At 60.1% G+C, this 57,671-nt stretch carries 49 protein-coding genes (1 of these 49 only partly in view); 37 read left to right on the top strand and 12 right to left on the bottom strand.

Annotation, left to right across the window (positions count from 1 at the left end):
• Window positions 1-1,555 carry the 3' portion of a bifunctional 23S rRNA (guanine(2069)-N(7))-methyltransferase RlmK/23S rRNA (guanine(2445)-N(2))-methyltransferase RlmL gene (gene rlmKL / locus ACH6CX_RS02255; protein ID WP_396674871.1) on the top strand. Its footprint begins 623 nt before the window's first position, so 1,555 of the gene's 2,178 nt are visible here — the last part of the coding sequence; the start codon falls outside the window, past its left edge; the stop codon is at window positions 1,553-1,555.
• Between the two features lie 27 nt (window positions 1,556-1,582).
• Here the strand turns inward: rlmKL and ACH6CX_RS02250 are convergent, their stop codons facing one another.
• The 3 genes from ACH6CX_RS02250 to ACH6CX_RS02240 are packed head-to-tail and all read right to left on the bottom strand — an operon-like array spanning window position 1,583 to window position 5,396.
• The gene (locus ACH6CX_RS02250; RefSeq protein ID WP_232942789.1) at window positions 1,583-1,972 is read right to left on the bottom strand and encodes a hypothetical protein; all 390 of its coding nucleotides are present in this window, start codon (window positions 1,970-1,972) and stop codon (window positions 1,583-1,585) included.
• A 32-nt stretch (window positions 1,973-2,004) separates the two neighbouring features.
• Window positions 2,005-4,476 (bottom strand): bifunctional serine/threonine-protein kinase/formylglycine-generating enzyme family protein, encoded by a 2,472-nt coding sequence (locus ACH6CX_RS02245; protein ID WP_237061637.1) that lies wholly within the window; start codon window positions 4,474-4,476, stop codon window positions 2,005-2,007.
• Between the two features lie 14 nt (window positions 4,477-4,490).
• Window positions 4,491-5,396 (bottom strand): PP2C family serine/threonine-protein phosphatase, encoded by a 906-nt coding sequence (locus ACH6CX_RS02240; protein WP_232942787.1) that lies wholly within the window; start codon window positions 5,394-5,396, stop codon window positions 4,491-4,493.
• A 446-nt stretch (window positions 5,397-5,842) separates the two neighbouring features.
• Here ACH6CX_RS02240 and ACH6CX_RS02235 point away from each other — a divergent pair, with 446 nt between their 5' ends.
• A complete protein-coding gene (locus tag ACH6CX_RS02235; protein WP_232942786.1) occupies window positions 5,843-6,727 on the top strand; it encodes an FHA domain-containing protein in 885 nt (294 codons plus the stop codon).
• Window positions 6,728-6,730: 3 nt separating this feature from the next.
• The gene (locus tag ACH6CX_RS02230) at window positions 6,731-7,000 is read left to right on the top strand and encodes a glutaredoxin family protein (RefSeq protein ID WP_232942785.1); all 270 of its coding nucleotides are present in this window, start codon (window positions 6,731-6,733) and stop codon (window positions 6,998-7,000) included.
• A 114-nt stretch (window positions 7,001-7,114) separates the two neighbouring features.
• Here the strand turns inward: ACH6CX_RS02230 and ACH6CX_RS02225 are convergent, their stop codons facing one another.
• The gene (locus ACH6CX_RS02225; RefSeq protein WP_237061635.1) at window positions 7,115-9,076 is read right to left on the bottom strand and encodes a transglycosylase SLT domain-containing protein; all 1,962 of its coding nucleotides are present in this window, start codon (window positions 9,074-9,076) and stop codon (window positions 7,115-7,117) included.
• A 158-nt stretch (window positions 9,077-9,234) separates the two neighbouring features.
• Here ACH6CX_RS02225 and ACH6CX_RS02220 point away from each other — a divergent pair, with 158 nt between their 5' ends.
• Window positions 9,235-11,106 carry an ATP-binding cassette domain-containing protein gene (locus ACH6CX_RS02220; protein WP_232942783.1) on the top strand — a complete coding sequence of 624 codons (1,872 nt, stop codon included), beginning with the start codon at window positions 9,235-9,237 and terminating at the stop codon, window positions 11,104-11,106.
• Window positions 11,107-11,205: 99 nt separating this feature from the next.
• Here ACH6CX_RS02220 and ACH6CX_RS02215 read toward each other — a convergent pair whose 3' ends face one another.
• The gene (locus ACH6CX_RS02215; protein ID WP_232942782.1) at window positions 11,206-11,646 is read right to left on the bottom strand and encodes a universal stress protein; all 441 of its coding nucleotides are present in this window, start codon (window positions 11,644-11,646) and stop codon (window positions 11,206-11,208) included.
• Window positions 11,647-11,800: 154 nt separating this feature from the next.
• Between ACH6CX_RS02215 and ACH6CX_RS02210 the strand changes: the two genes are divergently transcribed.
• From ACH6CX_RS02210 to ACH6CX_RS02195, 4 genes are all read left to right on the top strand, one after another.
• Entirely contained in the window at window positions 11,801-12,322 is a 522-nt protein-coding gene (locus ACH6CX_RS02210; protein WP_232942781.1) for a hypothetical protein, read from the top strand.
• Window positions 12,323-12,532: 210 nt separating this feature from the next.
• A complete protein-coding gene (gene topA, locus ACH6CX_RS02205; RefSeq protein WP_232942780.1) occupies window positions 12,533-15,232 on the top strand; it encodes a type I DNA topoisomerase in 2,700 nt (899 codons plus the stop codon).
• Between the two features lie 5 nt (window positions 15,233-15,237).
• Entirely contained in the window at window positions 15,238-15,735 is a 498-nt protein-coding gene (locus ACH6CX_RS02200; protein WP_232942779.1) for a DUF6586 family protein, read from the top strand.
• 162 nt (window positions 15,736-15,897) lie between these two features.
• Window positions 15,898-16,152 (top strand): hypothetical protein, encoded by a 255-nt coding sequence (locus ACH6CX_RS02195; protein ID WP_232942778.1) that lies wholly within the window; start codon window positions 15,898-15,900, stop codon window positions 16,150-16,152.
• Between the two features lie 341 nt (window positions 16,153-16,493).
• Here ACH6CX_RS02195 and lexA read toward each other — a convergent pair whose 3' ends face one another.
• Window positions 16,494-17,099 (bottom strand): transcriptional repressor LexA, encoded by a 606-nt coding sequence (gene lexA, locus ACH6CX_RS02190; protein ID WP_232942777.1) that lies wholly within the window; start codon window positions 17,097-17,099, stop codon window positions 16,494-16,496.
• A 175-nt stretch (window positions 17,100-17,274) separates the two neighbouring features.
• Between lexA and ACH6CX_RS02185 the strand changes: the two genes are divergently transcribed.
• A complete protein-coding gene (locus tag ACH6CX_RS02185) occupies window positions 17,275-17,916 on the top strand; it encodes a TIGR00730 family Rossman fold protein (protein WP_232942776.1) in 642 nt (213 codons plus the stop codon).
• A gap of 9 nt (window positions 17,917-17,925) precedes the next feature.
• Here ACH6CX_RS02185 and ACH6CX_RS02180 read toward each other — a convergent pair whose 3' ends face one another.
• Window positions 17,926-18,246, bottom strand: a complete 321-nt coding sequence (locus tag ACH6CX_RS02180; protein ID WP_232942775.1) for a DUF6763 family protein — start codon at window positions 18,244-18,246, stop codon at window positions 17,926-17,928.
• 134 nt (window positions 18,247-18,380) lie between these two features.
• On the opposite strand from ACH6CX_RS02180, the gene ACH6CX_RS02175 reads away from it, so the two are divergent.
• The 4 genes from ACH6CX_RS02175 (at window position 18,381) to ACH6CX_RS02160 (ending at window position 21,887) form a co-directional block, all read left to right on the top strand.
• Window positions 18,381-19,019 carry a TetR/AcrR family transcriptional regulator gene (locus tag ACH6CX_RS02175; RefSeq protein ID WP_232942774.1) on the top strand — a complete coding sequence of 213 codons (639 nt, stop codon included), beginning with the start codon at window positions 18,381-18,383 and terminating at the stop codon, window positions 19,017-19,019.
• A 62-nt stretch (window positions 19,020-19,081) separates the two neighbouring features.
• A complete protein-coding gene (nagZ, locus tag ACH6CX_RS02170) occupies window positions 19,082-20,107 on the top strand; it encodes a beta-N-acetylhexosaminidase (RefSeq protein WP_232942773.1) in 1,026 nt (341 codons plus the stop codon).
• A gap of 151 nt (window positions 20,108-20,258) precedes the next feature.
• Complete coding sequence (locus tag ACH6CX_RS02165) at window positions 20,259-21,356, top strand: mechanosensitive ion channel family protein (RefSeq protein WP_233006754.1); 1,098 nt, start codon at window positions 20,259-20,261, stop codon at window positions 21,354-21,356.
• A 315-nt stretch (window positions 21,357-21,671) separates the two neighbouring features.
• Window positions 21,672-21,887 (top strand): cold-shock protein, encoded by a 216-nt coding sequence (locus tag ACH6CX_RS02160; protein ID WP_091512424.1) that lies wholly within the window; start codon window positions 21,672-21,674, stop codon window positions 21,885-21,887.
• A gap of 281 nt (window positions 21,888-22,168) precedes the next feature.
• On the opposite strand, the gene ACH6CX_RS02155 is transcribed toward ACH6CX_RS02160, so the two are convergent.
• The 3 genes from ACH6CX_RS02155 to mfd all read right to left on the bottom strand — a co-directional run bounded on the left by ACH6CX_RS02155 (window position 22,169) and on the right by mfd (window position 27,711).
• Window positions 22,169-23,404: a DUF819 domain-containing protein gene (locus ACH6CX_RS02155; RefSeq protein ID WP_232942772.1), complete on the bottom strand. Its 1,236-nt coding sequence runs from the start codon at window positions 23,402-23,404 to the stop codon at window positions 22,169-22,171.
• Between the two features lie 59 nt (window positions 23,405-23,463).
• Entirely contained in the window at window positions 23,464-24,192 is a 729-nt protein-coding gene (locus ACH6CX_RS02150; RefSeq protein WP_396674552.1) for a peptidoglycan binding protein CsiV, read from the bottom strand.
• Between the two features lie 63 nt (window positions 24,193-24,255).
• Window positions 24,256-27,711: a transcription-repair coupling factor gene (gene mfd / locus ACH6CX_RS02145; RefSeq protein ID WP_232942770.1), complete on the bottom strand. Its 3,456-nt coding sequence runs from the start codon at window positions 27,709-27,711 to the stop codon at window positions 24,256-24,258.
• Between the two features lie 309 nt (window positions 27,712-28,020).
• Here mfd and ACH6CX_RS02140 point away from each other — a divergent pair, with 309 nt between their 5' ends.
• The 11 genes from ACH6CX_RS02140 to ACH6CX_RS02090 all read left to right on the top strand — a co-directional run bounded on the left by ACH6CX_RS02140 (window position 28,021) and on the right by ACH6CX_RS02090 (window position 38,998).
• A complete protein-coding gene (locus ACH6CX_RS02140) occupies window positions 28,021-29,481 on the top strand; it encodes a glyceraldehyde-3-phosphate dehydrogenase (protein WP_370636830.1) in 1,461 nt (486 codons plus the stop codon).
• Between the two features lie 370 nt (window positions 29,482-29,851).
• Window positions 29,852-31,192: a Na(+)-translocating NADH-quinone reductase subunit A gene (locus ACH6CX_RS02135; protein ID WP_232942768.1), complete on the top strand. Its 1,341-nt coding sequence runs from the start codon at window positions 29,852-29,854 to the stop codon at window positions 31,190-31,192.
• Window positions 31,193-31,194: 2 nt separating this feature from the next.
• Window positions 31,195-32,406 (top strand): NADH:ubiquinone reductase (Na(+)-transporting) subunit B, encoded by a 1,212-nt coding sequence (locus ACH6CX_RS02130; protein WP_232942766.1) that lies wholly within the window; start codon window positions 31,195-31,197, stop codon window positions 32,404-32,406.
• Window positions 32,399-33,181 (top strand): Na(+)-translocating NADH-quinone reductase subunit C, encoded by a 783-nt coding sequence (locus ACH6CX_RS02125; RefSeq protein ID WP_232942764.1) that lies wholly within the window; start codon window positions 32,399-32,401, stop codon window positions 33,179-33,181. The genes ACH6CX_RS02130 and ACH6CX_RS02125 overlap by 8 nt, the downstream gene beginning before the upstream one ends.
• 2 nt (window positions 33,182-33,183) lie before the next feature.
• Window positions 33,184-33,840: an NADH:ubiquinone reductase (Na(+)-transporting) subunit D gene (locus ACH6CX_RS02120; RefSeq protein WP_232942762.1), complete on the top strand. Its 657-nt coding sequence runs from the start codon at window positions 33,184-33,186 to the stop codon at window positions 33,838-33,840.
• Between the two features lie 3 nt (window positions 33,841-33,843).
• Window positions 33,844-34,452 carry an NADH:ubiquinone reductase (Na(+)-transporting) subunit E gene (nqrE, locus tag ACH6CX_RS02115; protein ID WP_232942760.1) on the top strand — a complete coding sequence of 203 codons (609 nt, stop codon included), beginning with the start codon at window positions 33,844-33,846 and terminating at the stop codon, window positions 34,450-34,452.
• A gap of 18 nt (window positions 34,453-34,470) precedes the next feature.
• The gene (nqrF, locus tag ACH6CX_RS02110) at window positions 34,471-35,694 is read left to right on the top strand and encodes an NADH:ubiquinone reductase (Na(+)-transporting) subunit F (RefSeq protein ID WP_232942758.1); all 1,224 of its coding nucleotides are present in this window, start codon (window positions 34,471-34,473) and stop codon (window positions 35,692-35,694) included.
• 83 nt (window positions 35,695-35,777) lie between these two features.
• Complete coding sequence (locus tag ACH6CX_RS02105; RefSeq protein WP_232942756.1) at window positions 35,778-36,782, top strand: FAD:protein FMN transferase; 1,005 nt, start codon at window positions 35,778-35,780, stop codon at window positions 36,780-36,782.
• Window positions 36,779-37,018, top strand: a complete 240-nt coding sequence (nqrM, locus tag ACH6CX_RS02100; protein WP_232942754.1) for a (Na+)-NQR maturation NqrM — start codon at window positions 36,779-36,781, stop codon at window positions 37,016-37,018. Before ACH6CX_RS02105 ends, nqrM begins: the two co-directional genes overlap by 4 nt.
• Window positions 37,019-37,139: 121 nt before the next feature.
• Window positions 37,140-38,537, top strand: coding sequence for a Si-specific NAD(P)(+) transhydrogenase (gene sthA / locus ACH6CX_RS02095; RefSeq protein ID WP_232942752.1), 1,398 nt, complete (start codon window positions 37,140-37,142; stop codon window positions 38,535-38,537).
• Complete coding sequence (locus ACH6CX_RS02090; RefSeq protein ID WP_232942750.1) at window positions 38,534-38,998, top strand: thioesterase family protein; 465 nt, start codon at window positions 38,534-38,536, stop codon at window positions 38,996-38,998. Before sthA ends, ACH6CX_RS02090 begins: the two co-directional genes overlap by 4 nt.
• A gap of 59 nt (window positions 38,999-39,057) precedes the next feature.
• On the opposite strand, the gene ACH6CX_RS02085 is transcribed toward ACH6CX_RS02090, so the two are convergent.
• Window positions 39,058-39,369 carry a hypothetical protein gene (locus ACH6CX_RS02085; RefSeq protein WP_232942748.1) on the bottom strand — a complete coding sequence of 104 codons (312 nt, stop codon included), beginning with the start codon at window positions 39,367-39,369 and terminating at the stop codon, window positions 39,058-39,060.
• A 198-nt stretch (window positions 39,370-39,567) separates the two neighbouring features.
• On the opposite strand from ACH6CX_RS02085, the gene ACH6CX_RS02080 reads away from it, so the two are divergent.
• From ACH6CX_RS02080 to ACH6CX_RS02060, 5 genes are all read left to right on the top strand, one after another.
• Window positions 39,568-41,199, top strand: a complete 1,632-nt coding sequence (locus tag ACH6CX_RS02080) for an alpha/beta-hydrolase family protein (protein ID WP_237061624.1) — start codon at window positions 39,568-39,570, stop codon at window positions 41,197-41,199.
• A 202-nt stretch (window positions 41,200-41,401) separates the two neighbouring features.
• The gene (locus ACH6CX_RS02075; RefSeq protein WP_334078962.1) at window positions 41,402-42,646 is read left to right on the top strand and encodes a lipoprotein-releasing ABC transporter permease subunit; all 1,245 of its coding nucleotides are present in this window, start codon (window positions 41,402-41,404) and stop codon (window positions 42,644-42,646) included.
• A gap of 90 nt (window positions 42,647-42,736) precedes the next feature.
• On the top strand, window positions 42,737-43,495 hold the full coding sequence (gene lolD / locus ACH6CX_RS02070; protein WP_237061620.1) for a lipoprotein-releasing ABC transporter ATP-binding protein LolD: 759 nt from the start codon (window positions 42,737-42,739) through the stop codon (window positions 43,493-43,495).
• The gene (locus ACH6CX_RS02065; protein WP_237061617.1) at window positions 43,488-44,750 is read left to right on the top strand and encodes a lipoprotein-releasing ABC transporter permease subunit; all 1,263 of its coding nucleotides are present in this window, start codon (window positions 43,488-43,490) and stop codon (window positions 44,748-44,750) included. Before lolD ends, ACH6CX_RS02065 begins: the two co-directional genes overlap by 8 nt.
• A 27-nt stretch (window positions 44,751-44,777) precedes the next feature.
• Window positions 44,778-45,089 carry a hypothetical protein gene (locus ACH6CX_RS02060; RefSeq protein ID WP_334078960.1) on the top strand — a complete coding sequence of 104 codons (312 nt, stop codon included), beginning with the start codon at window positions 44,778-44,780 and terminating at the stop codon, window positions 45,087-45,089.
• On the opposite strand, the gene ACH6CX_RS02055 is transcribed toward ACH6CX_RS02060, so the two are convergent.
• Window positions 45,075-45,599 (bottom strand): DUF2062 domain-containing protein, encoded by a 525-nt coding sequence (locus ACH6CX_RS02055; RefSeq protein ID WP_232942736.1) that lies wholly within the window; start codon window positions 45,597-45,599, stop codon window positions 45,075-45,077. The two genes, ACH6CX_RS02060 and ACH6CX_RS02055, sit on opposite strands and share 15 nt — an antisense overlap.
• 321 nt (window positions 45,600-45,920) lie before the next feature.
• Between ACH6CX_RS02055 and ACH6CX_RS02050 the strand changes: the two genes are divergently transcribed.
• The 8 genes from ACH6CX_RS02050 (at window position 45,921) to ACH6CX_RS02015 (ending at window position 57,558) form a co-directional block, all read left to right on the top strand.
• Window positions 45,921-46,595, top strand: coding sequence for a GntR family transcriptional regulator (locus ACH6CX_RS02050; protein ID WP_396674545.1), 675 nt, complete (start codon window positions 45,921-45,923; stop codon window positions 46,593-46,595).
• 3 nt (window positions 46,596-46,598) lie between these two features.
• Window positions 46,599-47,477, top strand: coding sequence for a methylisocitrate lyase (prpB, locus tag ACH6CX_RS02045; RefSeq protein WP_232942732.1), 879 nt, complete (start codon window positions 46,599-46,601; stop codon window positions 47,475-47,477).
• Window positions 47,478-47,561: 84 nt separating this feature from the next.
• Window positions 47,562-48,689 carry a 2-methylcitrate synthase gene (gene prpC, locus ACH6CX_RS02040; protein WP_396674543.1) on the top strand — a complete coding sequence of 376 codons (1,128 nt, stop codon included), beginning with the start codon at window positions 47,562-47,564 and terminating at the stop codon, window positions 48,687-48,689.
• A 314-nt stretch (window positions 48,690-49,003) separates the two neighbouring features.
• Entirely contained in the window at window positions 49,004-51,601 is a 2,598-nt protein-coding gene (gene acnD / locus ACH6CX_RS02035) for a Fe/S-dependent 2-methylisocitrate dehydratase AcnD (protein WP_396674541.1), read from the top strand.
• A gap of 151 nt (window positions 51,602-51,752) precedes the next feature.
• Window positions 51,753-52,931 carry a 2-methylaconitate cis-trans isomerase PrpF gene (gene prpF, locus ACH6CX_RS02030; RefSeq protein WP_396674539.1) on the top strand — a complete coding sequence of 393 codons (1,179 nt, stop codon included), beginning with the start codon at window positions 51,753-51,755 and terminating at the stop codon, window positions 52,929-52,931.
• 424 nt (window positions 52,932-53,355) lie between these two features.
• A complete protein-coding gene (locus ACH6CX_RS02025; RefSeq protein ID WP_396674537.1) occupies window positions 53,356-53,871 on the top strand; it encodes a hypothetical protein in 516 nt (171 codons plus the stop codon).
• A 376-nt stretch (window positions 53,872-54,247) separates the two neighbouring features.
• A complete protein-coding gene (locus tag ACH6CX_RS02020) occupies window positions 54,248-55,945 on the top strand; it encodes an ATP-dependent nuclease (protein WP_396674535.1) in 1,698 nt (565 codons plus the stop codon).
• A gap of 2 nt (window positions 55,946-55,947) precedes the next feature.
• A complete protein-coding gene (locus ACH6CX_RS02015; protein WP_396674533.1) occupies window positions 55,948-57,558 on the top strand; it encodes a UvrD-helicase domain-containing protein in 1,611 nt (536 codons plus the stop codon).
• The last annotated feature ends 113 nt before the right edge of the window (window positions 57,559-57,671 follow it).

The raw sequence follows: 57,671 nt of genomic DNA, 5'->3' as shown, positions 1-57,671 counted from the left end.
GATTGAAGGTGCCATGATGGCCGCGGATATTGCACCGGGACTGTTGCGGGGGAGCTTTGGTTTCGAGCGCTGGCTCAACCACCAGAGTGATGTCTGGAATCGCCTCCGGGAGGAGGCCCTGGAGCGCCGCCGGAACGGCATGCAGCGGCAACTTCCCGAGATCCGCGGCTATGACGCCGACGCCAAGGTGCTGTTCGCGGCTGAGGCCAATATTGCGCGGGCCGGCCTGGAGCGCCAGGTCCGGGTCAGTTGCCGGCCGGTCGCCGCCTTCAAGGTGCCCAGCCATCGCGAGATCAAGCCGGGCCTGGTGTTAACCAATCCTCCCTACGGAGAGCGCCTGGGAGAGCAGGAGGCCCTGCGGGAGACCTATGCCGAGCTGGGACGCCAGCTCAAGGCAGAGTTCCCGGGCTGGCTGGTGGGTATCTTTACCGGGAACCCAGAGCTTGGCCATGCTACCGGCTTGCGTTCCCACAAGCAGTACAAACTCTACAACGGCAGTATCCCCAGCCAGTTATTACTGTTCGAGATCCGTGCCGCTGCGGAGGCTGGCGGGCAGGCTGGTACTGGCGGCCCGCGCCTGTCGGCAGAGGCAGAGATGGTGGCCAACCGGCTACGCAAGAACCTCCGGACAACCGGTAAATGGGCCCGCAAGGGCGGTCTCAGCTGCTACCGCCTTTACGACGCGGACTTGCCCGAGTACGCCGCGGCAATTGACCTCTATCGCTCACTGGAGGGAGAAGACTTCGCCCACGTGCAGGAGTACCGCGCCCCGGCACAGATACCCGAGGAAAAGGCCCGGGCCCGCCTGCGGGAACTGGTGCGCGCGGTAGAAGCGGTGCTCGACATCCCGCAACGCAATATCAGTATCAAGGAGCGACGCCGTCACAGCCACAAGGGCCGTGGCAGCCAGTACCAGCGTCGCGATGACTCCGGCAGGTCTTTCTGGGTTGAGGAGTACGGTGCCGAGTTCGAGGTTAATCTCTGGGATTACCTCGATACCGGGATATTCCTGGATCACCGCCCGGTCCGGCAACACCTGAGAACGCTGGCTTCAGGCAAGAAACTGCTGAACCTGTTCTGCTATACCGGTACCGCCACAGTGCAGGCGGCCCTGGGCGGGTGCGCGCAGAGTACTAGCGTCGATATGTCCAAAACCTACCAGGCCTGGGCGGCACGTAACTTCCGTCGCAATGGCCTGGATCCGTACCGCCACCAGTTGGTAGAGGCGGATTGCCTGCAATGGTTGCAGTCCGCACAGCAAAATCGCCGCGGGGAGTACGACCTGATTTTCCTGGATCCGCCGAGTTTCTCGAATTCTGCCAGGATGCGTGGCGTGCTCGATATCCAGCGTGACCATGAATCCCTGATTCGCCAGTGCATGGCCCTGCTGGCACCGTCCGGGACGCTGCTGTTCTCCAACAACCTGCGCAGTTTCAAGATGGGGGAGGGTGTCTCGGGAGAGTTTGCGGTGAGGGAACTGTCCAGCCAACTGCTGGACCGGGATTTCCAGCGCAACCCGAAGATCCATAATGTCTGGGAAATACGCCGGGGTTGATCGCTTTACGGGGGGAGCGCCGGCCGTTTAAGGGCGGCTCTGGCGTTCGGGCACTGAATAGGCCATGCCTCGACATTCCAGGTACACCCGGCAAGTGCCCAGCGCAGCCTTGCCGCAGCTTTCTACCACAATGCCGTTGCCGCCCATGTCGTGCACCCGTTGCTTCATCTTGCGAACGAGGTCCGAGCGCTCCGGTTCCGGTGCGTCGATGCGGTCCTGGCATGCAGAAGAATCCACAAAGCCGAGTGAAACCGCATCGTAGCGGCCGATCTCCACGGGCGAGTATTCCCGCACTCCGGCGCTGGCGATACGGCTCTTGGCATAGGGGCCCACATTCGTCCGGAAGTCGACGCCGTTGCAGCCGGCCATAAGGCCGGCAACCAGAAGGTAAGTCGTAAATTGCGGGATCTTTCTCACGGCCTGTTTCCTGTCCAGTAATTCACCCGGGTTCAGTCGAGTTCCATGACTACACGAAACCCAATCTCTTTCGACATGGAAATCTCGTTTTGCCCGGCCCGGTGCACGGAGCTCACGTTGTATAGCGGATCGCGCATGGAGCCGCCGCGCACGGTGCGCAGGTTGCAGTTTTTCACCTTTGCCGGCTGGCCGTCACTGCGGGCATTCTGGTAGTCGGCCACGAAGCAGTCCCGGGTCCACTCGGCGACATTGCCCGCAGTATCAAAAAGCCCGAAGCCGTTGGCCGCATAGTGGCCTACAGGAGCGCTGCCGGCCCGGAAAATGCCCACGAATTCGCTGTCGCAGCCACGCCGGCAATTGGCCTTACCCCTGGGGTCTGCATCGCCCCACCAGAAAGGTTGCGTTTCACCGCCGCGGGCCGCGTATTCCCATTCGGCCTCGCTTGGCAGGCGAAAGCGTTTGCCGGTCTGCTCCGAAAGCCAGCGTGTGTAGGCCTGTGCATCTCTCCACGAAACATTGATGACGGGGCGGTGCTCGCGGCCCCAGCCCTCGTCGCCCGGCAGTGCGGCACCGGTGGCTTCCGCGAAACGGTCGTACTGGTTGAAGGTGATTTCGTGCCGGGAAATCGCGAACGGCTGCTCAATGGAAACCCGGTGCTCGGGACTCGCCGAAGCCCGTTTGTCATCTCCCATGGTAAAGCTGCCGGGCCCAACGATTACCAGGCTGGGCGAGCTGCCACCATCGGCAAGGGCAGGGCGCAATACCTCGCCGCGCGGGTAACTGCGCGCGAGCCGGATGGAGACATCCCGGTCTGCATTGCTGATCTGGATCCAGCGGCGTTCGGTGTTATAACCGGGCCTGCTCACCTCCACATCGTAGCGTCCCGGCGCCAGTGCCATGCCGGCCTCGTACCGGGGGGCAATATTCATGATCCGGACCTGCGCGTTGGCGGGGCGGGTCCTGACATTGAGCGTGAACTTTTCCGCACCGCCCGGGGCTGCTTCGGCTGCTGTCTCGGTCCCAGCCCCAGTCCCGGGATCCTCGCCGGTCTCCGCGCCAGTCGCGTCCGCGACTAATCCGCTCCCCGCTGGTTGGGTGTCTCCTGCAGCTTCCCCGGGTGAATCGGCTGGCTGCTCTGCAATGACTGCTCCGGATTCGGCTTCATTCCCTGCCGGGCCAGTGGTGTCAGTCTCCCCGGCGGGTTGCTGGTTTCCCTGGTCGGTTGTAGCTGCTGCAGCGGCGACCGGTTGGGAGTCGCCGGCGGGGGGTGCCTCGGGTGTGTCTACCGGATCGTCCTGTGGTTCGGGTAGCAGTAACCTTGCCGTGAATTCGCTGGCACTGCTAATAGCGGAATCATCCGACCACCAGTCGTACTGGTAGCTGAGCAGGCTGAACAGGATCCAGGCGACCAGCAGCCCGCCGGCGGTTACCGAGCCGAAGGTCCACTGTTGTACTTTTTTCCTGGGGGCCTGCTGGATCACCTCCTGGATCCGCATGATGGTGGCCTGCTCGGCGCGCGGATGGTTGGTGTGCAGGGGTTTGTCCCGCCAGCGGGCCCAGGCTGCGGCGATGTGGTCGCGGGCGGTGCCGTACAGGGTCATGATGAGGGCGCGCACCAGGCTAGAGGTACGCACGGCGGTGTTGTTCAGCTGGGTGGCCCGGGGCGAGGGCTTGCCCGCCAGCGTGGCGATCAGCTGGTCGATGGCGTCGACTACATCGAGTCCACGCTGGAAGCGATCCTGCGGGTCCTTCGCCAGGAAACGGTCGATCAATCCCTGGTACAGGGAGTGCCGGGCCGGCAGGCGCGGCACCGGGTCGGTGAGGTGTTTGATGGCGATAGCCACCGCCTCATCGGCCTGGAAGGGCACGACACTGGTGAGCATTTCATAAAAAACAATGCCGAGGCTGTAGATATCGGCGCGGCCGTCGATGGCCGCCCCACGTGCCTGCTCCGGACTCATGTAGTGCGGGGTGCCCACCACCATTCCACTGCTGGTCATACGGGTGGTGCGCGCCACGGCGCGGGCGACGCCAAAATCCGTCAGGACCGCGGACCCGTCCTCCCTGAAGAGGATGTTTTCCGGTTTCAGGTCCCGGTGTACGTACCCCTTGCCGTGGGCGTGGTCCAGGGCAAGGGCGATCTGCCGCGTGATATTGAGGGCGTCCATCGGGTCGATGACACCGTTGGAGAACCGGTCGGATACAGAGCCGCCCGGCATAAAGTCCATGGCGATATAGTTGAGGCTGCGAAAGCGGCCGATATCGTGGATGCCGACAATATTGGGGTGTGACAGTTGGCCAACAATATTGGCTTCGCGCTGGAAACGCTCACTGAAAATCGGGTCGGCGTTCAGGACCGGCGACATCACCTTGAGTGCCACCTGCCGGCCCACGCTGCGCTGTACCGCCAGGTACACGGTAGACATCCCGCCCTGGTTGATCTTCTTCAGGATGCGGTAACCCGGTATCTCCAGCGTGTTGTTACTGTTGCTGACAACCTCCATCGATCTTTCTTTCCCTAACGCGGTAACAGGCCGAGAAGCCAGCCGGTAAAAACCATGGTTATCGCGGTGGCCGCCAACACTGCCAGGATAATCCGGACGGTGTTGCCGTTGGCGGCAGCGGTGTTTTTACCCGGTGTGGCGGCCGGGTCCGGTGCGTCAATGATTTGCACGGTGATATTGTCCTTACCTCCGGCGTCCAGCGCGGCGGCAACCAGGAGGTCTGCGGCGCGGCGACAATCGGCATTGTTTGCCAGGATTTCCGCGATCACCTGCGGTTCGACCTCTGCACTGAGGCCATCGCTGCACAGCAGCAGGCGGTCGCCTGGCCTCCAGGGGGATGACATGCGGTCCACATCGAGGCTGGGGTTGGTGCTGCCGCCGATGCAGCGGGTGATGACATGCCGGTTCGGGTGACTGGCGGCCTCCTGGGGATTGATGGCCCCGGAGTCGACCAGCATCTGCACGTAGGAATGGTCGTTGGTGAGCTGTTTCAGCTGGCCGTTCCCCTCGCCGGGAGACCAGAGATAGGCGCGACTGTCGCCAACCCAGTAGATATGGAAATATGCGCCTTCCTCGGCTACCACCACCGCGGTAGAGCCCATGTTGCCAGTGCTCTGTTCATCACCCAGGAGCAGGGCATGGGCACGCTGCAGCGCGTGTTCATAGTGGCGGTCGGTGGCGGAGGAGCGCTGGATTTCCTCCACAACCGTCTTGCTGGCGATTTCACCGGCCTGGTGGCCACCCAGCCCGTCTGCCACAACCCACACGCCGCGCTGCTCATCGGACCAGAGTGCGTCCTCGTTCTGCTCGCGCTTGAAGCCGGGGTGTGTCGCGCCAGCGCTGCGCGCCGGCGGTTCTGGCTCTGCCGGTCGCTGGGGAACCGTGTGCCTCGATACATCGCGTACTTTGGCTTCACTCACTGCGTGCAACTACCTGTGTCTTATTGTGGTTTTTGGCGCCAGCCACCAGAGGGGCTTTCCCGTCAAAGTTGCGTGACTGTGCAACAGATAACCAGGGGCGCCGATTCCTTAACCGGGCTGAGTTTATGCCTTCCCGTACTTCGCATTTCCGTGGGCACAGCAGCGGGAAGGACTGCCAGAGAACGCCTGGGGCTTACTGCGAAAGGCAGGAATTCTGTGACAGGGAGCATATTGCAGTCAGAGATTGTACGCTGCAAACCCAATCACATGCCATGCAAAAACTTCGTGATAGACTTTTTCCGTTAACAACAAGATGGGTGGTCTCACAACTCTTCCCGGAGCCTCAGGGACAATAAAGTAGTGAGTCGAAACGCCGGCCGGGGCAAGGCTATGAATGCTTCCCCGGTGATGGCGTGCCTGACCCCGCATCATCAGGAACATAATCAATGTTTAAACTCTGCGATCTCAAGGATGCCGGACAGGGCGTCTGGCTGGTGGCGCCAAGGGTAACTATCGGTCGTGCCTCGACCTGTGACCTGACCCTCGCCAGCGACTCGGTGGCAAAACTGCACGCCGAGGTTGTCGTCGACGGTGACACACTGACCCTTCGCGACCTTGCCGGTTATGGCGGGCTGGCTGTGAATGGCAAGCCCGTTACCGGTCCGTGCCAGCTGAATTTGAACGATCGTGTCACAGTCGGTGATCGCCAGCTCGGGGTTGTCGACCCCAAAGTGACCCGTTTCCGGTCCGGCTCTTCTGCCAGCAGTGCCGTTTCGTGGGCGCTGCGAGCCAATCATCCGGCCATCGCCGGGCGGGTCTTCCCGGTCAAGGAGACCAGTGTGGTGGGGCGCTCGGATGAGTGCGATATCACTTTTTCCCTGTCACACCTCTCCCGCAGGCATGCACGCCTGGAGGTTCGCGACGGGCTGCTGTTCGTGGTGGATCTCGGTTCCGCCAATGGCACTTACCTGAACAACCGCCGGGTATCCGAGACGCGGGTTCGCCGCGGTGATGAACTGCGTTTCGACACCCTGAGCTTCAGCGTGGTGGGCCCCGCGGATGAACTCGACAAGACCACTGTGCGCCCCGCCGTGACAATTCCGCCGCAGCATGAGCCTGCGACACAGCATACCGGCGGGCAGGCACAGGCGTCGGCGGTCCATGGCGAGCCAGTACCTGAAGCGGAAATGACCCGCGAGCGCCAGCGCTACGCTGGTGACGCAGCCACCGCCGAGGCCGGTGGCAGCCCCTGGCTGTGGTTCAGTGTGGTGCTGTTGCTGGGGCTGGGTGTGGCAGGTGTCCTCTGGGCCCGCCAGCAGGGCCTGCTCTGAATCATGGCGGGAGATAAACCGGCAGAGCTTCTGCTTTATACCACCCTCGGCTGCAGCCTGTGCGAGAAGGCCAAGGCAGAAATCTGGCCGGTGCTGGATAGCTTTGGGTTACGGCTCAGGGAAGTGGATATCGCCGCTGATGACGACCTGGAGCAGCGCTTCGGTACCCGGATACCGGTTGTGGGCCTCGGCGATCCGGAGGATGTGCTGGGGTGGCCGTTCGATCGCGATGGGCTGGTGGACTGGCTGCGGGTGCGTATCCGGCACCCATAGCCGGAGGCCAGGGCTGGAGAGTCAGCCCGGGCTCCCGGTTTCATTTCCTTTTCTTTCCTGTGCAGGCTTGCTTCTTTCACGCCAGGGTCCGGGATTCCCCCGGACCCTCCAGGCTCAGAGCTTGCTGGCGGCCTCGTTATCCCTCAATAAAGGTTTTGTCGTGCCGCTGCGATAGGCATAGATCACCGAGTACGCGAGTACATTCTGTACGTACTTGCGGGTCTCGTGGTATGGAATCGTCTCAATCCAAACGTCGTAGGGCAGCTGTCGGCCGGTTTCCCGCAGCCAGCCGGCCACCCGGGTGGGCCCTGCGTTATAGGCCGCGGCAGCGAGGATCCGGTTGTTGTCGAACCGGTTCAGCAGGGTCCGCAGGTAAAAGCTGCCCAGTGCGATATTGGTTTTCGGGGTCAGCAGGTCCCAGCTGCGGCGATAGCTCACCCCGGCCTTGCGGGCCGTGGCGCGGGCAGTGGATGGGAGTAGCTGCATCAGGCCCAGGGCGCCGGCGTGGGACCTGGCGTCGTGCGCGAAATGGCTTTCCTGCCGCGCTACGGCGTAGATCAGGTAGGGGTCCAGCGCGGTTTTCTCGCTCATCCGGTTGCTGACATCGGTCACAATATCGGCAAAGGCGAGGGGGAAGCGCAGCTCCAGGTCGTCCAGGTAGTCTGCGGCGAGCACCGAGCGGATCGACTTGTGGTACCAGCCCCAGGCACTGGCGACCTTGCCGGCGGTCAGCAGCTCCGTGTGACCCAGCCCTTCGGTGGCATAATTCCACTCGCGCCGGGCATGGTAGAGCTCGCCAATGGCCTGCAGTTCACGGGCACGCAGCATGCCGGGGCGGGCAGCCATCTCCTCTACCAGCTCCGGTGTGACCTTGGCGGGACGGTCGACGAAGCTGTAGTTCAGCCCAAGAATGTCGGCCGATAGAAATCCGTAATAGCTGCGCTCTTCCGCCGCCTGGCGATAGAGCTGTACAGCCTCGTCCGCGCGGCCCTTGCCGTACTGCTCTTCCAGGGAGCGCGCCTTCCAGTAGAGCCAGACATCCTGTAGCTGTTCCTCTGCGGGCAGTCGATCGATCCAGAATTCCACCTGGGCCCAGTCCAGCTCGCGCATCGACTGTCTTGCCAGCCAGCCGATGGTGCGTGGGTCGGTAAACTTCTCGGTCCGCTTGAAGAAGGCCCGGAGGCCGTCGATATCGTCCTGGCGGGCAAACTGCAGGGCCAGGTTGCGCAGCAGCTGTTCCCGCTCTGCATCGGCAAACAGGTAGCTGGTCTCGAACCGCTGCCAGGCCTGCTCTGCCTGGCGGGCATCTTTCCGGGCGAGGCGCTCGAGCCCGTGCAGGACAATCTGCCGGTACTCGGGGCGCTCATTGATAAAGCGCGTGTAATTGGAGAGCTGGCCGGGATCCCGGTGCACGGAGCGCAGCAGCTCGGCAAGGCGGGCCTGTTCGGGCTCCATTTTGCGGGCGATATACTCCGCCAGGTCCAGATTGCGGTTCTCCACTGCCAGCAGGTGGCGACCCCAGGCCAGTTCGGGGGTCAGGCCGCCGTCTTTCATCCAGCGGTTGAATACCGGGTCACATTCCTCGGCCTGCGACCGGCCCACCATCCACAGCTCCTCAACCAGCGCGTATGCGGTATCCTTGTCGCCGTGACGGGACAGCGCGTCGGCGTAGTAACACTTGAGTGAGGTCCGGGTGATCTTGTCCGGTTCGTAGTACTTCAGGTAGGCGCGGAAGCGCTTGCGACTCCCCAGTTCGCGCAGGATTCGCACGCGCATCCAGTCACCGATGGCGGTGTCCCGGTGCTGGCTGATGAACTGGTCGATCTCGTCGTAGGGGAGGCGGTGGATTTTCCGGCTGATGGCCCAGTAGTCGAGATAGGGCAGGAGCGGGTAGTCTTGCAGCTCCTGTTTCAGGCGCTTGAGCTCGGCAGTATCGCCGCGGCCAATAGCCTCGCGGGCTTCCTGCAGTTTCTCCCGCTGGGCAACTGCTTTTTCCGCGTTGGTTTCGCCGAGTGCCGGGAAGGCAGCCAGCACCAGGAACAGCGTTAACGCGATTCCCTTTGCGTCAATCGACATAGTACTCACCCGATTGATAACTCGCGCCGGTAAAAGTAAAACAGCGCGTCAAATAATGCGTAAAATATCCTTTTCGCACAAGCCCGAATCGCCGGCCGGCAACAGTCCCGGGCGAGAATGAGAACGGGTACACCCTCAAATAGTGTAGTTGTAAAAGTATGTTGCTTCAGTTGGATGCCGTGAGCCTGCGGTATGGAACCCAGGTCCTCGCGGACAATGTCAGCGCCATGGTCGATCGCGGTGACCGGATCTGCCTGGTGGGGCGGAATGGCGAGGGCAAATCGAGCCTGCTGCGCCTGATTGGCGGCCAGGTGGACCCCGACGGCGGCGAGCTGGTGCGCACCACCGGTACTGTGGTTGCGGCCCTGGAGCAGGAGTTGCCCTCGGGTTGCCGCGAGAGTGTCTACCGCTTCGTCGCCGGGGGGCTGGGCCAGGTTGGCCTGTGGCTGGCGGATTACCGTGACGATCCCCGGCCTGACCTGCAGTCACGTATCGAGGATTCCCATGGCTGGGACCTGATGCCGCGTATCGATAGTGTGCTCGACCGCCTGGGCCTGGACCCGGCGTCAATTGTCGGCGATCTATCCGGAGGCTGGCAGCGCCGTGCGGCCCTGGCCCGCGCACTGGTGATCGAGCCCGACCTGCTGATCCTGGACGAGCCCACCAACCACCTGGATATTGCCGCCGTCGAATGGCTGGAAAACTTCCTGGACACCTTTCGCGGGGCGCTGCTGTTCGTGAGCCACGACCGTGCGCTTGCCCAGCGACTGGCCCGCACGGTCTGGGACCTGGACCGGGGCGTCCTGCGGGTCTTCAATTGCGACTTCAACCGCTACCAGGCGGAAAAGGAAAAGCTGCTGGCCGAGGAGGCCCGCCACGAGGCCCTGTTCGACAAGAAGCTGGCCCAGGAGGAGACCTGGATCCGCCAGGGCATCAAGGCCCGCCGGACCCGCAACGAGGGCCGGGTGCGCGCCCTGCAGGACCTGCGTCGCCAACGGGAGGCGCGCCGTTCGCGCCAGGGCACGGCCAGGCTGTCCGTTGATTCCGGCGAGCTGTCGGGCAAGCTGGTGGCCGAGTTGACGGATGTCAGCTTTGCCTACCCGGGGGAGCCGCCGCTGGTGCGGGACCTGAATTTCACCCTGATGCGCGGTGACAAGGTGGGACTGATCGGGCCCAACGGCGCCGGCAAGAGCACCCTGATCCGGCTGCTGCTGGGCGAGCTGCAACCAGGTAGCGGCAACGTGCGCCTGGGGACGAAACAACAGGTAGCCTATTTCGACCAGCGACGGGACCAGCTGGACCCGGAAATGACCGTGCTGGACAACGTGGCCGGTGGGCGCGAGTCAATTACCGTCGGCGGCAAGACTCGCCACGCCATGTCTTACCTGGCGGATTTCCTTTTCTCCGGGCAAAAGGCGCGCACAGCGGTGTCGGCCCTGAGTGGTGGGGAGCGCAACCGTGCGCTGCTGGCAAAACTGTTCAGCCAGCCGGCCAATATCCTGGTACTGGACGAGCCAACCAACGATCTCGATGTGGAAACGCTGGAATTGCTGGAGCAGCTGCTGCTGGACTTTTCCGGCACCGTGCTGCTGGTGAGTCACGACCGGGCCTTCCTGGATAATGTGGTGGACTCCTGCCTGGCCTTCGAGGGTAATGGTGTCGTGCGCGAGTACGTGGGCGGGTACGAGGATTTCCTGCGCCAGGGTGGCCGGTTCACCTCGCCGGAAGGAGAGGGCGCTGCAAAGGCTGGGGAAAAGCCAAAGCCGCGGGATGACCAGGGTCCAGCGGCGAAACCCGCTGCGAAGAGCAAAAAGCTCAGTTACAAGCTGCAGCGTGAGCTGGACAGCCTGCCGGGCAAAATAGAATCGCTGGAAGAGCAAATCGGCGAGCTGGAAGAAGAGGTTTCCGGCCCGGGCTTTTACCAGCAGGAGCAGTCTCTTGTAGAGGAGCGGTTGCGCCTGCTGGCAGATCGCCAGGCAGAGCTGGAGGCGGCATTTGAGCGCTGGGCCGAGCTGGATGAGGGCGCCTGAGGAGCCCGTTCAGCCCGAGTGCCGGCGTTGCCGTCACCGCTACGGAAGTGTCAGGCTAGTGCTGCCGTCCACGCGCGGCATTCCCTCCTTCTATTCGTCTTACTCGTCGGAGTGCACGCGCACCGCCAGCACGTCACAGCCTGCTCCGTGTAAAACGCCATTGGCGGTGGAGCCCAGTAGCAGCGCCAGGCCGTGACGCCCGTGGCTGCCGATGATCACCAGGTCGGCGCCAATCTCCTCTGCCAGGCGATGAATCTCTGAAGCCGGCTGGCCCAGCACCACATGCTGGCGTTCCTCGGGAATGCCCATGGATACCGAGGCCTTCTTGAGCTGGTCCCGGGCCTGGTCCTGCAGTTGTTCCTGCACTTCCGACAGGTCCATGGGGATATCGCCGCCGTACGCGAACGTCAGGGGTTCAATCACGTGAGACAGGCTCAGCTCTGCCCCGAATGCCTTGCCAATTTCCTCTGCTTTTTTCAGTACCTGGGAGGAATCCTCGGAAAGGTCCAGGCCCACGAGAATCTTCTTATAACTGGCCATCGGCATGCTGCTCCTTTTTTATTGGCTGGTGATAACTGTCCCGAATGCTCGATCAGTTTTACCCTCGAAAGAGTCTAATGTAAAACAAACCGGTTGACACAACTGGCATCGGGCGCAACACAATAGGCGCCTCAATCACCGAAATGGAGTTCGCATGTCTGGCTGGCTTCCAGTGCTAATCATCATTCTCGCGATCGCGCTCGTGATTGGTCCCGTGATGTGGCTCAAGCCCAGTAGCCGGGACCGGCGGCTCGCGGGCCTCCGGCAGCGTGCAGCCGGCGCGGGTATGGTGGTGCAGATGTCCCGGTTACCGGAATCCCAGGGGCAGGGCACCGCGGCGGTTTACATCTCCCGCTGGGAAGATCCACGACGCCTGGAAACCGGCTGGGTGCTCGAGTTGCAGCGAATGGAACACGGCATGCATTTCAGCGGTCGCTGGGACTGGCGCGGGGACAAGTCGGCGCCCCGGCAGGCCTGGCCCTTGCTGCATGAGTTGCTGGATTCGATGCCGCCGGATGCGCTCGCCCTGCACGCCACCCAGGCCGGCCTGGGCATCCAGTGGCGGGAGCAGAGCGGTGACTCCGGTATGGATAGCCTCCTCGGGGCCCTGGAAAAGTTCCGGCCTGGAATCGAGGAGGCGATCCGCCGTCCCGCCCCCGCTGACGGGGGGCGATAGCGGCTCCCGGGCTGCACTGCGAGGCCGCCGGGAAGGGGCCCGGCAGAGGCCCCCGGGGTCATCCCTGTGAGGGTCGGCGGGGCAACTATTTTGGCGCTCTCGCTTGACCCCACTGGGGGCGGGGCTTATATATTCGCGCACAGCGGCCTGTCCAAAGTGGCGGTGCCAGAGTCTTAGCACTAAGAAATTTTCATTAAAAAACAAGTACTTATGGGTAAATCACTGGTCATCGTCGAATCACCGGCCAAAGCAAAAACGATCAACAAGTATCTCGGAAAGGACTTCGTGGTGAAGTCCAGCGTCGGTCATATTCGTGATTTGCCCACCGCCGGGGGTAACAAGCAACCTGTGGATCCGAAAGAGCGCGCCCGTCGCGCGGCGGAAACCCGCAAGCTGTCCCCGGAGGCAAAGGAAAAGTACAAGCGCAAGAAAAACCGCGAACAGCTGATCCGGCGCATGGGGATTGACCCCGACCACAACTGGGAGGCCCAGTACGAAATCCTGCCCGGTAAGGAAAAGGTGGTCAGCGAGCTGCGCAAGCTGGCGGAGAACGCCGATCATATCTATCTCGCGACGGATCTCGACCGCGAGGGGGAGGCCATTGCCTGGCACCTGCGCGAGTCCATTGGTGGGAATGAGGATCGCTACCGGCGCGTGGTGTTCAACGAGATCACCAAATCTGCGATCCAGGAAGCGTTCAAGGATCCCGGCCGGCTTAATATCAATCGGGTCAACGCCCAGCAGGCGCGGCGGTTCCTGGACCGGATCGTTGGCTATATGGTTTCGCCACTGCTGTGGGAGAAGGTAGCCCGCGGCCTGTCCGCCGGGCGCGTGCAGTCGGTAGCGGTGCGCCTTGTGGTGGAACGCGAGCGCGAGATCCGCGCCTTCATACCCGAGGAATACTGGACCCTGTTCGCCGACACCGAGACCGCGAAAGCCAACGCCCTGCGCCTGGAAGTGAAAAAGCAGGCGGGTGAGGCCTTCCGGCCCACCAACGAAGAGCAGGCCATGGCGGCGACGAAAGCGCTGCAGGGCAGCGACTTTACCGTCAGTGCCCGGGACGATAAGCCCACCAGCTCGAAGCCCTCAGCACCATTTATTACCTCGACACTGCAGCAGGCGGCCAGTAACCGCCTTGGTTTCAGCGTCAAGAAAACCATGATGCTTGCCCAGCGCCTGTATGAAGCGGGTCATATCACCTATATGCGTACCGACTCCACCAACCTCAGCAAGGAGGCAGTGGAGTCCGCACGGGAATTTATTGGTGAAAAGTTCGGTGACAAGTACCTGCCGGACAGCCCCAATAATTACGCCAGCAAAGAGGGGGCCCAGGAGGCGCACGAGGCCATTCGCCCATCCGATGTGCGGATGCAGCCCAATATGCTGACTGGTGTCGAGCGCGATGCCGAGCGCCTGTACAACCTGATCTGGCAGCAGTTCGTCGCCTGCCAGATGACCCCGGCACAGTTTACCTCGACCTCGGTTGTCGTCTCCGCCGGGGACTTCGAGCTGCGTGCCCGTGGCCGTGTTATCCGTTTTGACGGTTTCCTCAAGGTGGCCCCGCAGACCAGTAAGAAAGAAGAGGATGCGGTGCTGCCGGACGTCAAGGTCGGTGAAAAACTGGCCCTGAAGAAACTCGACCCGAAACAGCATTTCACCAAGCCGCCGGCGCGCTTCAGCGAGGCGGCGCTGGTAAAAGAGCTGGAAAAACGCGGTATCGGCCGGCCCTCGACCTATGCATCGATTATTTCCACCATCCAGGATCGCGGCTATGTGCGGCTCGAGAACCGCCGTTTCTATGCCGAAAAGATGGGGGACATCGTCACCGACCGCCTGAGCGAGAGCTTCAAGAACCTGATGGATTACGGGTTCACCGCCAGCCTGGAGGAGTCACTGGACTCTGTCGCCGAAGGTGACAAGGGCTGGAAGGACCTGCTCAACGAATTTTATTCCGACTTCTCCTCGCGCCTGGAGAAAGCCCAGGCGGCAGAGGGCGGCATGCGCCGCAATACGCCCACAGACACCGATATCGAGTGCAGTAAGTGCGGGCGCCATATGCAGATCCGCACCGGTTCCACCGGGGTTTTCCTGGGCTGTTCCGGCTATGCGCTGCCGCCCAAGGAACGATGCACCAACACCATGAACCTGGTGTCCGGGGACGAGGCAGTGGATGCTGACAAGGACGAGGACGCGGAATCCCGCCAGTTGCGAGAGAAGCGGCGCTGTCCCAAGTGCGGCACGGCCATGGACAGTTACCTGTTGGACGAGCAGCGCAAACTCCATATCTGCGGCAACAACCCGGACTGTAATGGCTACGAGGTAGAGAAGGGCACCTTCAAGATCAAGGGTTACGATGGCCCGGTGATTGAATGTGACAAGTGTGGCAGCGACATGCAGCTCAAGTCGGGCCGTTTCGGCAAGTACTTTGGCTGCACCAATGACGAGTGCAAGAACACCCGCAAGCTGCTCAAGAATGGACAGCCTGCACCGCCCAAAATGGATCCGGTGCCCATGCCTGAACTGCCCTGCCAGAAGGTGGAAGACCACTATATCCTGCGCGACGGTGCCTCGGGGCTTTTCCTTGCTGCCAGCCAGTTCCCCAAGAACCGCGAGACGCGGGCACCGCTGGTCAAAGAGGTGTTGCCGCACAAGGATGAGATCGATCCCAAGTACAGTTACCTGTTCTCGGCGCCCACCGAGGACGACCAGGGCCGCGATACGGTAATTCGCTTCAGTCGCAAGACCCAGGAGCAGTACGTACAGTCCGAGGAAGACGGCAAGGCCACCGGCTGGCGCGCGTTCTATCGCGATGGCAAGTGGCAGGTGGAAGCGACCAAGAAGGCGGCGACCAAGAAAGCGGCGACCAAACGCAAGCCGGCACGCAAGAAAGCCGCCGCCAAGGACAAGTAGGGTCTATGGCCAACCCCTACACCGGCAGCGTGGCCGCGGCATTGCGCAAAAGCCAGCTACTGCTTGAGTCCGCTCCCGCAGGGGGGCTGCACCAGGCTGCCGTGCAGGATGCCGTGGTGTTGCAACTGTGGCTGGCATACCGGGCGTTCCTGTGTGAGCTGGCGCACCAGCTGCAACTGGGCAGCCAGCCGGAGTCGCCGGGGCAGCTCGCCCGTGATGCTGCCTCCCGCGGTATGTCGTCTTCCGAGGCGGCCGAACTGGAGGCCCTGGCAGGGGACCCGGAGAGCTGGCTGGCGGGTATAGAAGCGGCCTGGCTGGGGTTATGGCAATTCTCCGGTAGCCGCGCCTCGCAAGGCAATGGAGCGGGCTCCCCGGCGCAGGTAATTCCCCTTCGCGACCTTTCACGGCAATCTGCCGCCCCTGACCTGGATGCCCTGCGGAACTGGCGGGAGTCGATGGTGGAGCTAATCCGGCGCCAGCGAGCGCATATGGAAGAGTATTAGCGGCCAACCCGGGGGCCGCGATCCAGCAACTGCCTGCTGCGCTCCGGCTGCAGCAGCCCTGGCCGCCCCAGGCCCGCGGGGCAGTCCGGAGCCTCCCGTACACTGATTCTACCTCCTTCCCTGTGTTACACTGCGCAAAACTTGATGTTGCAGGAGAAGCGAATGTCCTCCGAAACTTTTGAAATTATCGAACTCGCCAACGGCGATGTCGCCCTGCGCCGTGCCGGGGAGAAGGAGGATCCGCTGGTGCGTATTCATTTTTCGGACGCCAGCTCTGAATTCTTGCGCGAGCACAAGATTGCAGTGGCCCGTGCCATGTTGGAAGCCGGCATCGACGCCGTGCAGAATATTGATGAGATTGCGGCCGAATACCTCGAGGAAGAGGAATTGGAGCCTGTTAACCACACAATCCACTGATCCCCTCGCCGGGGCCGGCCAGCGGTGCGGCAACACAGCCGATGCTGCTGCTGGTCGCCCATCCAATACCCTCCAGCCCCTCACTGGGCCCACCTGATACCCATCTCGAACCGGCTGTTGAACTGTGCCAGGCCGCCGCGCCGTCCTGCCCGGGCGCACGCCAGGGGCGCAGACGCGTGTGCGTGGCTGATGCTGGTGACAGTTACGGACGGCGGCAGGTACCCGCGGGACTATACGAAACCCGCGGAATAGTGCGAAGGCGTGGGTTGCTGAGAAGATAGGGGGTTAGGCCCTGCCCAACTGGGAGGGCAGGGGGTTCGTCGTTACAGAGTGTGCCCGGGTCAGGGACTCTGCCGGATCACGCCCACGGCCAGGCCCTCAATGACAAAGTGCTTGTCGCGCATATCTACCTGAATTACATCGAATTCCTCGTTCTCCGGCAGCAGTTGCACGGTTGCCTGGTTGCCCTTGCGGCGGAAGCGCTTGACGGTTACCTCGTCCTCAATCCGGGCGACAACGATCTGCCCATTGCGTACCTGGTCAGTGCGCTGCACGGCCAGCAGGTCGCCGTCGAGAATTCCCGCATCCCGCATACTCATTCCGTGGACGCGCAGCAGGTAATCTGCCGGCGGGTGGAAGAAGTCTGTGGGCAGGTCACAGTAATCCTCGATATTTTCCTCGGCGAGTATCGGGTTACCCGCTGCTACACGACCGACGATCGGCAACCCCGGGTGATAATCGGGTATACGGATTCCGCGGGAGGCTCCCGCCACCATTTCGATGGCACCCTTGCGGGCCAGCGCCTTGAGGTGTTCTTCGGCGGCATTGGGGGATCGGAACCCCAGCTGCCGGGCAATTTCCGCGCGGGTAGGGGGATAGCCGGTTTCATCGAGGTAGGTCTTGATCAGCTCGAGTACCTGGGATTGGCGGGCCGTGAGATTGGTCATAGATTCACCTGGTCGTGTGTCTGTATTTTTATACAGTTGCTGTGATTATATACAGATTTACCCCCGGCGCAAATTCACAGCGCTGTCGTCACATACTGCTACATTGGAGGGAGAGACAGGGAAGAACCGACAAAATAACAAGCGTTGAGAAACGCGACAGAACAGGGAAAGTGGAATGTTAGATGCCAAGATGCCCGAGGCCTGGCGCGTCCTGCGTATCCAGTCCGAGCTGGTGGATGGAATAGAGCGCCTGATTGCGCTGACTGGTGCGGTGACCGTATTTGGCAGCGCGCGGTTTACCGAAGAAAGCCCGGAATATAAACAGGGAGTACGGCTCGGGGAGCTGTTGGCTGCGGAGGGAATCTCGGTAATCACCGGCGGCGGGCCGGGATTGATGGAAGCCTGCAATCGCGGGGCACACCCGCAGCCGGGGGCATCCATCGGCCTCAATATTGAATTGCCGTTCGAGCAGACGGCCAACCCATACCAGGATATCAGCCTCCACTTTCGCTACTTTTTTGTGCGCAAGTTCATGTTCGTAAAGCACGCCGTGGGGTTTGTCGGCTTGCCAGGCGGATACGGCACGCTGGACGAGCTCTTCGAGGCCCTGACCCTGGTGCAGACGCAGAAAGTCCTTCATTTCCCGATTGTTCTGGTAGGGCGCCGCTACTGGGCGGGCCTGCGCGACTGGCTGGTGGATACGGTACTGCAGAGCAAATGTATCGACGCATCCGACCTGGACCTCTTCCATGTTGTCGATACCGTCGATGAGGCGGCAGAAATTATTATCGACTACATCCGCGAGCGCGAGCAGTAGTCATTCGCTTCAGAGGGATTCATCGGTACCGCTGAAGCTCTCTCCCTCCAGGTAATCCAGCGGGTTTTGCTCTTCGGGTATGCCGGGATCGCTGGAGCTGGGGCTGTGCTCCCGTGCGGTCATGCCATAGGCGATATTGGCGTCTTCGGGTGGAGGAGCCGGAGCCAGCGGCAATACCTGCCATTGCTCCATGTCCAGCTCATCGAGGGTGCCGTCGAGGTACTGGATTTCGATTGTCCTGTGCAGGTCGTCGAGGGCGACCACCTCGAACAGTTGTCCGCTCTCCAGCATCTCGAACCAGTTGCCTATGTCAGGGTGGCTATGTGCCATGATCCTTGTCCCCTTGCGTTTGACTTCCAATCTAATGTCTGCCTGCCGCCTTCAGTACCCGCGATTTTTCGGATACAAGTGTGCTAATCTCAGCCAGATCAAAACAAGTGTTTAAATTGTTGGTTTGAATTTGTATGACCCAGACAGATACGGTCAGTCGGATTCTGGATGCCGCAGAGGTACTGTTTGCCGAACGTGGCTTCACGGAGACCTCACTGCGCACCATTACCAGTACCGCCGGGGTCAATCTCGCAGCGGTAAATTATCATTTCGGGTCAAAAAAAGAACTGATCCAGGCGGTGTTTGAGCGTTTTTTGACGCCCTTTACAGAGACCCTGGCCGCAGACCTGGACCGGCGGGTGGCTGCAGGCGAAAAGCTGGAAGTGGAGGAGCTGTTGGGTAGCCTCTTCCGCGGCGGTGTGGCGAGCCTGGCGGCGGAGGGGCGTGATCCCCAGCGGTTCATGCGCCTGCTGGGCATGGCCTATACCCAACACCAGGGCCACCTGCGTCGCTATATCGTGTCCCGCTATGGCGAGAGCTATCGTCGTTTCGCCGGCCTGCTGAGCCAGGCATTGCCGGGAATCGACCCGGTCACTTTCTACTGGCGGCTCTATTTTATGCTGGGGGCGACGATCTTTACCCTTTCGAGCTTTGATGCCATCGACGCTATCCTCAGGGAGGATTTCGACGCGCAAAGCAGCCTGCCGGAAACACTCGACCGCCTCGTGCCCGCAGCTGCGGCCATGTTGCGGGCGGATACGGAGAAGTCATAAGCGAGACTTTAGCGCCGGCGGATGCAGGCTGTACCGCCAGTGTTAAGCAATGAGGGAATAAGATGGGTGAATTGATTGGTCCGGTAATGGTTGATGTCGAGGGCACCGAGCTCACGGCAGAGGACCGGGAAGTGCTTCGCCATCCGCTGGTGGGTGGGCTGATTTTCTTTGCCCGCAACTACAGCAGTCGCGCACAGTTGCGGGCGCTTGTCACCGAGATCCGTGACCTGCGCCCGGAGATCCTGCTGGCAGTTGACCAGGAGGGCGGGCGCGTGCAGCGTTTCCGTGACGACTTTACCCGCATCCCCTCCATGCAGTTGTTGGCCGCCAATGCGGATGCGGACCAGTTGCGTGATGCGGGCTGGTTGCTGGCGGCGGAATTGCGTGCCGAGGATGTGGATTTCAGCTTTGCCCCGGTGCTGGACGCCGATGACCAGCACTGCCGCATTGTCGGTGACCGCAGTTTTGCCGCAGACCCGGCACAGGTCGCCTCCCGGGTGCGTCCTTTCATGGAGGGGATGCACGAGGCCGGCATGGCGACTACCGGAAAGCACTTTCCCGGCCATGGCCATGTGCTGGAGGACAGCCACGAAGAATTGCCTGAGGATGAGCGCACGCTGGAGGAAGTAATGGCCTCCGATGCGCTGCCCTTTATCGAGTGCATGGGGGCAGGGGAGCTGGATGCGGTCATGCCCGCACATATCCGTTTTGTTCGCGTCGACCGCAATCCGGTTGGCTTTTCCCGCCTGTGGCTGCAGCAGATACTGCGCGGTGAGCTGGGATTCGACGGTGTAATCTTCAGCGATGACCTGTCAATGGAAGGCGCGGGTGCCGCCGGTGGTTATGGGGCCAGGATCCGGGCGGCCATGGATGCTGGTTGCGATATGGGAGTGGTGTGCAATAACCGGCAGGGGGCGCTGGAATGCCTGGAGGCACTACAGGGCTTTACACCACCCCCGGAGTCTGCCGCCAGGCTCCGGCGCATGCGCGGCCAGCCCGGGGCAATGGGCTGGGAGGCACTGCAGCAGGACGAGCGCTGGCAGCGCACGCGGAGCTGGCTGGAAGACCTGCTGGCCCGTGGGGGCTGAAGTACTGCCCCGACACTGGGGGCTAATTCTGTTTTCTTCAGGGATTGGTGCTGGAAATCCCCCCGCCACCCGCGTTATTTTCCGCAACCATTGAATCTGAATATCGCTATATCAGGAGTAACCGCTGGTGGAATCTGCACAGTCGATGGTAATGGCCTGGATCGGGGACAACCGGTTCTGGATCGTCGCAATCTTTACGATCATCCTGGTGACCGCGCTGGCGGCATGGCTGTTCGGGCGCTTTGCCGCACGGCTGGAGAAGCGCGCCGAGCGTACTGTCAACGCCTGGGATGATGCGCTGGTCAAGGCGCTGAACCCACCCGGCGCAGTCCTGATCTGGCTGTTTGGCCTCACGATCGCGGCGGGGCGCGCGGGCAAGGCCACCGGGGCAGAGATATTCTCCCTGGCTGGTACGGTACGGGAAATCGGGCTGATCCTGGTCATTACCTGGTTTGCATTGCGGTTCGCCCGGACGGTCGAGCACAACCTGCGCGATCCCCGGTATATGGCCAAACCCATGGATGCGACTACGGTGCGGGCGCTGGGCAAGCTGGTGCGTGCATCCATTGTCATCACCTCGGCGATGGTGGTGATGCAGTTCCTGGGATATAGCATCAGCGGCGTGCTGGCATTTGGTGGTATTGGCGGCCTGGCGGTGGGCTTCGCGGCGAAGGACCTGCTGGCGAACTTTTTTGGCGGCCTGATGGTGTACCTGGATCGCCCGTTCAAGGTTGGGGACTGGGTGCGCTCACCGGACAAAGAGATCGAGGGCACGGTTGAGGATATCGGTTGGCGCCTTACGCGGATCCGCACTTTCGACAAGCGCCCGCTCTATATCCCCAACGCGGTTTTTAACCAGATTTCCGTGGAGAATCCCTCCCGGATGCTGAACCGGCGGATCTTTGAAACCATTGGTATCCGTTACCAGGATGCGCCTTTGATGGCGGCCATTGTGGCTGATGTAAAGGCGATGCTGCAGGAGCATCCGGAGATTGATACCAATCTGACGCTCATTGTGAACTTCAACAGTTTTGCGCCGTCCTCACTGGACTTTTTTATCTACACATTCACGAAAACCACTGACTGGATCCGCTATCACGAGATCAAGCAGGATGTTTTGCTAAAAACCCTGAACATTGTCGAACAGCATGGCGCATCCTGCGCTTTCCCGACTTCGACATTGCACGTGGCGGAGTTGCCGGCGGAGCTGCACGGGATTGGCGCACCCGAGGCGACTGGTACGGCCTAGGGCGAATCGCAGGGGAGCTTGCCTTGCCGACACGGCGCGCACACGGCCGGGGCAAGACAGGAAAAGCACAAATGTTCAGAAAAGGGGGCCTGGCCCCCTTTTTTTGTCCTTTTATTGCGCAGCTCACGAAATCTGTAGTAATTATTTCACGCTCAAACCTAGACACTGGCGTCGTTTTATCTAAGAATCAGGTAGTGTGTTCGTTGGTGAACCGGTGGACACATTGTGGTTCAGTGAGCCGAGGAACGGCCGCTGCAATGGAGAGTCGTTCGCTGCACCGGTGGTGGGCGCAATAACAATAATGAGGTTGTCTTAATGAGTGATCGCGTTACAGGTACTGTGAAGTGGTTTAATAACGCCCGGGGTTATGGCTTCATCACCTGTGGAGAGGGTACGGAAGATATCTTTGTTCACTACCGCAGTATTCGCGGCGAAGGGTACAAAACCCTGAACGAGGGCCAGTCGGTCGAGTTCGAAATGCAGAAGGGCGACAAGGGGCTGCTGGCGGAAGACGTCGTTCCGTGTGAGTGACCCCACCCGATTGTCGATCTCGCCAGTCTGAATTGATGTTTACCGGGCCGGAATGGCCCAGCCGCATTGACCAGGGCTGGCAGGTCGCTTTCTTCTAACCCGCCTCAAATAATTCCCGCTGCCTGTAATATGGTGTGAGCGCCTCATGTTCGCGCGCCTGTGGGATACGTCCTGCTTCCACTTCCCCCACGATATCGAGAACCATTCTTCTCTTGGCCCCCCTATACCAGTGCTGTGGACAGCGCCGGGGCTCCATTCCCGGCAGCTGTCGGTCCGCAGCCTTATGCTGCCCCGATCACACGTAACAGCTGGCCACAGAACCAGGCGGCATAAGTGCCCAGCGCGTAGCCCATTACTGCCAGCAGGACGCCCACCGGTGCCAGGGAGGGGTGGAAGGCGGCAGCGACGACGGGTGCTGATGCGGCACCACCGACATTGGCCTGGCTGCCCACCGCCATAAAGAAGGTGGGGGCTTTGATCAGCTTGGCCACCAGTAACAGGAGCCCGGCGTGGACGGCCATCCAGATGGCACCCAGCAGGAACAGTTCCGGGCTGTCGCGCAGCGCGGTAATGTCCATATGGGTACCAATGGTGGCCACCAGGAAATAGATAAAGACCGATCCCACCTTTGAGGCGCCCGCGCCCTCGAGTTTCTTGGCCGGGGAAAACGCCATGGCAACGCCCAGGGTAGTGGCGATGATGATCAGCCAGAAAAACTGGCTGGTGAAGCTGAACCGGGCCAGCTGTGGCGCGTTGGTCTCGAACCACGGCGCCAGGGTATCGGCAAAAGCATGGGCAATGGCGGTGACACCAAACCCGACCGCCGCAATCAGCATCAGGTCCGGCAGGCTGGGGATGCGCGAGTGCTTTTTCTGGATTGCCTCGACTTTCTCGCGCAATTCGGTGATCGCCGTGGTGTCGGCACCGCGACGGGCGTCCAGCTGTTTGGCATTACCGGCCATGATCAGCAGCGCGGCCATCCAGATATTTGCAATGATCACATCGACGGCCACCATCGCCGAGAACACCTGGTCGCCAACGGAGAAGATTTCCTTCATGGCGGTCTGGTTGGCACCGCCGCCGATCCAGCTGCCGGCCACCGTGGTCATGCCGCGCCAGACAGCTTCCGGGCCACTGACGCCCAGCATGCCGGGGTCGAGCTGCGCCATGACAAGCAGTGCCAGCGGTCCGCCAATCACGATCCCCAGTGTGCCGGTCAGGAACATGATCAGCGCCTTGGGACCCAGGCTCACAATGCCTTTCAGGTCAATACTGAGCGTCAGGAGCACCAGGCTCGCCGGCAGCAGGAAGCGGGAGGCCACGTAGTAAAGCTGCGATGCCTCGGCATCGATAATGCCGAATGTAGTCAGCAATGAGGGCAGGAAGTAGCACAGCAGCAGTGCGGGGACAAAGCGGTAAAAGCGTTTCCAGAAGCGGTGTTCGCTGCCAGCGGTATAAAAGACAAAGCCGAGAATTGCGGCCAGCATGCCGAGAATGATGGCGTCGTTGGTAATCATGGATTCCTGCTGGGGGTCTGTGGATTGTCGTTATTGGTCTTATTTCGCAGTGGTGCGGGCTATACGCCCGCATCCGCCGCTTCTTCGGTCTCATCCACCTTGCGTACCTGGATCAGTACGCCGAAGAGGGGGTGGTCAAGGTAGTGCAGCTCACCGCTGCGCATGCGTCGCTCCTGCTGCAGCGTTGCAACCCGGGCGGCATAGGCTGGTGATTCGGCTCGCAGCGGCGCGATGCCGGCACTGCCGGTGGCCAGGTCCAGGGGCTCGTCATCCTGCTTTGTTGGTGTCGGCAGGAGTATCCCGCCGGTGGCTGTCTCCGGCCCCCCAAATTCACTCATCCAGAGATTCGTGCTCAGGTGCAGGTAGCGTGACACGCTTAACTTGACTGTGCCCTCCAGCTGGCTGTGGCTGCCATAGGTCTCGCCACCGCTGACCAGGATCGAGGGCGAGCGGCGCTTCTGCCAGAGTTGCTGCTGCCAGGCCTTGTGGAACAGTACCCGGTAACTGCTGGACCGCTGCAGGGCGGCGGCCTTGTTATCCAGCTGGGTAGCGACCTGTGTGAGTACGGGATTGCCCCCGTCATCGGTGCTGGAGAAATCGATCCAGCGGCTCGGGTAAGACAGTCGTGGCGCGGCCGGCCAGTCCTCGCGAGCGCCCTCCATGCCGGCGGTGCGACTGAAGACGATCATTTCAATCTCGAACGTATTGCCGGCATAGCTGGCGGCCTGGGTGCCTGCAGCGCAGGTAGCCAGCAGCAGGGCGGTGCACAGTTTGATGAATCGGGTCATGTTGATACCGCTTGCTTTGTTATGTTTGGGGCGCCGACGCACGGCGCCAAAGAGCACAGTCTATCATTGCGCCAGTTGCTCCAACACTCCTGCGACCTGATTCAGGCGCATGTCCGCACCCTCCTCGTCGAGGGCAAAACTGAGCTGGTTGGCACCCTGCAGCTGGTAGCGCCCGGGCTGGTTCTGCACCAGCTTGACCAGGGTGAGTGGATCCACGGCGGTTTCCTCGGAAAACTCGATGCGCCCACGCGCGGCCGAGGCCTCCAGTTTGCGGATGCCCATCTGCTCCGCCTTCAGCTTTATCTCGGTGGTCCGGAACAGGTGCTTGACCGGCTCCGGCAACAGCCCGAAACGGTCGATCATCTCTACCTGCAGCTCTTTCAGTTCCTGGGCATCCCGGGCGTTGGCGATACGCTTGTACATCATCAGGCGCCCGTGCACATCGGGAAGGTAATCCTCGGGGATCAGGGCCGGTACGCGCAGGTTGACGTCGATCGCCGGCGATTCCAGCGGCTCGTCGATATTCGGTGTGCGTCCCTCGCGGATGGCCTTTACCGCCTGGTCCAGCATTTCCATATAGAGGGTGAAGCCGACGCTCTGGATCTGGCCGCTCTGCTCCTCACCCAGCAGTTCACCGGCACCGCGGATTTCCAGGTCGTGGGTCGCCAGGGTAAAGCCGGCGCCCAGGTCCTGGGCCTCACTGATGGCCTCGAGGCGCTTCACCGCATCGGCGGTCATCGAGCGCTTGTGCGGGGTCAGCAGGTAAGCGTAGGCCTGGTGGTGGGAGCGGCCTACGCGGCCGCGCAGCTGGTGGAGCTGGGCGAGGCCGAACTTGTCGGCACGCTCGATCAGGATGGTATTGGCACTGGGTACGTCGATACCGGTCTCGATAATGGTGGTGCACACGAGCACATTGAAGCGCTTGTGGTAGAAGTCGCTCATTACCTGTTCCAGCTCGCGCTCACGCATCTGGCCATGGCCGATACCGATACGGGCCTCGGGAACCAGGGCCTCCAGCTCCCGGGTAATGCGCTCGATGCTCTTGACCTCGTTGTGCAGGAAATACACCTGGCCGCCGCGCAGGATTTCCCGCAGCACCGCCTCCTTGATCAGGGCCTCGTCCCGCTCCCGCACAAACGTTTTTACCGACAACCGGCGCGCCGGGGGCGTGGCGATCACCGACAGGTCGCGGATGCCGGCCATGGCCATATTCAGGGTCCGGGGAATCGGGGTGGCGGTGAGTGCCAGGATATCCACCTCGGCCCGCAGGCTCTTCAGGCGCTCTTTCTGGCGCACCCCGAAGCGGTGTTCCTCGTCAATGATCAGCAGGCCCAGGTTCTTGAAGTCCAGGTCGCTCTGCAGCAGCTTGTGGGTGCCCACGAGAATGTCGACCTTGCCGCTGGCGACACGGTCCTTGACCCCTTCAACCTCCTTGCCGCTGCGGAAGCGGGAGATCACCTCGATATTGACGGGCCAGTCGGCGAAACGGTCCTGGAAGGACTGGAAGTGCTGCTGGGCCAGCAGGGTAGTGGGTACCAGCATGGCAACCTGCTTGCCGGCATGGGCGGCAACAAATGCCGCGCGCATGGCCACTTCGGTCTTGCCGAAGCCCACATCGCCGCAGACCAGCCGGTCCATGGGCTTGGCTGACAGCATGTCGGCCACCACTGCCTCGATCGCCTGCTGCTGGTCCGGTGTTTCCTCAAACGGGAAGCCCGCCGCGAATTCCCGGTACGAGAGTCCGGGGTCGGCGAAGGCGTGGCCGACGCGGGCTTCGCGCCGTGCATAGATGTCGAGCAGCTCGGCCGCGGCATCACGGACCTTCTCGGCGGCCTTGCGCTTGGCTTTCTGCCACTGTTCGCTGCCGAGCTTGTGCTGTGGAGCCAGTGCCTCGTCTGCCCCGGAGTAGCGACTGATCAGGTGCAGGCTGGCCACGGGGACATAGAGCTTGGCCTCGTCGGCGTACTCGAGGGTCAGGAATTCTGCCGGCTGGCCGTCGATCTCCAGGTGCTGCAGGCCCCGGTAGCGACCGACGCCGTGGTCAATATGCACTACCGGTGCGCCGATGCGGAGCTCGGCCAGGTTGCGGACCGCGTTTTCCGCGTCATCCTTGGCTTTCTTGCGCCGGCGCTGCTGCAGTACCCGCTCGCCGAACAGCTGTGGCTCCGCGATCACGTTGAGGGCGGGCTCCCGCAGGCACAGTCCCTGGTCGATGGGGGCCACGGTAATGCCGTGGGTCTCGTCACTTTCCAGGAACTCGGACCAGGAATTGAACAGCACCGGTTTCAGGCGGATGCTGTCCAGCAGTTCCAGCAGGGATTCGCGCCTGCCGCTGCTCTCGGCACAGAACAATACCCGGCCGCTGTATTCCATCAGGTAGGCTTCCAGCGCGGCCAGGGGATTTTCGGCCTTGCCGTCCACCGGCAGCCTGGGTGGGGTGACGGTGGGAAAGTTGTAATTGCCCTCCGCCTCCGGAACCTCATCGGAAGAGAAGATGGCCCGTTTCAGGTTTTTCAGGGCGCCATTGAACTCGTTGATTTCCAGCAGGATCTGCCGCGGCTCGAGGATTGGCCGGGTCAGGTCGCCGCGCCGGCTCTCGTAGCGGTTGCTGACTTCCCGCCAGAAGTTTTCCAGCGGCTCCTGGATCTCCCCCTGCAGGAAGGCCGCGCTGCCCTCGGGCAGGTAATCAAAGAGGCTGTCGCAGCGGTCGAAGAACAGTGGCAGGTAATACTCGATGCCGGCCGGGGCGATCCCCGCACTGATGTCCTGGTAGATGGAGACCTGGCTGGGATCGCTGTCGAACTGCTCATGCCAGTTCTGCAGGAAGCCGCTCAGGGCGGCCTTGTGCATGGGGAACTCGCGCGCCGGCAGCAGGTTAACGCTGTCCACTGTCTCAACGGTGCGCTGGGTCTCAGGGTCGAAGGTGCGCAGGCTCTCAATTTCGTCATCGAACAGGTCGATGCGGAAGGGCAGGGAGCTGCCCATGGGGAAGATATCCATCAGGGCGCCGCGTACCGCGAACTCGCCATGCTCATAGACAGTATCGACACAGTGGTACCCGGCCTGCTCGAGTACGCGGCGCTGGGTGTCCAGGTCGAACTGCTGTCCCTCCTTCAGGATCAGCGCATTGCCAGCCACATAGTCCCGCGGCGGCAGCCGGTGCAGCAGGGTGCTTACCGGGGCAATTACGATGCCCGGCCCCATCTGCGGCAGCCGGTAAAGGGCGGCCAGGCGGTCAGAGATGATGTCCTGATGGGGTGAGAAAGTGTCGTACGGCAGGATCTCCCAGTCCGGGAAATGGATGATCTCCGTCGGCAAACCCCTGTTAAAAAATTTCAGCTGGGCTTCCAGGCGCTGGGCTTCCAGGCTGTCACGGGCCACCAGCAGGGTCGGCGCGTGGCTTTGCCGGGCGGTATTCAGGATCGCCAGTGCGGCGGCCGCGCCATGCAGTCCACCCCAGAACTGGCGGTCAGTTCCGGATCGGAAGGGGGGCGGGGAGAGGGGCTGCAAATCTGTCATCTTTCCTTATATATCCACGCTTTCAGGCGGGCCTCGGCCCGGGCGGCGGTTATTGTAACTGCGAACAGATCGCGGTGCAGGCCGGTCCTGTCCGTGGGCGCCATTCGGGTGGTTAAAGGTGGGGTGTGAAGCGATTCCGGGACCGGGGATCCGGTGGGGATGAACTGGTAGTTTTACTACAATTTTTTGGTGTTTTTTTGCCCGGTTGCGCGCCCCGGGGCATATCCTGATAATGCGCAGCCACGCGGCCTGGGAGCCTTTTTCCGGCCGCGATTTGCCTGCCTACACAACTGATTGCAGAGGTGTCTGATAGTGACTCAGAAGCGACCCAAGCCCGCGGATTTTTTCAAGGACTGGAAAGAGCGCGAAGCGCTGGCTGAATCCATGATCCCGATGATCGGCAAGCTCAACCGTGAGCGTAATGCCGGCATCTACATGTACGGCCGCAACCTGGTAAACCGCTCCGTGTTGAGCATCATGAAGGCACACCGCTTCGTGCGGCAGGTCGAGGGTAACGAACTCTCCGAGTGGGAGACCTACCCGGTGCTGGAAGCGATTACCAAGCTGGACCTGGGGCCGGTGCATATCGACCTGGGAACGCTGACCAACAAATATATGCGCGACGACCGCGGCATGTCCGTGGATGAGTTTGTGCGCGCAGAGCTGGCCGGCGCAGAGGGTGCCGGCAAGCCGATTCCCGAGCCGCGCGATGTAGTTATTTACGGCTTCGGCCGCATCGGTCGCCTGGTGGCGCGCCTGCTGATCGAAAAGGCCGGCAGTGGTGATGTGCTGCGCCTGCGCGCAATCGTGCTGCGCAAGGGCAAGGCGGACAACGACCTGGTGAAGCGCGCCTCGCTGCTGCGTCGCGACTCCGTCCACGGGGCTTTCAAGGGCACCATCCGTGTTGATGAGGAGACCAGCTCCCTGATCTGCAACGGTAATGAGATCAAGGTGATCTACGCCAACTCCCCGCAGGAGGTCGATTACACTGCCCACGGTATCCACGATGCGATCGTGGTGGATTCCACCGGCGTATGGCGTGATGAGGAAGGCCTGAGCCAGCACCTGCAGAGCCCCGGCGCCTCCAAGGTGATCCTGACTGCCCCGGGCAAGGGCGACATCAAGAACATCGTTTACGGTATCAACAACGGTGATATCACCGACGATGACAAGATCATCTCCGCCGCATCCTGCACCACCAATGCGATCGTGCCGGTGCTGAAAGCAATGATGGACGGCTTTGGTGTCGAGCATGGCCACGTGGAAACGGTCCATGCCTATACCAATGACCAGAACCTGATCGACAACTACCACAAGGGTGAACGTCGTGGCCGTGCCGCAGCGCTCAATATGGTGCTGACCGAGACCGGTGCCGCCAAGGCGGTGGCCAAGGCTCTGCCGGACCTGAAGGGCAAGCTGACCGGTAATGCCATCCGGGTCCCGACCCCGAATGTGTCCATGGCGATCCTGAACCTGCGCCTGGGCAAGAAAACCACCAAGGAAGAGCTGAACGAGTACGTCCGGGAGGTGGCCTTGCACTCACCGCTGCGCCAGCAGATCGACTACACAAACAGCCCGGAAGTGGTCTCCTGTGACTTTGTGGGTTCCCGCCGTGCCTGTGTGTTCGACTCCAATGCCACCATTGTCGAGGACGACAATGCAGTGCTGTACTGCTGGTACGACAACGAGTTTGGCTACAGCTGCCAGGTGGTCCGCTGCCTGGAGGACATGGCCGGCGTCCGCTACAAGCTGTTCCCGAAGCGCGACTGACCGACCTGTCCCTGCGGTCACAGCAGTGGCCGCCGGCCCCCGCCGGCCTCATGCCGGCGGGGGCCGAGCCCCGGACCTCCGCGGCTCCCCACCTCAAATCCTTGTTTTTCCAGCAAAAATTTCCTTCTGATCGGCCATTTCGGCCACTTCTGCTCTGGTAAAGCAACGGTCCCATCTTTATAATGCGCGCGATTTTAGTGGGGCCACCGTGCGCCGAGATTAGCTCCTCCCGCCCGTCCATCGGGTGACTGCGGTTTAAGTCCTCGCAAAGCGTGAATTCCTGGATACAGCCCCCGGGCCGGGCCAGATGTCACCGGTCTGACAGCTGTATTCGCACAGTTTCTTAAACTAGTAACTTAGGCATAGGCGTATGAGAAAGATCCGTCGGGGATTGGATTTACCCATATCCGGCGCGCCCGAGCAGGCCATCCATGATGGACCTGCGCTCAAGACCGTCGCTGTGCTCGGCCCCGATTACCACGGGATGAAGCCGACCATGGCGGTGGCAGAGGGGGATAGCGTCAAACTGGGGCAGCTGCTGTTTACCGACAAGAAGACCGAGGGTGTGCGCTACACCGCACCCGCGGCCGGTAAGGTAGTCGCCATTAATCGCGGCGCCCGCCGCGTGCTGCAGTCTGTGGTGATCGAGATTGACGGCGACGAGGCGGAGCAGTTCGCTTCCTACAGCGCCGAGCAGCTCAAGACCCTGACCGCGGAGCAGGTTCGTGAGAACCTGGTGCAGTCCGGTCTCTGGACCGCCCTGCGCACGCGCCCGTACAGCAAGGTCCCGGCCCTGGATGCCGAGCCCTCAGCCGTCTTCATCAATGCCATGGACACCAACCCGCTGGCGGGTGACCCGGCGCTGGTGATTGCCGAGCAGCGCGATGCCTTCTCCCGCGGGGTCGAGATCCTGGCCAAGCTGGCGCCGAAGACTTTTGTCTGCACGGCCCCGGACGCCGATATCCCGGTGCCGGAAGGTGCCGGTATCAGCCGTGAAGCCTTCGCCGGCCCGCACCCGGCCGGCCTGTCCGGTACCCATGTCCACTTCCTGCAGCCGGTCAAGCCGGGTCGCAGTGTTGTGACCATTGGCTACCAGGACGTCATTGCCGTGGGCAAGCTGTTCGAGACCGGCCGCCTGTTCACCGACCGCGTGGTGGCCCTGGGTGGCCCGCAGGTGGAAAAAGCCCGCCTGCTGCGTACTCGCCTGGGCGCGAACCTCGAGGAGCTGACCGCAGGTTCCCTGAAGGAAGGCGATAACCGCATCATCTCCGGTTCCGTCTTCGGTGGTCGCAAGGCCAGTGGCCCGCTGGGTTACCTGGGCCGCTACGCCAATCAGGTAAGCGTGCTGGAAGAGGGCCATGAGCGTCCGTTCCTGCATTACCTGCGCGCAGGTAACAAGCGCTTCTCCGCGCTGCCGATCTACCTCTCGCGCCTGTTCAAGAACCGCAAGTTCAACTTCACCACCAGCACCAATGGCTCGGAACGTGCCATGGTGCCGATCGGTGCCTACGAGCGGATCATGCCGCTGGACATCCTGCCCACACAGCTGCTGCGTGCACTGATCGTGGGGGATACCGCCACTGCCCAGCAGCTGGGCGCGCTGGAGCTGGACGAAGAAGATCTGGCCCTGTGTACCTTCATTTGCCCGGGCAAGTATGAATACGGCCCCATTTTGCGGGACAACCTGACCCGTATTGAGAAGGAGGGTTAAGGATGCTGCGCAAATTCCTCGATTCCATTGAGCCGCACTTCCACAAGGGCGGTAAATACGAAAAGTTCTACGCGCTTTACGAGGCGATCGACACTGGCCTGTTCCAGCCCGCCGAACGCACCAAGACCACCGCGCATGTGCGCGACGGTATTGACCTGAAGCGCATCATGATCAGTGTGTGGGCCTGCGCGATGCTGGCCGCATTCTGGGGTATGTGGAATATCGGTTATCAGTCCAACCTGATTATTGCCGATATGGGCACTACCGAGTTCGATGGCTGGCGCCACGCGATTATCGGTGCGCTGACCAGCTACAACCCGGCCAGCACCTGGGACAACTTTGTCTACGGTGCCATGTTCTTCCTGCCGATTTATCTCGTCACCTTCGTGGTCGGCGGTATCTGGGAAGTACTGTTCGCCGCAGTGCGCGGTCACGAGGTGAACGAAGGCTTCTTCGTGACCTCCATCCTGTTCGCACTGAGCTGCCCGCCGGACCTGCCGCTGTGGCTGGTAGGTATGGGTATCAGCTTCGGCGTGGTGATCGGTAAGGAAGTGTTCGGTGGTACCGGCAAGAACTTCCTCAACCCGGCGCTGACCGGCCGTGCGTTCCTGTACTTTGCCTACCCGGCCTCCATGTCCGGTGACATGGTGTGGACCGCCGTCGACGGTTACTCCGGCGCTACCGCGCTGTCTGTGCTGGCCAACGAGGGTGTCCAGAACGGTGTGGTGGCCGCTGCCGCCGGTCCGCTGACCTGGTGGGATGCGTTCTTCGGCAACATGCACGGCTCCATTGGTGAGACCTCCACCTTTGTGATCCTGATTGCCGGTGCCATCCTGATGACCATGAAGATCGCCAGCTGGCGCATCGTTGCCGGTACCATGCTGGGCATGATGGCCACCGCCACGCTGTTCAACTTCATCGGCTCCGACACCAACCCGTTCTTCAATGTGCCGTGGTACTGGCACCTGGTAGTCGGTGGTTTCGCGTTTGGCCTGATCTTCATGACCACCGACCCGGTATCGGCGGCGATGACCAACATGAGCCGCTGGTACTACGGCATCCTGATCGGCGTCATGACCGTGCTGATCCGTGTCGTGAACCCCGCCTTCCCGGAAGGCATCATGCTGGCGATCCTGTTCGCCAACCTGTTCGCCCCGCTGTTTGACCACTTCGTGGTGCAGTCCCATATCAAACGGAGGTTGGCACGTGGCTAATAAAGAAACTGTCAAGGGAACCCTGATCGTAGCCCTGGTGCTGTGTATCGTGTGTTCCGTCGTGGTCTCCACCGCGGCCGTTATGCTGAAACCCATGCAGCAGGCCAATGCGGCGCTGGACCTGAAGCGCAATGTACTGCTGGCCGGTGGCCTGATCGATCCCGACCAGGCCGGTAAGGCGGCGGTGGAAGAGGCATTTGCCAACGTCACCAAGAAGTTCGTCGACCTGCGCACCGGCAAGTTCACCGATGAGCAACCGGCTGGTGGCAGCGGTCGTGCAGCGGCCAAGGTCCCGGATGCCAGCGAAAAGCTGACCCCGGAGCAGGATGTTGCCAAGATCATCCGTCGCGAGAACATCAAGGAAGTATTCCTGGTGGAAGAGGGCGGTGAGCTGAAGAAGATCATCCTGCCGGTCCGCGGTTACGGCCTGTGGGGTCAGCTGTATGGCTTCCTGGCCCTGCAGAGTGACCTCAACACCGTTGCCGGCCTGGGTTTCTATGAGCATAAAGAAACTCCCGGACTGGGCGGTGAAGTCGACAACCCCAACTGGAAGGCGATCTGGGAAGGCAAGGAAGTGTACGACCAGGATGGTGATGTTGCCCTGAGCGTTATCAAGGGTAGCGTCGACAGCAACACCCCGAACGCTGAATACAAGGTCGATGGCCTGTCCGGCGCGACCCTGACCAGTAAGGGTGTCGACAACCTGATCGAATTCTGGCTCGGCAGTGAGGGCTATGGTCCCTTCCTGAAAAACCTGAAAGCAGGGGAGGCGTAAGCATGAAAGTCAAAGACACTCTGCTGGAACCTATTTTTAACAATAACCCCATTGCGCTGCAGATCCTGGGTATCTGTTCCGCACTGGCGGTAACCAGCTCCCTGAAAGTGACACTGGTAATGTGTGTGGCCCTGACCGTGGTGGTCTGCTGCTCCAACGTACTGGTGTCCCTGATTCGTACCCGGATCCCGAGCAGTATCCGCATCATCGTGCAGATGACCGTGATTGCGTCGCTTGTAATCCTGGTGGACCAGGTGATCAAGGCCCTGGCTTACGACATCTCCAAGCAGCTGTCCGTATTTGTCGGCCTGATCATCACCAACTGTATCGTGATGGGTCGTGCGGAAGCCTTCGCCATGAAGAACGGCCCGGTGGCCAGCTTCTTCGACGGCCTGGGCAACGGCCTTGGCTACAGCGTGATCCTGATTGGCCTGGCGGTCATCCGCGAACTGTTTGGTGCCGGCAAGCTGCTGGGCGTCGAGATCCTGCAGACCGTCAATAACGGTGGCTGGTATGTGCCCAATGGCATGCTGCTGCTGCCGCCGAGCGCCTTCTTCCTGATCGGCCTGTTTATCTGGGCGATCCGTACCTGGAAGCCTGCGCAGGTGGAAGAGGACGAGTTCAAGATTGCGCACAACACCAAAGCGCAGGAGGCCTGATAAGTGGAACATTATATTTCTCTGGTAGTTCGGGCCGTGTTCGTCGAGAACATGGCTCTGGCCTTCTTCCTGGGTATGTGTACCTTCCTGGCAGTGTCCAAGAAGATCGAGGCGGCTGTGGGCCTGGGTATCGCGGTTATCGTGGTGCTGACCCTGACCGTTCCGGTCAATAACCTGATCTACATCTATCTCCTGAAAGACGGGGCTCTGGCGTGGGCGGGTTACCCGGACGTTGACCTGAGCTTCCTTGGCCTGCTGTCCTATATCGGCGTGATTGCCGCCCTGGTGCAGATCCTCGAGATGTTCCTGGATAAGTACGTACCAGCGCTCTACAACGCCCTGGGTGTATTCCTGCCGCTGATTACCGTGAACTGCGCCATTCTGGGTGCGTCCCTGTTCATGGTGGAGCGCGAATACAACTTCGGCGAGAGTGTGGCCTACGGCTTCGGTGCCGGCCTCGGCTGGGCACTGGCGATCACCGCACTGGCGGGTATCCGCGAAAAACTCAAGTACAGTGATGTACCGGATGGCCTGAAGGGTCTGGGTATCACCTTTATCACCGTTGGTCTGATGTCACTCGGCTTCATGTCCTTCGGTGGTATCGATATCTAATCGGGGGAGCGCAATACGATGAATCTGGAAATTATTCTCGGCGTTGCGATGTTTACCGTCATCGTGCTGGCACTGGTGGCGGTAATCCTCGTTGCCCGTTCCCGCCTGGTAAACACCGGCGACGTCAACATCCTGGTAAACGGTGAGAAGACCCTCACCGTGCCGGCCGGCGGTAAGCTGCTGCAGACACTGGCGGCCAACAACCTGTTCCTGGCCTCCGCCTGTGGTGGTGGTGGCAGCTGCGCACAGTGTGTGTGTAAGGTCACTGCCGGTGGTGGCGATATGCTGCCTACCGAAGCGGCTCATTTCACCCCGCGCGAGGCGAAGGAAGGCAAGCGCCTGTCCTGCCAGGTTGCAGTAAAGCAGGATATGGAAATCGAGGTGCCGGAAGAGGTGTTCGGTGTGAAGCAGTGGGAATGCACTGTGGAATCCAACCCCAACGTGGCCACCTTTATTAAAGAGCTGACCCTGAAGCTGCCTGAAGGCGAGAACGTCGACTTCCGTGCCGGTGGTTACGTACAGCTGGAGGCCCCGCCCCACCACGTGAAATTCTCCGATTTCGATATCGATGAAGAGTACCGTGGCGACTGGGAGAACTTCGGCTTCTTCAAGCTGGAGTCCAAGGTGGACGAGCCGGTGGTACGCGCCTACTCCATGGCCAACTACCCGGAAGAGAAGGGCGTGGTGAAGTTCAACATCCGTATCGCCACCCCGCCGCCGCGCACCGAAGGTGTGCCGCCGGGTCAGATGTCCTCTTACGTCTTCAACCTGAAGCCGGGCGACACCATCCGCGTTTACGGGCCCTTCGGTGAGTTCTTCGCCAAGGACACCGATAACGAGATGGTATTTATCGGCGGTGGTGCCGGCATGGCCCCGATGCGTTCCCATATCTTTGACCAGCTGAAGCGCCTGAACTCCACGCGCAAGATCAGCTTCTGGTATGGCGCACGCTCCCTGCGTGAGATGTTCTACGAGGACGACTACAACGGCCTGCAGGACGAGTTCGATAACTTCCAGTGGCACGTGGCCCTGTCCGATCCGCAGCCGGAAGACAACTGGAGTGGCTACACCGGGTTTATCCATAACGTGGTTTATGAAAACTACCTGAAGGATCACCCGGCACCGGAAGACTGCGAGTACTACATGTGCGGGCCGCCCATGATGAACGCTGCTGTTATCAACATGCTGAAGGATCTCGGCGTTGAGGATGACAACATCATGCTGGATGACTTTGGCGGCTGATCGGAGTGATTGATTTGCCCAGAGCAGTTAAGCACCCGATAACAACAAAAACAGGGCCCGCATTCCGGGCCCTGTTTTTGCTTGTGTGTACGGTTTTCGCAGCGCTGGTACTGGCGGCGTGTGTCCCCGGGGAGCAGAGCTGGAAACTGACGGGACCCACCATGGGTACCCGCTATCACATCACCGTGGTGGATGCGCCCGACGGCGTTGATCGCGAATCGGTGCAGGCACTGGTGGACAGTGAGCTCGAAGCTGTTAACCAGGAGATGTCCACCTATATCCCCGACTCGGAGTTGATGCGCTTCAATGGCGGGCCGGTTGGGCAGCCGGTACCGGTCAGTGCACCGCTGGCAAAGGTGGTGGAGCTGTCGCTGGATATCTACCGGCGCAGTGACGGCGCGTTCGATATCACAGTGGGGCCATTGGTGAACCTGTGGGGCTTCGGCCCGACAGCCGAGCCCGAGCAGGTGCCCGCGCAGGCGGAGATCGACAGGCTGCTCGCCGAGATCGGGTCGGACGCACTGGCGCTCCAGCGCAATCCGGACCGGTTGACGCGCAAGCGGGATGTGCAGCTCGACCTCTCGGCCATCGCCAAGGGCCATGGTGTCGACCGGGTTGCGCTGTTACTGGAAGGGCAGGGCATCACCAATTACCTGGTGGAAATTGGTGGTGAATTGCGAACCAGTGGCCGGAATCCGGATGGCAGGGAATGGCGTATCGGCATCGAGAGTCCCACTGCCGCAGGGCAGGTGGTGCACAAGCCGGTGCGGGTAAGCAACCGTGCAGTGGCTACAAGCGGCGACTACCGCAATTACTACGAGCGCGATGGTGTCAGGTACTCGCACAGTATCGACCCGCGCACGGGTCGCCCGCTGTCCCATCGACTGGCCTCGGTAACGGTGATTGCCGATAACTGTGCCGAGGCGGATGGCCTCGCCACCGCCCTGAATGTGATGGGTGCGGAAGCGGGGTTACAATTGGCAGAGCGGGAGGGCTTGGCCGTTTTCATGCTGGTAAAAACCGGGAACGGTTTCCAAGAGCGTTACAGCAGCGCATTTGCTCCCTACCTGGAGGAGTCTGAATCATGACTGTTTATATTTTTGCCTTCGTTGCCATGGTATTGGTAATTGCGGGGATGGCGGTCGGCGCCATCGTCCAGAACAAGCCGTTGAAGGGCTCCTGCGGTGGCCTGAACACCCTGGGCCTGAAGGAGAACTGCGATATCTGCGGTGGCGACGATGATGAGTGCCGCAAGGAGCAGGAGCGGCAGGAGCAGCTGGCGCAACAGGCTGACCTGGCCTACGACGCCACCCGCAAGCACTGAGAATAACTGTTAACCAGTCCGCAGGAGCGCCCCGTGGCAGCGATACCCTGCGGCCTGTTCGGTTTTGCGGCCCCGGGCCGCTTCTACGCTAAACAAAACCAAAACTATTAAGAGCTGGTAGATGGCAGAACAGAAATTTGACCTGGTAGTGATCGGATCCGGCCCCGCCGGCGAGGCGGCGGCCATGAGCGCAGCCAAGAAAGGCATGCGCGCAGCGGTGATCGAGAAGCGCCCGGCGGTGGGTGGTAACTGCACCCATAAGGGCACCATTCCGTCCAAGGCCCTGCGCCACTCGGTCAAGCAGCTTATGCGTTACAACACCCAGCCGGTGTTCCGTGCGCTGGGCGAGCCGTGCCGGCTGTCATTTCCGCAGGTAATGGAATCGGTGCACAAGGTCATCAATTACCAGGTGGAGATGCACACCAGTTTCTATGCCCGCAACCGGGTTGAGCTGATTCTCGGTGAAGCCCGTTTCCGCGATGCCAATACCGTTGAGGTACAACTGCAGGATGGCGCCGTAGAGGTACTCAAGGCCGACAAGTTTGTGATCGCCACCGGCTCGCGCCCGTACCGTCCCGCCGATGTGAATTTTGACCACCCGCGGGTTTACGACAGCGACACCATCCTGGAAATGCAGCACACCCCGCATTCCATGATGATCTACGGCGCCGGTGTGATTGGTTGCGAGTATGCCTCCATCTTCGCCGCACTGGGGATCAAGGTCGACCTGATCAATACCCGTGGCAGCCTGCTGGAATTCCTCGATGATGAGATTTCCGACGCACTGAGCTACCACCTGCGGGATATGGGCGTGACCGTCCGCCACCAGGAGGAGTACGCCAAGGTGGTGCCCACCGATAACGGCGTCATCATGGAGATGCAGTCCGGCAAGCGTATCCACGCGGACGCACTGCTGTGGTGTAACGGCCGCTCCGGTAATACGGGATCACTGGGCCTGGACAATGTCGGCCTGGAGGCCAACCACCGCGGCCAGCTGACGGTCGATGAGCACTACTGCACCGCCGTGGACAGCATTTACGCGGTGGGCGATGTGATCGGCTGGCCGAGCCTGGCCAGTGCCTCCTACGACCAGGGCAGGGCGGTAGCCGCAGCTATCGCCGGTCGCGGGCACCGGGTGATCGAGGATGCCCCTACCGGGATCTACACCCTGCCGGAGATTTCATCCGTGGGCCAGACCGAGTCTGAGCTGACTGCCGCCCGGGTGCCCTACGAAGTGGGGCGGGCACTGTTCAAGCACACCGCGCGTGCGCAGATTTCCGGTGAACGGGTGGGCATGCTGAAGATCCTGTTCCATATCGAGACCCATGAGATCCTGGGCATCCACTGTTTCGGTGCCGAGGCCGCGGAGATCGTGCATATTGGCCAGGCGATCATGAAGCAACCGTCGCCCAATAACGTGATCGACTTCTTCGTCAACACCACCTTCAATTACCCGACCATGGCAGAGGCCTATCGCAGCGCCGCCCTGGACGGGCTCAACCGGGTAATGCGCCTGTGACGGAACCGTCGCCCAGCGAGTTCCGCGAGCTGGTGAGGGGATTCTTTGAGCAGATTCCCTTCAACCAGCAGATCGGGCTGCAGATGCAGGAGCTCGACCTGGAGAACCAGCGGCTTTCGGCATCCTTCGAGCTACGCCCGGAGCTGATCGGCAATATCTGGAAGAAGATCCTGCACGGTGGCGTGATCGCCACTGCCCTGGATACCGTGGGTGGGCTGACGGCTATGGTGGCCGCCTACCAGCGTATGGGGGATATTGACTGGAAGGAGAAAACCGAGCGGCTGTCAAAGCTCGGTACCGTGGATATGCGGGTCGATTACCTGAAGCCGGGCAGGGGGGAGCGGTTCGTATGCCACGGTTCCATCCTGAGGGCTGGAAACAAGCTGGTGGTAACCCGGATGGAACTGCTCAACGATGCCGGGGAGCTGATTGCCACGGGAACCGCGACCTTTCTCTACTGACGGGCCCTGCCAGAGCGGCCCGGTTGGCGCCAGGCCATATTTCCTGGCGCAGGCGGGCCTCAGCCCCGCGGCTTGCTCACCACGTGCAGCACCTTGTCCCACTCGAAGTACACGTAGAAATCCGCATACTCCCAGCGCGAGATGGCGGGATCGCCAACAGGGCCCTGGATGCCGACCGGCTCGCCCAGGCGCGCGGTTACCTGGTCCTTGTCCAGTCCGCGCATGGTTGATGCCTCGGCGACCTGGCCCTGTTCCCCCACGGGTACTTCAACAGTTTCAGCCAGGCTTCCCACTGAGATACCGAGTGCCAGGATACCTGCCAGCATTCCGAGGCGGGGCAGGGCGTCACGGTTAGTCGGTTTGTTGTGCATTCTTGTTCTCCGGCGAACAGGTTCTGTCGTTATTCTCAAGCTGGCCAGCTTTGCAGCCATTAAAGCAGATATTGTGCCTAAACATTTGGCATTATTCACGTTTTTAGTCTGGCCCGGGACCGGTCAGCAGCGCTGGCCGGGGTATCGGATTGCCTGTGCTAGGCTGAGAGAAGAATCCTGTCCTGCGGATAGTCACGGATGCGACTCGCCCATTTCCTCTCCATACCCGGGGTGTTGCTTGGCACCATCTTCTTTGCCCTGTCACTGACTCCCTCATTGATCCCCCGCGATGCCGTGATGCAGGGCATAGTGTCGGGGATATCATTTTCCGCCGGCTATGGCATCGGCGTGCTCCTGGTGTGGTTGTGGCGCTTCCTGGAGTTGCCTGTTCCCCGTGAAGGTGCCCGCAGGGTGATCGGTTGGGTCACAGCGGTGGCCTGTGTGTTGCTGGCCCTCGCTTTCCTTTGGCAGGCAACCGGGTGGCAGAATTCCGTGCGGTCCCTCATGGGGCTGGAGGACGTGGACAGCGGCCGGCCGGTGACCATCACCCTGGCCGCACTGGCGCTTTTCCTGGTGATTCTCCTGTTGGCGCGGCTGTTCCGCCGCATCATGCGCTTCCTGTCCCGCCACCTGGAACGCTTTATTCCCCGGCGGGTCTCCCTGTTGCTGGGACTGGTGGCGGCATTCGCGCTGTTCTGGGCGGCAGTCAACGACGTCCTGATTAATACCGGCCTGCGGGTCACGGATTCGATTTACCAGAAACTCGATGCGCGCATTGCGCCGGATATGCCGGCCCCCGAGAACCCGGATAGCCCCGGGGGCGCCAACTCCCTGGTGCGCTGGCAGGATATGGGGCACCAGGGGCGGCAGTACCTGGCCCTGCGGCCGACACAGGCCGATATCCGCGAGGTGGCTGGCAGGGCCCTCGAGCCGATCCGCGTCTACGTGGGGCTCAATGCGGCGGAAACGCCGGAGGCGCGCGCCAAACTGGCGCTGGATGAGTTCATCCGGGTCGGGGGCTTTGAGCGCTCGGTGGTGATCCTGATTACGCCTACCGGGACCGGCTGGGTGGACCCGGGAGCCATCAATTCCGTCGAGTTCCTTCACCGGGGTGATATAGCCAGCGTGGCAATGCAGTACTCCTACCTGCCGAGCCCGATTGCACTGATGACGGAAGACGCCTACGGGCGGGAGTCGGCTGAGGCCCTGTTCCAGGCCATATACGGGCACTGGCGGTCGCTGCCGCGCGATTCCCGGCCCCGGCTGTACCTCTTCGGCCTCAGCCTGGGCGCGCTCAATTCCGACCGCTCATTCGACTTCTACGACATCATTGATGATCCCTTCCACGGTGCCCTGTGGACCGGGCCGCCATTCCGCACCGATACCTGGCGCGCGGTTACCGCCAACCGCGATCCCGGCTCCCCCGCCTGGTTGCCCGAGTTTGGCGACGGTGCCGTGGTGCGGTTCGGCAATCACTTCGGCGGTTATGACCGGGGCAGCGCCCCCTGGGGGGATTTCCGCCTTGCCTTCCTGCAACACTCCAGCGACCCGATAGTGTTCTTTACCCCGGATGCGCTGTGGAGCAAGCCGGCGTGGATGAACAAGCCGCGCGGGCCCGAAGTCTCGCCGGACCTGCAGTGGTATCCCATCGTCACCATGTTCCATCTGGCGGCGGACATGCATGCCGGTATCGCGCCGATGGGTTTCGGCCACAGCTATGCCCCGGCCGACTACGTCCGTGCCTGGCTGGCACTGACCGAACCGCAGGGCTGGGGTGAGGCTGACCTGGACCGGTTGCGGGAAAAGCTGAAGGGATACAACAAGCGGTAAATGTGTCCAATTCCTTGGATTTCTCGCGCCATATCCGTTTAAATCACGTCTTATGATCGCCTCTTTAGGCTTGCCGGGATGTCGCCGGGCAGCCGGTGGCCAGTCTGGGCTGCAGGGCCCTGCTGGTCCGGGGGCGGATGGCCACTGGCCGCAATGGGCGAACAGAGCGCCACAACCGCCCCGCAATGGAGTTATGTGAATTATGTGGGTCCGTCCCGTCCCCCTCTTTATCGGCCTGCGTTACGTAGCCGCCCGCCGCCGACAGCAGTTTATTTCCTTTATCAACGGCTTCTCGCTACTGGGGATGGCACTGGGTGTCATGGCCCTGATTGTGGTGACATCCGTGATGAACGGTTTTGACCGTGAACTCAAAACCAGGATCCTCAGCGTGGTGCCCCACGGTTTTGTGGAGAAAGAGGGAGGCCTGGAGGACTGGCGCGGCGCCGCCGAGCAACTGGTGCAGCAGCCCCATGTGGAGGCAGCGAGCCCGTTTGTGCGCGGCTTTGCCCTCCTGGGGTCCGGCAATGAGAGCCACGGGGTGGAGTTCCAGGGCGTGGACCCCACGGCGCTGCGCGATGTCAGCGAGGTGGGCGAGCACATGGTGCTTGGCAGCCTCGACAGCCTGCAGCCGCGCAGCTACAACATCGTCCTGGGGCGTATCCTCGCGCGCCAGCTCAATGTGATTCCCGGGGACAGTGTCATCCTCACCCTGCCGGAAGTGGTGATTACCCCGGCCGGTATCTTTCCCCGCACCAAGCGATTTACCGTGAGCGGTGTTTTCTCTGTCGGTGCCCAGGTGGACCAGAGCATGGCCCTGGTGCATATCGAGGATGCGGGCCGCCTGTTGCGAATGCCCGGCAGGGCACAGGGCCTGCAGTTGCGCTTCGACGATATGAACAACGCCCTGGGCAGGGTTTCCGGTTATGCGGATGAGCTGGGTGAGGGCTTCAGCGGTGAAGACTGGAGCAAGTCCCAGGGCAGCCTGTTCCAGGCGGTGAAAATGGAAAAAACCGTGGTCACACTGATGCTGATGATCATTGTCGCGGTGGCCGCATTCAATATTGTTTCCGCGCTGGTGCTGATGGTGGCCGACAAGCGCTCGGACATCGCCGTGTTGCGCACCCTGGGGCTGACATCGCGGCAGATCATGGGCGTGTTCGTGGTGCAGGGCAGCGCCATCGGGATTATCGGCGCCGTCGCCGGGGCGCTTCTGGGTATCCTGATTGCCCTCAACCTGACCGATATGGTGAGTTGGGTGGAAAATGTCCTCGGTGCCAAGATTTTTGATCCGCGGGTTTTCTTCGTCAGCTTCCTGCCCTCTGAATTCCGGACCGCAGACGCCGTCACCGTGCTGACCGCGGCAATCCTGATGAGCCTGCTGGCGACCCTGTTCCCCGCCTGGCGCGCCGCGCAGATTGAGCCCGCCGAGGCGCTGCGCTACGAGTAAAAGCACCGAACGAATAACGCATCCCGGAATGCGGCCCGCCGGGCAACGGCCGCCGCGACCGACAATGAAAATGACTGGCCCGAATAAATGATGAACAGCCAAGTAGAACTGCAAGACAAGCCGGAGACCGGCAACAACGACACGCACAATGATGTGGTGGTCCTGTCCTGCCGCAGCCTGCGCAAATCCTATCGACAGGGAACCAACGAGCTGGAAGTGCTGCGCGGTGTGGAGCTGGAAGTGCGGCGCGGGGAAAAGCTGGCGATTGTGGGGGCCTCTGGCTCCGGCAAGTCGACCCTGCTCAACCTGCTCGGCGGGCTGGACACCGCCACCTCGGGTGAGGTCCAGGTGGCGGGCAAAGACCTGGCCACGCTGAATGCCAATGAACGGGGCTGGCTGCGCAACAGCAGTCTCGGGTTTGTTTACCAGTTCCACCACCTGCTGGGGGAGTTCTCTGCGCTGGAAAACGTGGCGATGCCGCTGCTGATCGGCAAGCGCCCGGTTGCCGAGGCCCGGGAAGAGGCCACGGCCATGCTGCGGGCGGTGGGGCTGGGGGAACGCCTCGACCACAAACCATCGCAACTCTCGGGTGGCGAGCGCCAGCGGGTCGCCATCGCCCGCGCGCTGGTGACGCATCCGGCCTGTGTGCTGATGGATGAGCCCACCGGTAACCTGGACCGGGCCACGGCAAGGGAAATCCACGGCCTGATGGACAGGCTCAACCGGGAGCTGGGTATCAGCTTTGTCATCGTTACCCATGACCCGGACCTGGCGGCGGCACTGGACCGCACGCTGCACCTGATCGACGGCCGGCTCGAGAGTGACTGGCAGCAGGGCGACCATGTTTAAGCCGCTGCCCACCTATATCGGCCTGCGCTATGCCGGCGCGCAGCGTCGCGGTGAAGACTCCGCCGGCCTGGTGTCCTTTATTTCCGGCCTGTCCATGGTGGGCCTGGTACTGGGTGTGGCCCTGATGATCGTGGTGATGTCGGTGATGAACGGTTTCGATCGCGAACTGCGCGACCGGATCCTGGGCATCATGCCTCACGCCACCATCTACAACAGCAGTCCCGATGTCGACTGGCCGGCAATCCGTGACCAGCTGGCGGCGGCCCCGGCAGTGGAGGCGGCCGCCGAGGTCTGGCAGGTCAACGCGCTGGCGCGCAAGGGCAGGGAAGTCACGCCCCTGCTGGCCCAGGGGGTCAACCCGGAGACCATTACCCGGGTTTCCAATATTGGCGAGTTCGTGTCGCCGGACAGCTTTGCCGCGCTGGAAAACCCGGCGGAGCCGGGCGTGATCCTGGGCCGTGGGCTGGCAGAGAAGCTGGGAGTGAAGCGGGGTGAGCACCTGTCCCTGATTGTGCCCAACAGTGGCGGGGCCGAGGGCGGCCGCCGTGCCGCACGGCTGGCGGGCTTCCAGGTGGTGGATGTATTCCACTCCGGCACCGCGCTGGACCACAGCCTGGCCCTGCTGAGCTGGGACCAGGCCCGCAACCTGGCGGGCGGTGCCGGGGGCGCCGGCGTCCAGTTGCGTGTGGGTGAAATGCTGGAGGCAAACTGGATCATGCGGCAACTGCTGGGCGAATTGCCGGCCCAGAATTTCTACGGCAGTGACTGGAGCCGCACCCACGGCAACCTGTACCAGGCAATCCAGATGTCGCGCAACCTGGTGGGCCTGCTGGTGCTGCTGATTATTGCCATTGCCGCCTTCAATGTGGTTTCCACCCTGGTGATGGTGGTGATCGACAAACACAGCGATATCGCCATCCTGCGCACCATGGGTGCCAGCACCCGCGAGATCCTGCTGACGTTTGTCAGCCAGGGTGCGCTGGTAGGGCTGGTTGGCGCCACCGTGGGTGGCCTGCTCGGTGTGCTCGGGTCACTGGTGGTGACGGACCTGGTGGCGGGGCTCGAGTCCCTGTTTGGAATCCAGTTCCTCAAGTCCGACGTCTACCCGGTGGACTACCTGCCTTCGCAGCTGCAGTGGGGTGACGTGGCACTGGTGGTGGGGGCCGGCTTTGTCCTGAGCCTGGTGGCAACCCTGTACCCGTCGTTGCAGGCGAGCCGGGTGCAGCCGGCAGCAGCGTTGCGGAACGAGCAATAAATAAAAACAGGGTCTCAGGGAGGGGGAATGAGTTTTGTGCGATTTATGGCGGCCATACACCGGCCGTCGATCTTCTGGTGGCCATTTCCCTTTCTTCGCCCCGCTGAGGGGCAGCCATTCGGGCGTTTCCGGCTGTTTACCTGCGCGCTTCTCTACCCGCTCTTTCTCTGGAGCTTTATGTCGGTGATCCTTTTCCTGAAGAGGGGGATGGGAACGGCGGAGCTGTTGCCTCTGTTGGGCGTCTTGCTCGCGATTTTTCTCTCCTATTACTCCGCAGTGGCCTACTGCTGGAACCGGGTTAACAACCCCGGGCAGCCAGGGGCTTCACTGGATCGCTGAGCGCCGCGCCAGGCGCATCTTCCAGCGCTTCACCACGTGCCAGCGCCACAGGGCCTGCATGCCAAAATAAGAAACTGTCGCGAAGAAGATCCCGCTCAGCAGCGAGCCGAAAAACAGCGGCAGCCAGATCTTACCCACCTCGCCGGTCAGCCATTCCCATGACAGTTCCAGCCGGAAGTCCAGGGGCGGCGTGCCCAGGATCCAGGCGCCCAGCTTGTAGGTGCTGTAGAAAATTGCCGGCATGGTGACCGGATTGCTGATCCACACCAGGATCATCGACAGGGGCAGGTTGCAGCGGAACCACAGCGCCAGCAGGGCGGCGATCACCATCTGGCCGGGTAGCGGCAGGAAGCTGGTAAAGACACCCACGGCGAATGCGACAGAAACCGAGTGCCGGTTCAGGTGAAAGAGGTTGGGATCGTGCAGCAGGGTCCCCAGAAAGCCCAGGCCCCTGTTGGCCCGCACCTGTTCGGGGGTTGGCAGCCAGCGCCTGATGATACTTTTCGGCATAACGTCACTGTACCCGAAGACCGGCGGCCCGGACGAATATGATTCAACTCTCAGGGGAGGTGGGCGGGTCCGGTCCGCCACCTGTCCTGGCTCACTCTTAAGGATAGATTGTGGCCGGGTGGGCGGCACGGCCCAGCCATTGCGGGCGCTATTATGCCCGCTCAGGGCCCTCAAGACTACTATTGTGCCTTTCGTACAATTTCCGCCTCTATTGTCAACAATTGGGGCATATTTTGCCGGTTGACGGGTGCTTTCACCTGATTTATGGTGTCCGCCACATCCAGATTGTCGACAATCTTGTGCCAGTAGGGGAAGCCCAGCTTGAAAGCAGCCACTTCACAGAACGCTGTAGCCGGCCAGAGCCTGGCTGACCGCCTGTATGAGACCCTGCGCGCTGAAATCGTCGAGGGGCGGATTGCCGCCGGCAGCAAGATCAGCGAGCCGGAGCTGGCCCGTCGCTTTGAGGCCAGCCGGGGCAGCCTGCGCGAGGCCCTGATGCGGCTCGAGGCGCTGGGCCTGCTGGAGCGCCGTGTCAATGTCGGCGCCCGGGTGGTGGACCTGAGCGAGCGCGGCCTGCTGGAGCTTTACGATGTGCGTGAAGCGCTGGAGGGCATGGCCTGCCGGCTGGCGGCCACCCAGCGCACAGATGCCGACCTGGCGGAACTCCGGCGGATGCTCGAGCACCATGAGCAGCAGGAGGAACTGCGGGCCGGTACCGCCTATTTCCAGCCCGAGGGCGATTTCGACTTCCATTTCCGCATCGTGCAGGCCTCCCGCAATGACCTGCTGATCGACACCCTGTGCAACCGCCTGTACTACCGGGTGCGCATGTACCGGTACCAGCTGGGTATGGCCAGCCCCCGTGCCCAGCGGGCCTTCCGAGAACACAGCCATATCATCGAAGCCATCGAGGCCGGGGACGGTGACCTGGCGGAGCTACTGATGCGCCGCCATATCCGTGCCTCCCGGCAAAACATAGAAAACAAACTGAGGTAGCCAATGAGCCACACTCTCTCTGCTGGCGCGCGCTTTCGCCGTGCCCTCGCCGAAAACAACCCGCTGCAGGTTGTGGGGACCATCAACGCCTACAGCGCCATCATGGCGGAGCGTATCGGCCACAAGGCGATTTACCTGTCCGGTGGCGGGGTGGCGAATGCCTCCTACGGCCTGCCTGACCTGGGCATGACCAGCCTGGACAACGTGCTCGAGGACGTGCGCCGCATTACCGCCGCCAGCGAACTGCCGCTGCTGGTGGATATCGATACCGGCTGGGGCGGTGCCTTCAATATTGCCCGCACCATCAAGGAAATGATCCGTGCCGGCGCCGGCGCGGTACACATCGAGGACCAGGTGGCGCAGAAGCGCTGTGGCCACCGCCCGAACAAGGAAATTGTCAGCAAGGAAGAGATGGTCGACCGTATCAAGGCGGCGGTTGACGCCCGTACCGACGACGATTTCTTTATCATGGCCCGTACCGACTCCTTCGCTCAGGAAGGGCTCGACGCCGCCATCGAGCGCGCCCAGGCCTGCATCGAGGCCGGTGCCGACGGCATCTTCGCCGAGGCGGTCACCGAGCTGGAGCATTACCGCGCCTTCAAGGATGCGCTGAATGTGCCCATCCTCGCCAACATCACCGAGTTCGGCAAAACCAGGCTCTACAACAAGGCAGAGCTGGCGGAGTCCGGTGCTGATATGGTGCTGTACCCGCTGTCGGCATTCCGCGCCATGAACAAGGCCGCGGAAAACGTCTACACCAGCATCCTGGAAAACGGCGACCAGCAGGCGGTGGTGGACACCATGCAGACCCGCGCCGAACTGTACGACTACCTGAATTACCACGACTTCGAGCAGAAGCTCGACGACCTGTTCAAGAAGTAAACCCGAGTTCGATTTTTACCCATCGCCATACCGGGCCCCGGCATGGCGAAGCAAAAATTCTTTCCTAAAAAAGGGGATCAGAAGATGGCAGAGAAAAAAGTAGGAGGCGCCGGCCTGCGCGGCCAGGTTGCCGGTAAAACCGCACTTTCCACCGTTGGCAAAAGCGGTTCAGGCCTCACTTATCGCGGCTATGACGTCAAGGACCTGGCAGAACACTGCGAGTTCGAGGAAGTCGCTTACCTGATCTTCAACGGCGAGCTGCCCACCAGTGCGCAGCTGGCAGATTACAAGGGCACCCTCAAGGGCATGCGCGGCCTGCCGCAGGCACTGAAAGAAGTGCTGGAGCGCATCCCCGCCGACGCACACCCGATGGACGTCATGCGCACCGGTTGCTCCATGCTGGGCAACCTGGAGGGCGAGGAGTCCTTCGACCAGCAGTACGACCGCGCCAACCGCCTGCTGGCGGCGTTCCCGTCCATCATCTGCTACTGGTACCGCTATACCCACGACGGCGTGCGTATCGAGACCGAGACCGACGACGATTCCATCGGCGGCCACTTCCTGCACATGCTGCGCGGTGAGAAGCCGAACGAGCTGCACGCGCAGGTGATGAACGTTTCCCTGATCCTGTACGCCGAGCACGAGTTCAACGCGTCCACCTTCACCGCGCGCGTCTGTGCCTCCACCCTGTCCGACCTGTTCAGCTGCATCACCGGTGCCATCGGCTCCCTGCGCGGCCCGCTGCACGGCGGCGCCAACGAGGCGGCCATGGAATTGATCGAGAAGTTCTCCTCCGCCGACGAGGCCGAGAAAGGGCTGCTGGGCATGCTGGAGCGCAAGGAAAAGATCATGGGCTTCGGCCACGCGGTCTACACCGAGTCCGACCCGCGCAACGCCATTATCAAGCAGTGGGCCGAGAAGCTGGCCGCCGATGTTGGCGACGAGGTGCTGTACCCGGTATCCGTGCGCTGTGAAGAGGTGATGTGGCGCGAGAAGAAGCTGTTCTGTAACGCCGACTTCTTCCACGCTTCTGCGTATCACTTTATGGGCATCCCCACCAAGCTGTTCACGCCGATCTTCGTGATGTCCCGCGTAACCGGCTGGGCCGCCCACGTGTTCGAGCAGCGCGCCGACAACCGCATTATCCGCCCGAGCGCGGAATATGTCGGTCCGGAACTGCGTAAAGTGACGCCGATCGCGGAGCGCGGCTAATCGCGTTTAACGGCCACCGGCCGTGAGGGTTGTGCCGCTGCTCAGGTGCAGTGGCGGCCCGGCCGCCGGTGACCGCCCCCGCGACCCGCCGTAAACCCATCCATGGGGGCTTGTCTGCGAGATCCCTCTCGCAGACAGTCGCGGGGGCAGCCACCGTCAACCGGGCCTTCCCATTGCCCAGCGGTGGTTGTCTGCATTCGGTTGGATTGCCGTGCTTCAGGCCGAGCCTGGAAGGGCGCTGGACCTGATTGCAGAAATACCGCTACAAAACATTCGATGGGCCCCGCAGCGGACCCCAAATTATTGATCACACTATGAATACCGAATACCGCAAAAAACTCCCCGGCACAGACCTCGACTTTTTCGACACCCGCGAGGCCGTCGAAAAAATCCAGCCGGGTGCCTATGAAAAACTGCCATACACTTCCCGTATCCTGGCAGAGAACCTGGTGCGTCGCTGCGAGCCGGAAATGCTCACCGACGCCCTCAAGCAGCTGATCGAGCGCAAGCGCGAGCTGGACTTCCCCTGGTTCCCCGCGCGCGTTGTCTGCCACGATATCCTCGGCCAGACCGCACTGGTGGACCTGGCCGGCCTGCGCGATGCCATCGCCGAGAAGGGCGGGGACCCCGCCAAGGTCAACCCGGTGGTACCCACCCAGCTAATCGTCGACCACTCCCTGGCGGTCGAGCACCCGGGCTTCGAAGAGAACGCGTTCGAGAAGAACCGCGCCGTGGAAGAGCGCCGTAACGAAGACCGCTTCCACTTTATCAACTGGACCAAGACCGCGTTCGAAAACGTGGACGTGATCCCGCCCGGTAACGGCATCATGCACCAGATCAACCTGGAGAAGATGTCCCCGGTGGTGCAGAAGAAAGACGGTGTCGCATTCCCCGATACCTGCGTCGGTACCGACAGCCATACCCCGATGGTGGATGCCCTGGGCGTCATTTCAGTAGGCGTCGGCGGCCTGGAAGCCGAGAGCGTGATGCTCGGTCGCGCCTCCTATATGCGCCTGCCCGACATCGTCGGCGTGGAGCTGACCGGCAAGCTGCAGCCGGGCATCACCGGTACCGATATGGTGCTGGCCCTGACCGAGTTCCTGCGCCGCGAGCGCGTGGTTGGCGCCTACCTGGAATTCTTCGGCGAGGGCGCCTCCAGCCTGAGCCTGGGCGACCGCGCCACGATTGCCAACATGACCCCGGAATACGGTGCCACCGCCGGTATGTTCGCCATCGACGAGCAGACCATCGACTACCTGAAGCTGACCGGCCGCGACGACGAGCAGGTGGCCCTGGTAGAGAAGTTCGCGAAGGAAACCGGCCTCTGGGCAGACAGCCTCAAAGATGCCGAATACGAGCGCGTACTCAAGTTCGACCTGTCCTCCGTTGGCCGCAACCTGGCTGGCCCCTCCAACCCGCACGCGTTGCTGCCGGTGTCCGAACTGGGCACTCGTGGAATCGCGAAAGAGTGGGAGGAAGACGAGGGCCTGATGCCCGATGGTGCCGTGATCATCGCCGCCATCACCAGCTGCACCAACACCAGCAATCCGCGCAACATGATTGCCGCGGGCCTGATCGCCCGCAACGCCAACAAGCTGGGCCTGACCCGCAAGCCCTGGGTAAAGACCTCCCTGGCACCGGGTTCCAAGACCGTAAAAATGTACCTGGAAGAAGCCGACCTGCTGCCCGAACTGCAGCAACAGGGCTTCGACGTGGTGGCCTTTGCCTGTACCACCTGTAACGGCATGAGCGGCGCGCTGGACCCGAAAATCCAGCAGGAAGTGATCGACCGCGACCTGTATGCCACCGCCGTACTGTCCGGCAACCGTAACTTCGACGGCCGTATCCATCCCTACGCCAAGCAGGCCTTCCTGGCCTCGCCGCCCTTAGTGGTCGCCTACGCCATTGCCGGCACCATCCGTTTCGATATCGAGAAGGACGTGCTGGGCCACGACCAGGACGGCAACCCGGTAACGCTGAAAGACATCTGGCCGAGCGACGAAGAGATCGACGCGATCGTCAAAGAGAGCGTCAAGCCGGAGCAGTTCCGTGAGGTCTACATCCCCATGTTCGACCTGAACAAGGCCGAAGCTGAGAAGGGCCAGCCGCTGTACGACTGGCGCCCGCAGAGCACCTATATCCGCCGCCCGCCGTACTGGGAAGGCGCTTTAGCGGGAGAGCGTGGGCTGAAAGGCATGCGCCCGCTGGCGGTGCTGGGTGACAACATCACCACCGACCACCTGTCGCCGTCCAACGCCATCCTGGCCAGCAGTGCCGCGGGTGAATACCTGGCGAAAATGGGCCTGCCGGAAGAGGACTTCAACTCTTACGCAACGCACCGGGGTGACCACCTGACGGCCCAACGCGCCACCTTCGCCAACCCGAAGCTGCTGAACGAGATGGTGCGGGACGAGAACGGTGCAGTGAAGCAGGGCTCCCTGGCCCGCATCGAGCCGGAAGGGCAGGTGACCCGCATGTGGGAAGCCATCGAGACCTACATGGAGCGCAAGCAGCCGCTGATCATTATCGCCGGCGCCGACTACGGCCAGGGCTCCTCCCGCGACTGGGCCGCCAAGGGCGTGGCGCTGGCCGGTGTGGAAGCCATCGTGGCGGAAGGCTTCGAACGCATCCACCGCACCAACCTGATCGGCATGGGCGTGCTGCCGCTGGAATTCCAGCCGGGCACTACCCGCGAGACCCTGGGCATCGACGGTACCGAGACCTTCGACGTGATCGGCGAGCACAAGCCCCGCGCGACTCTGGCGCTGCTGATCCACCGCAAAGACGGTGAAACCGTAGAGGTCCCGGTAACCTGCCGCCTGGACACCCAGGAAGAGGTCTCCATCTACGGCGCCGGCGGCGTGCTGCAGCGCTTCGCCAAGGACTTCCTCGAAGCCGAAGCCACGGCGTGATCAAAAGCCCCCTGTAGGAGCGGCCGTTGGCCGCGATCGGACTAGCAGTAGCCCGCAAAGCCGATCTCTCCTCCTTCTCCCCTCTCCCGCTTGCGGGGGAGGTGCCGGGGAGGGGGCCCAAAACGAAGCCCAACAACCAAACGATTCCCCCATGACCCACAAACCCCAAATCAAAATCCCAGCCACCTACATGCGCGGCGGCACCAGCAAGGGCGTCTTCTTCCGCCTGCAGGACCTCCCCGAAGCCGCCCAGGTGCCGGGAGAAGCCCGCGACAACCTGCTGCTGCGCGTGATCGGCAGCCCCGATCCCTACGGCAAGCAGACCGACGGCATGGGCGGTGCCACCTCCAGCACCAGCAAGACCGTGATCCTGTCGAAGAGCGAGCAACCCGACCACGATGTGGACTACCTGTTCGGCCAGGTGGCCATCGATAAGCCGTTCGTGGACTGGTCCGGCAACTGTGGCAACCTCACCGCCGCCGTGGGCGCCTTCGCTATCAACAGCGGCTTCGTCGATGCCGACCGCATCCCGGATAACGGTACCTGCACCGTGCGTATCTGGCAGGCCAATATCAGGAAGACCATCATCGCCCAGGTCCCCATCACCAACGGGGAAGTGCAGGAGACCGGCGATTTCGAGCTGGACGGCGTCACCTTCCCGGCGGCCGAGGTCCAGATTGAGTTTATGGACCCCGCCGACGGCGACGGGGCCATGTTCCCCACCGGCAACCTGGTGGATGACCTGGAAGTGCCCGGCGTCGGCACGCTGAAAGCCACCATGATCAACGCCGGCATCCCCACCATTTTCGTCAACGCCGATGAGATTGGGTACGTGGGTACCGAGTTGCAGGAAGCCATCAACGGCGACGACAAGGCGCTCGCCATGTTCGAGACTATTCGTGCATATGGCGCAAAGGAAATGGGCCTGATCAGCAACGTGGAAGAGGCGGCCAGCCGCCAGCATACCCCCAAGGTCGCGTTCGTCGCCCCGCCTCAGGACTATGTGGCTTCAAGTGGCAAGAAGGTCGCAGCGGCCGATATCGACCTGCTGGTGCGCGCCCTGTCCATGGGCAAGCTGCACCACGCCATGATGGGCACCGCTGCAGTGGCCATCGGCACTGCTGCGGCCATTCCCGGCACCCTGGTGAATCTGGCGGCTGGGGGAGGAGAGCGCAATGCGGTTACTTTCGGTCATCCGTCTGGCACCCTGCGGGTTGGGGCGGAAGCGGAAGTCCTCAATGGGCAATGGACTGCTACCAAGGCCATTATGAGTCGCAGTGCGCGGATCCTGATGGAAGGGTGGGTGCGGGTGCCTGGGGACTGTTTCTAATCAGATCGCGTCGGGCCCGCTTGCCAGCTGGGAATTCCTGACGCTGACTATAGATGATCGGGAAAGCGAGCCTCGAGAGGGGCTCGCTTTTTTTGTGCCCGAAAGGTTTGTACAAAATTCAGGCAAGGCGGAGTGTGGCATCGCTAGATCAGCAGCACGAGTCACTGAATTGGTTGGTGTAATGCCAAGTCATTGACTTAAAAGGCAATTAAAATACTATCGAATACAGCCGTAACCAGAATTATAAGAACGCGCCGCAGCCTTATTTTTAAGAGATACATTCAAAGCTCCAGTAACTTGCTGATTTTGAAGGGCCTTCTCTGGATCCTTTGTAAAGTCGCGCCGAGTTACAAGGAGCTGAGTTATTTGACGAGTCCATCTTTTGAATAAACTGTGAGGCGCTCAGAAATAGTCAGAGGTGTACATGTCGCTGCCGAGAGAATTCCCCAGCGTGTTTTGTGAGCTCCATAAGCTTGAATTTGACTATGCCGATGGAGATGGTATCGATTTTGAACCATACCAAGAGTTTATGTTACGCGAGGAAGTCCAAAGCTGGTTTCAAGCATGGACAGGAAATCAACATGCTGAGTGCGGTGATTACCTAATTTTTGGACAGGATGGCACTGGAGGCTATGCGGCGATATGGCCTATCCGTGAAGGCAAGAATCTTATCGAACAACCCATAGTTTTCTTTGGATCTGAAGGGGAGCTAGGGATAGTCGCCTCAAACTTTTCAGATTATCTGTGGCTGTTAGCCAGCAACCATGGTCCGTACGAAACAATTGCCTGCCCGGATGATGCGCGGCTATCCAATGAGGTCTTCTTGGCATTCGCGAATACACATGCAACGACACCGAGAAGGCATGTTTCGCAAATCATTGACGATGCCTCTTTTGAATTTCCGGAGTTCGAGCGAAAAATCCGCGCGCTTTGCGGCTAAAACGACCCAACCAGTAGCTGTAGTTCGTTTTGGACCGCCGTCGCCATGCCTGACAACCTTGCCAGGGGCTCCTCAAGAAGAAGTGGAGTCAGATCAACTTTATGGCGTTAATTTGATTGAATATATGTGATGCCAAAATGTTGATCTGACCCCACTTATTACTTAAGTTCGACGATTTTTTGCGACTGGAACTCAATCTACTGATTTTTAGGCGTTTTTAAGGGGGGTGGTTGCCAGGCATCATAAAGTTAAAGGTTGCTGAGTCATATGGACGAGTCTTGTTAATAAACTTTTATACGTCATCTACACAGCCTATGTGTTGATTTTTCAAGCTATATGTTGGGTGAATGCTGCTAGTGTCAATAAGGACAAAAAATTGAAAATAGACAACGTGCATTTAAAGGGGTTTAGGAATTTTTTTGATGCGCTTATTAACTTTAACGAAAACACATTAATTATAGGTTCAAATGATGTTGGGAAAAGCAACCTTCTCCATGCGTTAAGGATATTATTAGACAAAAGCTTATCTGAAGCGGAAATTGAGCCCAATGAACTTGATTTTCACATTGGTCTAGCCGGTGTTAGTGATGAGTTATCAATTACAGTTAGGTTTACAGGTATCACGGAAGACGCTGTTATTTCAGTTCTCAAGGGTGGCGTTAGTGAAGACAGTGAAACCTTTTTAAGGTATGTAGCGAAAAGAAATAATCTAGATTACAAGTTGTTCATTGGATCTTCGTTAGATGAATTACAAGAGATTTCCAGTCGCTTCTATCTAAAGCACATGCATTTGAAATACATCGAATCGCAGCGTGATTTGGATAGGTTTATTCGTAAAGAAAAACGGCAACTGCTAAAAATTGCGCAGGAAGCACTTTCTGAAGATGAAAGGCTAGAAGATGATGAGTTGCTAGATGAAATAAGCAGTGATTTAGAAGCTCTCAACGAGAAAGTGGCTCAGCTTGTTTATGTGGATAAAGCAACAAAGGACGTTAATGATGAACTTAAAAAGCTGGCCCATCATTACGCTGATTACGAGGTGCAGCTTGATACAGGTGCAATTCAGGTCAATGACTTTATAGAAAAATTACAACTTGGGGCAAATACAAATGGCTCTAATGTTATGCTCGGTGGAGATGGGCGAAATAATCAAATATTACTCGCTTTATGGAAAGCTAAGAGTGCAAGAGAGCATGACTTGGATAACGAGGTTGTTTTTTACGTTATCGAAGAGCCGGAAGCGCATTTGCATCCTCATCAGCAAAGAAAATTGGCAGCATACTTGATTGATGAATTGCCAGGGCAAACCATCATTTCATCACATTCTCCACAGATAACTGTTAATTTCTCACCGGATTCTATCATCAGGTTACTTCATCAAGAATCTGCAACAGTTGCTGCCAGTCAAGGTTGCTCAGACTGTATTGAAACAGGCTGGGAAGATATGAGCTATAGGATGAGCATATTGCCAGCAGAGGCTTTCTTTTCTAATGGAATATTCTTAGTGGAAGGGCCATCTGAGATGCTTTTCTATCAATCACTGTCAAGTGCACTAAAAATTGATTTGGATTATGAGAATTTGTCGGTTCTTTCTGTTGATGGTATCTCTTTCCAAGTATATATATCGATATTGGATGCCTTGGCTATCCCATGGGTAATGAGAACTGACAACGACGTATCAAAAGTACCTAATAAAAATGAATGGCAGTATGCTGGCATTAACCGATGTTTAAGCATAGTGAAAGAAGGGCGGCTAGAGAATAGTTGTGTCGAATTAACTGCACAGGAAACCATAGTGAATGGTGAGTGGGAAGCTGCATCTAACCTAATTAATGGCAAAGGCCTTTTTCTATCAGAAGTGGACCTGGAAACAGACTTGGCAAATGAGTTGCCCGAAGAAGTCAAAGCAGCACTAGGGAAAGATGATGTTGAGTCTGCTATTAAATATCTTCAAGGAAAAAAGGCACTAAGGATGAGAGAGCTGCTTAGATCAATTAAAGGTGATCTTAACAAGTTGAACGGCGGTAAATTGGCTCAACCATTACACAAGTTGTTACATTTTAAAAGAACGTGAAAATGACTGCTTTTAATCCAACAATACAACAGCAAGAAGCGATTGATTACGAAAGTAGTTGTGTCATTACTGCATGTCCAGGTAGTGGAAAAACTACTGTAATGAAAGAGAAAATACGACGGATAACGGCAGATCTCCCTTCTCATAAGGGTGTAATTGCAATTACTTTTACCAAAAAAGCCAGTGAGGAGCTAAAGAAACGCTGTAAAGAACATGCTCATGACACAAAACTCAGCTTTTTCGGAACAATAGACAGTTTTTGCCTGAAAGAATTAATATTGCCATTTCTCGGTAGAATATGGGGAGGGAGGCCGTCTGATTGTCAGATAATTAAGAGACTTGATTCGCTCCAGAAACAGTATCTTTCTAAGGAATATAATTCTCCAACGCAAGATGAACTCGTTTTCGATGATGGCTTCAAGGCATTATATGATAACGGGATATTATGGATGAGCAGCTTTGCCGCATTGTCACTATTAATTCTCAGTAGTTCAGGTTCGGCACGGCGCTACGTGAAAGCGCGTTATTCACACGTATTTATTGACGAATATCAAGATTCATCTGAATCTCAACATGAGCTGTTTATCAAGCTTCGTGAGCTTGGTCTGGTCGCAACTGCTGTTGGTGACGTAGATCAGTCAATATATCGTTTTAGGGGGAGTCAGCCCGAATTCTTAATTGGATTGGGTGAAGACCCTGATAATTTCAAGCATTTTGAGCTCGACTTTAATCATAGATGTCATCCATCAATTGTTAATTATGCTTCTCGGCTTCTTGATCCTGAATGCAAATTACTCCCTCATGAAGGTGATATTCGTGTGTATAGACGCTTGCTAACAGGAAATTTAAGAAATGCGGCTGGAGAGGTTACTACCTGGATATCCGATTGGTTAAAAAATGGTAAGGTTGGTCACGCGTGTGAAATTGCAGTTTTGGCTAAAAAGGAAGTCTCTTTAAAAGAGTTTTCGTTAGGCTTTGGCCTTGAGTATCGATTGTATAAGGATACGCCGCTTAATGATATTGGCACTGAGTGTGCAGATATTTACTCAGATTTTCTTTCCTATAAGTACGAAGCCATTCCAACTTCTCAAGATGTGATAGAGAAGTATTCAATGCAGCTGCGATCGGAAAATATTGCTGAATTGAGGAGGTTATTAAAGGCTATTCGTTCCGAGCAGAATTTGGAAGCGTTCATAGAAAAATGTAACTACTTGTTAGAGAAAATGGGGTGTGATGAGCTAGAGGCGGAAAACGATGCTGTCAGAACCATCTGGAATGATAATTCATTGGTAAAGCTGTTCAAGCCAGTTGCTGAGAATGAAGTTCAGATAATGACGCTTCACAAATCTAAAGGCTTAGAGTTCAAAATAGTCTTTCACCTGGACATGGAGGAATGGTCTTTTCCTCACCGAATACCAGGTGCTAATTGGGATGATATAAATTATCCGAGTTTAGCAGAGGACACCAATCTACATTATGTTGGAATTACTAGATCTGAGTTGGGCTGTATCTTAATTCGAACATCATTACGGCGGAATGCGCAAGGTAATTACAGTGACTCAAGGCCGTCTTACTTTTTGCGTTTGCCTCAACTTGAAGGATTATATCAATGAAATATTGGGGTCAGAGTAAAATATTGACGCTCTATTTCCCTATGGGATTTTCTGTCAAAAAGTTACTCTGAACCCAACGAGTACTGCCCCCCTTTGAGTACCTTTACGAATAA

It is taken from the genome of Microbulbifer sp. JSM ZJ756, assembly GCF_044383805.1.
GTDB classification, from domain to species: domain Bacteria; phylum Pseudomonadota; class Gammaproteobacteria; order Pseudomonadales; family Cellvibrionaceae; genus Microbulbifer; species Microbulbifer zhoushanensis.
This window is presented reverse-complemented; position numbering and strand designations above follow the sequence as displayed.

Excerpts from the sequence above, each read along its gene's own strand:
- ACH6CX_RS02055 (WP_232942736.1), bottom strand. The coding sequence starts at position 45,599 with ATGCCGAAAAGTATCATCAGGCGCTGGCTGCCAACCCCCGAACAGGTG.
- ACH6CX_RS02060 (WP_334078960.1), top strand. The coding sequence starts at position 44,778 with ATGAGTTTTGTGCGATTTATGGCGGCCATACACCGGCCGTCGATCTTC.
- nagZ (WP_232942773.1), top strand. The coding sequence starts at position 19,082 with ATGGGTGAATTGATTGGTCCGGTAATGGTTGATGTCGAGGGCACCGAG.
- ACH6CX_RS02160 (WP_091512424.1), top strand. The coding sequence starts at position 21,672 with ATGAGTGATCGCGTTACAGGTACTGTGAAGTGGTTTAATAACGCCCGG.
- sthA (WP_232942752.1), top strand. The coding sequence starts at position 37,140 with ATGGCAGAACAGAAATTTGACCTGGTAGTGATCGGATCCGGCCCCGCC.
- ACH6CX_RS02245 (WP_237061637.1), bottom strand. The coding sequence starts at position 4,476 with ATGGAGGTTGTCAGCAACAGTAACAACACGCTGGAGATACCGGGTTAC.
- ACH6CX_RS02085 (WP_232942748.1), bottom strand. The coding sequence starts at position 39,369 with ATGCACAACAAACCGACTAACCGTGACGCCCTGCCCCGCCTCGGAATG.
- lolD (WP_237061620.1), top strand. The coding sequence starts at position 42,737 with ATGAACAGCCAAGTAGAACTGCAAGACAAGCCGGAGACCGGCAACAAC.
- ACH6CX_RS02165 (WP_233006754.1), top strand. The coding sequence starts at position 20,259 with ATGGCCTGGATCGGGGACAACCGGTTCTGGATCGTCGCAATCTTTACG.
- ACH6CX_RS02185 (WP_232942776.1), top strand. The coding sequence starts at position 17,275 with ATGTTAGATGCCAAGATGCCCGAGGCCTGGCGCGTCCTGCGTATCCAG.
- ACH6CX_RS02220 (WP_232942783.1), top strand. The coding sequence starts at position 9,235 with ATGTTGCTTCAGTTGGATGCCGTGAGCCTGCGGTATGGAACCCAGGTC.
- ACH6CX_RS02155 (WP_232942772.1), bottom strand. The coding sequence starts at position 23,404 with ATGATTACCAACGACGCCATCATTCTCGGCATGCTGGCCGCAATTCTC.
- ACH6CX_RS02210 (WP_232942781.1), top strand. The coding sequence starts at position 11,801 with ATGTCTGGCTGGCTTCCAGTGCTAATCATCATTCTCGCGATCGCGCTC.
- ACH6CX_RS02120 (WP_232942762.1), top strand. The coding sequence starts at position 33,184 with ATGAAAGTCAAAGACACTCTGCTGGAACCTATTTTTAACAATAACCCC.
- ACH6CX_RS02150 (WP_396674552.1), bottom strand. The coding sequence starts at position 24,192 with ATGACCCGATTCATCAAACTGTGCACCGCCCTGCTGCTGGCTACCTGC.
- ACH6CX_RS02130 (WP_232942766.1), top strand. The coding sequence starts at position 31,195 with ATGCTGCGCAAATTCCTCGATTCCATTGAGCCGCACTTCCACAAGGGC.
- ACH6CX_RS02225 (WP_237061635.1), bottom strand. The coding sequence starts at position 9,076 with ATGTCGATTGACGCAAAGGGAATCGCGTTAACGCTGTTCCTGGTGCTG.
- prpF (WP_396674539.1), top strand. The coding sequence starts at position 51,753 with ATGACCCACAAACCCCAAATCAAAATCCCAGCCACCTACATGCGCGGC.
- prpB (WP_232942732.1), top strand. The coding sequence starts at position 46,599 with ATGAGCCACACTCTCTCTGCTGGCGCGCGCTTTCGCCGTGCCCTCGCC.
- ACH6CX_RS02135 (WP_232942768.1), top strand. The coding sequence starts at position 29,852 with ATGAGAAAGATCCGTCGGGGATTGGATTTACCCATATCCGGCGCGCCC.
- acnD (WP_396674541.1), top strand. The coding sequence starts at position 49,004 with ATGAATACCGAATACCGCAAAAAACTCCCCGGCACAGACCTCGACTTT.
- ACH6CX_RS02235 (WP_232942786.1), top strand. The coding sequence starts at position 5,843 with ATGTTTAAACTCTGCGATCTCAAGGATGCCGGACAGGGCGTCTGGCTG.
- topA (WP_232942780.1), top strand. The coding sequence starts at position 12,533 with ATGGGTAAATCACTGGTCATCGTCGAATCACCGGCCAAAGCAAAAACG.
- ACH6CX_RS02230 (WP_232942785.1), top strand. The coding sequence starts at position 6,731 with ATGGCGGGAGATAAACCGGCAGAGCTTCTGCTTTATACCACCCTCGGC.
- ACH6CX_RS02195 (WP_232942778.1), top strand. The coding sequence starts at position 15,898 with ATGTCCTCCGAAACTTTTGAAATTATCGAACTCGCCAACGGCGATGTC.
- mfd (WP_232942770.1), bottom strand. The coding sequence starts at position 27,711 with ATGACAGATTTGCAGCCCCTCTCCCCGCCCCCCTTCCGATCCGGAACT.
- ACH6CX_RS02175 (WP_232942774.1), top strand. The coding sequence starts at position 18,381 with ATGACCCAGACAGATACGGTCAGTCGGATTCTGGATGCCGCAGAGGTA.
- lexA (WP_232942777.1), bottom strand. The coding sequence starts at position 17,099 with ATGACCAATCTCACGGCCCGCCAATCCCAGGTACTCGAGCTGATCAAG.
- ACH6CX_RS02180 (WP_232942775.1), bottom strand. The coding sequence starts at position 18,246 with ATGGCACATAGCCACCCTGACATAGGCAACTGGTTCGAGATGCTGGAG.
- ACH6CX_RS02025 (WP_396674537.1), top strand. The coding sequence starts at position 53,356 with ATGTCGCTGCCGAGAGAATTCCCCAGCGTGTTTTGTGAGCTCCATAAG.
- ACH6CX_RS02015 (WP_396674533.1), top strand. The coding sequence starts at position 55,948 with ATGACTGCTTTTAATCCAACAATACAACAGCAAGAAGCGATTGATTAC.
- ACH6CX_RS02080 (WP_237061624.1), top strand. The coding sequence starts at position 39,568 with ATGCGACTCGCCCATTTCCTCTCCATACCCGGGGTGTTGCTTGGCACC.
- prpC (WP_396674543.1), top strand. The coding sequence starts at position 47,562 with ATGGCAGAGAAAAAAGTAGGAGGCGCCGGCCTGCGCGGCCAGGTTGCC.
- ACH6CX_RS02200 (WP_232942779.1), top strand. The coding sequence starts at position 15,238 with ATGGCCAACCCCTACACCGGCAGCGTGGCCGCGGCATTGCGCAAAAGC.
- nqrM (WP_232942754.1), top strand. The coding sequence starts at position 36,779 with ATGACTGTTTATATTTTTGCCTTCGTTGCCATGGTATTGGTAATTGCG.
- ACH6CX_RS02075 (WP_334078962.1), top strand. The coding sequence starts at position 41,402 with ATGTGGGTCCGTCCCGTCCCCCTCTTTATCGGCCTGCGTTACGTAGCC.
- nqrF (WP_232942758.1), top strand. The coding sequence starts at position 34,471 with ATGAATCTGGAAATTATTCTCGGCGTTGCGATGTTTACCGTCATCGTG.
- ACH6CX_RS02215 (WP_232942782.1), bottom strand. The coding sequence starts at position 11,646 with ATGGCCAGTTATAAGAAGATTCTCGTGGGCCTGGACCTTTCCGAGGAT.
- ACH6CX_RS02065 (WP_237061617.1), top strand. The coding sequence starts at position 43,488 with ATGTTTAAGCCGCTGCCCACCTATATCGGCCTGCGCTATGCCGGCGCG.